The organism is Candidatus Tisiphia endosymbiont of Nemotelus uliginosus, from assembly GCF_964264755.1.
Taxonomy (GTDB): domain Bacteria; phylum Pseudomonadota; class Alphaproteobacteria; order Rickettsiales; family Rickettsiaceae; genus Tisiphia.
In genome coordinates, this window is the sequence record NZ_OZ183481.1 from 1,326,106 (window position 1) to 1,383,776 (window position 57,671).

Below are 57,671 nucleotides of genomic sequence, written 5' to 3' on the forward strand. Positions count from 1 at the left end.
AAATATTAAAACATGAAATGAATAAATCGCCTCTTATTATAGTTAATGTGGAGAAAGCTATTTGAATTAGGTTTTATTACTGAGACCCATTATTGAATAAATATAAATTATTTCTGTTAATCCAAAGAGTATTTTTATGATAAAAAATAGAATTTTCACCTCTGAATCGGTGTCTGAAGGACACCCAGATAAAATTGCTGACCAAATTTCTGATGCTATTTTAGATGCAATTATCACTCAAGATCCTAAATGCCGTGTTGCATGTGAGACTTTAGTGAAAACTGGTATGATTTTAGTAAGTGGAGAGATTACTACAAATTCTTGGGTTGATATAGAGCAAATAGCACGTGATACAGTAAGAGAGATTGGTTATAACGACCCAAGCCTTGGGTTTGACGCAGATTCTTGTGCTGTTATATCCGGTATTACCAAACAATCAGTAGATATAGCTATTGGTGTGGATAACCAAGATGAGGATATGATTGGTGCTGGTGATCAAGGGATGGTATTTGGTTACGCCTGTAATGAAACAGAAGTTCTGATGCCAGCTCCAATATATTATGCTCATAAATTAGTTAAGAGGCAAGCTAAATTACGTAAGCAAGGAATTTTGCCATGGCTTGGTCCAGATGCAAAATCACAAATTACTTTACGATATCAAGACAATAAGCCGGTTGGTGTTGATGCGGTTGTATTATCAACTCAGCATTATAGTCATGTAACTCATAGCCAGCTAGTAGAAGCAGTAATGGATGAAATTATTAAACCAGAACTACCAGCAGAATGGATTACTAAAGACACAAAATATTTAATTAACCCTACTGGTAGATTTGTTATTGGTGGGCCTGTAGGAGATTGTGGGCTTACTGGTAGAAAAATTATAGTAGATACTTATGGGGGAATGGCTAGGCATGGTGGTGGTTGTTTTTCTGGCAAAGATCCAACAAAAATAGATCGCTCGGCTGCTTACATGGCTCGCTATATTGCTAAGAATATTGTAGGAGCTGAGATAGCGGATCGTTGTGAAATACAAATATCCTACGCAATTGGAGTGGCAGCTCCTGTATCTATTTTAGTTGACACTTTTGGTACTGGCAAATTAACTGATAATGAAATAGCGGAATTAGTAAATGAACATTTTGATCTAAGACCAGGTAGAATTATAAAACAACTCAAATTGCAAACTGCTTGTTATCAAAAAACAGCGGTATATGGGCATTTTGGTAGAGAAGATCAAGGATTTACTTGGGAACAATTAGATAAAGTGGCGTTATTACGTACTGCCTCACTAAAAAAATGACCATGCTTCATTTGGCTGCTCCGCTGTTACTGCATCTCTGAATTTAGAGTAAGTCTTATATTTCTCGCTTTCCTCCACCTTTCTAGTTTTTTCATACACTCCCTGTAATCTTAGCTCTTGCTCTCGCATTGCATTGGCTAGGTGTGCTTCTTTTTCCCCTTCTAATTTAGTTTATAGAATTGTGATATTATTACAACCAAAATTTATTATTTCAATTTTCGATACTATTTTTCTCTTGCTATTAATTAATCAAATCATCACTATAAATTATTAGTGTTAATAAATATTAAGGTGAATTAATGATAGGATATCAGCAAGAACAAAGAAGCCTAACTAAAGAGCAAAAACAAGCAGTAGGGTTACTGTCCGTTGGAACATTCTTAGAGTATTTTGACCTGATGCTTTATGTACATATGGCTCTATTGTTGAATGAGCTATTTTTCCCAAAAGCTGATCCTCATACTACCGCTATTTATTCAGCTACAGCTTTCTGCTCTACCTTTGTTTTTAGACCAATTGGAGCATTAATTTTTGGTTGGATAGGTGATAATATGGGGCGTAAGACTACCGTTGTCATAACGACTTTTATCATGGCTTTATCATGTCTTACTATGGCTAATCTGCCTACTTATGCCCAAATAGGTATTACAGCTTCCTGGTTGGTTACAATATGTCGTATAATGCAAGGAATATCCTCTATGGGAGAGGTAGTAGGAGCAAAACTTTACTTAACTGAACTTATAAATCCACCAATCCAATATCCAGCTGTTTCATCAGTTGTGGTTTTTAGTACTTTAGGAGGAGTTGTTGCTTTAGGAATAGCATCGTTAGTGACCTCCTATGGATTTAATTGGCGTCTAGCATTTTGGATAGGAACAGGCGTAGCACTGGTTGGAACAGTAGCCAGAAGGAGTCTTAGAGAAACGCCGGAATTTGCTGATGCCAAACGTCAGCTAAAAAAGACTTTTCAGCAAACTTCAAATGTTGCCAGCATATATCTAAAAAAACTAGAAAATAATTCAATATGGACGGAAAAAGCTAATAAAGTAACAGTAATGGCCTTGTTCTTAATAGAATGTATGTGGCCTGTACTCTTTTATTTTATTTATATTTATTGCGGGAATCTTTTAAAAAATTCTTTTGACTACAGTGCTGCACAGGTCATTCATCAAAATTTTATTATTTCAATATGTGGCTTCTTAAGCAGTTTGGTATTCACATATTTCAGTTATAAAATATATCCGTTAAAGATTATAAAAACCATGTTATTAATATTTTGTGTATTTGCTTTAGCTTGTCCTTATTTATTAAATAACCTTAATAGTTCACTTAATGTTTTTTTAATTCAATTATTCGTTGTATTATTTGCACCTACCGGTCCTGACCTAGGACATCCAATCTTTTATAGATATTTTCCTATCTTTAAACGGTTTAGTTGTGTTAGCATTACATTTGCTATATCTCGTGCCTTGATGTATTTAGTTACCTCTTTTGCAATTGTTTACTTAACTGAATATTGGCATCATTGGGGGATAATGATGATATTGTTTCCAGTTTGCATAGGTTTTGCATTCGGAATATTTCATTTTGAAAAATTGGAGAAAGAGGCTGGGAATTATCCACAAAAGTCCTATGTAGATCATGGTGAACAGAATGTGGTATAGCTAAATGCCGACAACATAATTCAATAATTTGTTTTGTTACTGTTGGTATTTTTAAATGCATAGATAAAGTTACAAAATGTATTACCGTCTCCTCTATAATCTTCTTAATTTTTTCAGGGGATTTTACACCAACAGTTTCTAGATTATGAATTCTATCAAAAATTTTAATCAATGCCACATCATATTTTTTTTGCTGAAATAATATATTTAGTGTTTCTGCAGAGCTAATCTTGCCATGAGGCTTGACCCTAGTTAAGTCTTCTACTTGACTAGCAACCTTACTACCAAAAGTGTACGCAATCATCTCTTCGGTAAGTTCTGTATCTTCAATGGTATCGTGCAGTAATGCGGTAACAATCATGTCGGTTCTAAACAATTTTGGAACTGTTAGAGCAGTATATTCAGCAACCATATAAGCCACTTCAATCGGATGTGAGTAATACGGTCCGCCTGACTGCCTCATTTGACTGCCATGGTATTCTTTAGCGCAATAAATGCCTTTTTTGACTTCATCAATATCCACCGGCACAACTACTTGTTTATTTAGCTGTTCAAGTTTAGTAAGTAACCGTTCAGCGTAAGTACAAGACCTGTATTTTGAATTATCCCAACAGTTAATATCTTTCATACAATAACCTTAATTATCATTATAATCGATTTTAAATTAGAAGTCAACTTATTTAATGGAAAAAATTAGATATTTTTCTATTAGAACAATATCTAATATTTTACTCGCATGGAATATGGTTTTGATGGTTAATACCCCCTTAATGTCATGTGATATTTTAGCAAGATATCTTTTATTACCTTCTGGGATGATTAGTTTATAGTCAATTCAGGAGAATTTGGTGCTAGGAGCAAGGAGTGCATAGGCATCAGTTTAAGAAAATAAAGTAGAAAATCGTCATTGCGAGCCACCGTAGATGGCATGGCAATCCATTTTTAATAATCACTTTTCTGGATTGCTTCGTCGACCTAAGGTCTCCTCACAATGACGTTTTTAGACTTACAATTTATTATCAGATAGCTGAGCTTGATACTCCTTATTAAGTGATTTAATCGTATATAGCCACAATATTACGATAACAAAAAATATAGCAGCGAAATAAGGGGTAGCTTCAACGAAGGTAAAAGAAGGAAGCAAGATAAAGAATGTTGACTGGATAATACCACCACCAGATTTACCGAACCTACCACCTATCACTTCTACTGCCGCTTGTCCTTTTGTTCTAAGATCCTTATCAATAGGGATATATGCCATATTCTTGGTAGCATCAAATAGTGAATATTTTGTTGCCTTGCTTAAAATATTTTGAATCATTCCAATCATCACTGCTACTGCCAAAGGTCCAGAAGCGAATAGACCAGTAACGTACATCGCAATAGTGCTATCAAAGAAAATGAAGGCAAAAAAAGCAACCCCAGTAATTAACATCATCATAGGAGTAATCATCGCGGCGGTAAACCAAGAAACCCTTCTTAAGATATTAGAACCAACAACCATGAATAATATAGCTGTCACACCTTGCCAAGCCTGAAATTGTCCCATATACATGGTATAGTCTTCTTTGCTTGGATATAGTTGCTGAATCTTTGACTTCCATACACCTTCTACAAGATTTACTGACACACTATAAGATATAATGAGTAAGGCAATAAGCCCTAAATATTTTGAACTAAAAATCATTTTAAAGCTTTCTATAAGAGATAGCTTAACCTTACCTTTCTTGATTACTTTACTCGTTGCATCATATAAAGTAGGATCGGTTAAAACATGCTGATTCATCCATCTATACAATAACATGATAACTACAGCACTACCCATCATAATAACAAATAGTGGAGTGTATTTCAGATGTTCTGCAACTATTTGAGTTTCTGTGCTTAAAAAATAGCAAAGTATTATGGCAGTAACTGGTAAAGATAAATTTGCTAGCATACCAAACATAGAATAAAAGCGTTTTGCCTCTTCAGTCTTAGTAATTTGGTTAGCAAATTGCCAAAATAATAAGCTAAGCATCATACTTCCCCAAAGTTCTGATATAGCATAGAAGACTGCAAAACTCCACTTACCAACTACCCTAATAAACCACTTAAAATTGGGATACGCATTACTTAATGTCTCAATTGTTTCAGGATTAGGATGCACCAACTCTGGATATGGGTATAATACGAAAGTAAATAATACAAAATATGCTAGAAAAAAACTGGTCACAGCGTAAAAAACATTTTCTTGTTTTAAAAAGTCACAGAGTTTTACATAAGCAACCATAAAGAGTATTGCCATTGGTAAAACGACATAGGTTTTTACAAAACTTATTGATTCAGGACCAATAGCTGTTACGACAAATCCATCTTTTATCGACCTAAGGGTGGAATAGTTGAGCAAAATGCAAAACATCATAGCTGCCATAGGCAGAAACTTCTTATTTTCATGCCCTTCAATTGGCCAAACCACTCTTCTTAATTCTGAGAAATAACTATTATCTTTCACCTTATCCATACTGTTTTATTCATTATATAATCAGTACACTTATATAGACTTATGTACAAAAAGTCAAATAAAATGATTAATTCTTTTCGTATATCATATAATTTATGATTAGTGTTAAGAAAGATAATAATGTATATTTATTTTGCTAGTTTTCACATTTAGCAATTAAATTTTAAAAGTTATATAAAAATATTTTAGGAGTGTATAAATGATAAAAAAAAATAGATTAGACTTTCTGTATAAGGCAATTACTATTGTAGGAGTGCTATTACTAAGCTCATATAGTATAGCAAATACTACGTCACCCACAATGTCAAATGCCAAACAAACTAATATTAATAGTACTACTGTTAATAACGATAATGAATTACAAAAAATTATTGATGAGTTCGGTTCTTATGCTGCAGGAATTTCAGCAGAACTGAGGGAAGAAATAAAACAATATCGAATAGAAGTTGCTAAAATTAACGCTCATAAACGCGAATTATATAAAAAAATCTCACAAGAAGCTCAAAACTATCTTGCTAAAGAACGGGAATATAAAAAAAGAATTTCAGATTTGAAAAAAAATCAAGAAAATCCTAAATCTACTGACAAGAAATAATGCTTTATCAACAATTTCAGCAGAATATAGAAAAGCTAATTGGTGATAGACCTCAAACAAGGTCTGTTGCCTTAGCTGTTTCTGGGGGGTCTGATTCCATAGCCCTTTTAATGTTAACACATAAATGGGTCAGCACTAATAGTATTAGTGAAAATATTAGTATGGTTGTGATGTTAGTTGACCATCATTTGCGGGAACAATCTAAGCTAGAGCATGAGTATGTTCGGGATTTAAGCCGTAAATTGGGGTATGACTACCATCTACTTCACTTCGATCACCAAAATAATTTTTCTAATTTACAAGCAAGGGCAAGAGAAGGACGTTATCAATTAATGACCGATTTATGTAAAAAATTAGATATATTGACAATTTTGACAGCCCATCATTTGGATGATTATATAGAAAATTATTGTCTGAGATTAGAAAAAAAAAGTAGCATATTTGGACTTAGTGGTAGCCCTATTAATTGGTATAATAATGTTAAAATAGTGAGACCATTGTTTAACATACCAAAACAACGGTTAGTAACGTATTTAATTGCCAATAATATAAAATGGTTTGAAGATGAATCGAATAAATCCGACAAATACCAACGAAATATTATTAGAAAAAAATTATCTCAACAAGGAGAATATGTAACAAATCAAATAATTTCTGAGCAATCTACAATTAACCAATTAGTAGAAGAAAAATTGCAACCTGAATTAATCGCTTGCATTGCCGAATCAGTAAAAATTTATCAATTCGGTTTTGCTACTATAAATTTATTACAGATTACAGGATTTTCTAGCGAAATAATACTACAGTTAATTAGTTTTGTCCTTATCATTATTAGCGGTAAAAATCGTAGTAGTAGATCAGAGCCAATAAGGATAATAGTGATATTATTACAACAACAAATGAATTTTACTAAAACATTACATGGTTGTGTGATAAAAAAAATTAATAATAATTTAATAATTTGCCGGGAATTTGGCAGAAGTTTGCCGATGGACATTAAACTTAACAATATAGATATTTGGGATGGTAGATTCCGTTTTACAGGAAGCTTTGCAAATAATTCAGGCTACTTAGTAAGTAATTTAACGATCAAGGATTATAGTAAAATAAGAAAAGATTTAGATTTAACAATACTAAAAGAGACAAGTTTCAATAACCATGTTGCTATTTTATTCACTCTACCAGTAGTCAAGATACTTGAAAAAGTTATAGCCATACCCCATATATCCTACTATAATGATGAGGGGTTGAGTAAGGGGCTTGATGTTGCTTTTTCTCCAAATTTTGTATCGCGTTTTACGCATTTCTGTTAGGTGAGTTGTAGATGAATAATCAAAGTAAGAATGTTCTAATTTGGGTATCGATTTTTGTTTTAATGGTACTTGTCTTTTATGTATTTCAAAATTATGGTTTTATGGGAGGAAAGAGTAATATCTCTTTCTCAGATTTTTTAACCAAAACTGATGATAAATCAATCAGTTCTGTTAAAATTCAGGGCAGAATAATCGATGGAACTCTAAGTGATGGGACACCTTTTTCGACCTATGCTCCTGACTATCCAGATCTAATAAACCGCCTAAATAGTAATGGTGTGCATATTGAAGTAATACCTCCTGATACCAAAATGAACCTGTTATTTAGCATATTCATTTCGTGGTTTCCAATGATTCTGTTGATAGGTGGCTGGGTATTTTTCATGCGTCAAATGCAGGGTGGCGGAAAAGCTATGGGCTTTGGTAAATCTAAAGCCAAGTTAGTTTCAGATAAAGGAGCGAAAGTTACTTTTAAAGATGTAGCTGGTATTGATGAAGCTAAAGAAGAATTAACTGAAATTGTTGATTTTCTTAGAGATCCAAGTAAATTCCAGAAACTTGGTGGTAAAATCCCCAAAGGCTGTTTGTTAATAGGATCGCCTGGAACAGGTAAAACTCTGTTAGCAAGAGCTATAGCAGGTGAGGCAAATGTTCCGTTCTTTAGTATTTCTGGTTCTGATTTTGTTGAAATGTTTGTTGGTGTGGGGGCAAGCCGTGTACGTGATATGTTCGAACAAGGAAAGCGTAATGCCCCTTGCATAATCTTTATTGACGAAATAGATGCTGTAGGTCGTCACAGAGGTATTGGCATGGGCGGTGGTAACGATGAGCGTGAACAAACATTGAATCAGATGTTAGTTGAAATGGATGGGTTTGAAGATAATGAAGGAGTAGTGATTATTGCGGCAACTAACAGACCTGATGTACTTGACACTGCCTTACTAAGACCCGGAAGGTTTGATCGTCAAATTACTGTACCTAATCCAGATATTGATGGTAGAGAACAAATTTTACAAGTACATTTGAAGAAGATAAAATGTGCTAAGAATATAATACCTAGAACCATAGCTAGAGGAACTCCTGGATTCTCAGGGGCAGAGCTTGCTAATCTTGTTAACGAATCGGCATTAATTGCTGCTCGTAAAGGCAAAAAAGAAGTTGATATGCTGGAATTAGAGGAAGCAAAAGATAAGGTGTTAATGGGCGTGGAAAGACGTTCTATGATTATGTCAGATGAGCAGAAAAAACTAACTGCCTATCATGAAGGTGGGCATGCATTAGTTGGGCTTTACTGCCCAGCTTCTGATCCAATTCATAAAGCAACTATTATTCCAAGAGGTAAAGCACTTGGTATGGTAATGAGATTACCTGAAAATGATCGGTTTTCTATACAGCGTGATAAAATGGAAGCTGACATAGCGGTAGCAATGGCAGGCAGAGTAGCTGAAGAACTTATTTTTGGTAAAGACAAAGTTACTTCTGGTGCTTCTTCTGATATTAAAATGGCAACCAGAATGGCTAGAGCTATGGTAACTGATTGGGGGCTAAGTGATGCAATAGGGCCTGTATATCATGGCTCAAGCAATGAAGATATGTATGCTAGTGGTAGGGGGGAAGGTCATACTTCTGTACATACCGCAGAATTAATTGATAGGGAAGTGAAAAATTTTGTTGAAAAAGGTTACGATTTAGCAAAAAATATACTAACTGAGCATATTAGTGAACTCCATCTATTAGCCAAAATATTAATTGAGCATGAAACATTGTCAGGGCAACAGATTAAAAACTTGCTTAGTGGTAGAGCTATGAATTCAGAAGAGGCAAATTTATTTCCAATGAGCAATGATGATAATGGTACTATAAAAATTAAAAAACCAAGTCGGAAAAAAGACTTGTAGAGTGGGGAATAGATATGGCAGAACTTAGATTACCACCTAATTCTAAAGTCGGTAAAGGTATAGTACATAAATATTCTGGGAAAGCGGTTAAGCTACGTAATGTTAGGATTTATAGGTATGATCCAGATTCTGAGGAAAACCCGAGAATTGATATTTACGAGTTAGATCTAGACAAAACAGGCCCAATGGTTCTAGATGCCTTAATTAAAATAAAAAATGAAATAGATTCTACTTTGACTTTCAGACGCTCTTGTCGTGAAGGGATTTGTGGTAGTTGTGCAATGAATATAGATGGAACTAATACACTTGCCTGCATTAAGCCTATTGAAGAAATTTGTGGTGATATTAAGATATATCCCTTACCACATATGAAAGTAGTAAAAGATTTAGTACCTGATATGTCGCATTTTTATGCTCAATATGAATCGATAGAACCTTGGCTAAAAACTGATACTCTTCCTCCTTCCAATAGTGAAAGATTACAGTCGCTTAAGGATAGAGAAAAATTAGATGGGCTATATGAATGTATATTATGTGCATGTTGTTCCACCTCCTGCCCAAGCTATTGGTGGAATGGTGATAAATATTTAGGTCCTGCGATTTTACTACAAGCTTATCGATGGATTGCTGATTCTAGGGATGAGTATACTGGAGAGCGTTTAGATGCTTTAGAAGATCCGTTTAAGCTATATCGTTGTCATACAATTATGAACTGTACCAAAACTTGTCCAAAAGGTTTAAATCCAGCTAAAGCTATTGCAGAGATAAAAAACCAAATAATACAACGTCATGGAGTGTAAAGGGTATACTCTTCTGCTTTGAAGAATTGACTTCACAAAACTTCGGGGTTTCGCCACAATTATCGGAAGTTAGAAGAGGAAGCGGTTTTAGACAGGATAGTTTAAAAGTTGTATGTGGTCAATGTCATTGCGAGGAACCGCGGCAACGCGGCAATCCAAAAAATGACTAAGAATGGACCAACTATGTTTCGCAATAAAAATTTAAATAAATTTGGTTTAAATTTTTATTGCTTCATCGGCTATGCCTTCTCGCAATGACGTTTAAGATACATATACGCCGACGCTTGGCAATCCAATTTTTACTCCCTAGAAATTCACTTTAACTTTTAAACTACCTTGGTGACCAATATATTTATTGGCAATGTTAGCGTTATAGGCAACACTATATTCCATCATATTGTGTTTTGCAGCTAAACTAGTACCAACAGTGAAGAATATCTTAGCAGATTTAACTGATTTGGTTTGTAATGGTTCATTCATCCCACCTAACCTTGCCTCAATTATGGGTGATTTCCCTTTGAATTCATAATTAATGTAGCCATGCAATTCTGGTATTAGCAGTAATTGGTCAAGTTGTATATTTGTTGCAGTTCTTAGACCCAAAATACCTTCAAATTTATTGTATAACCTATTCTTAACAATTAGGTTTTGGCATGCTGTACCAGTTTCCACATGACCGGCATCTATAAATTGTGAGTATCTTAGCCCAATTATTGGCGTAATAGTTAACTTTTCAGAAAGTTGATAACTATATCCGGTAAGTAGTTGTCCACTATAAGAAGTAGATTTATATTTAGCAACAGCTATACCTAGAGTAGTAACAGTTCTCTTATCAGTTGGGAGTACACGTCCTTCCAAATTTTTAACATTAGTTATGCCATATGATGCTATCGCTTCAGCAAACCAATTAGCTGAGAATTTATATAAACCATATATGGAAAAGACATTAGTATTACCACTAGTTTTATCACCAATTTTTTGATCTTTATGAAACATTTTTGTGTTAATTTGGCTATAAGCTGTACCAATTAGCAAATTATCATTTATCAAACTGTCGAAGCCAACTATCCCACCAGCTGACTTTGATTTATAACCGCTAACTCCTTTTCGCATTTTTTGGTCAGCAATACTATAAAATGGACTACCCCATATTCCATATAATATTACATTATCATCATCACCCGATGCTACAGGAACCTGCATGTTTTCAGACCTTAAAGTAATTTGGTGGGTAACTTGAAAAATTACTTCACTTATTACGTATTTTAAACTTTCTAGACCATCTTTCATTGAAGTTAAATTTTCATTACTAGACAATAGTTTCTCCATTGCCAATTGGGCATTATTTTTATCCATACAGCCAAGGTCATTTCTAAACTTAGCAGCATCACAGTTAATATCTGCCTCCGCTGCCTTATCCAATTGCTTAATAAACTGCTTTTTTTCTTTAGGCTTATCAGCAAATTCTTTTTCTAAAACTTCCTTAGAAATGTCTTTTGCATACAGGGTCAGATTGTTAGGATTAATAGTCCAGCTGACAAAGCGGTTTTGTTCACTTGTTGAATCTAAGGTAATTTTACTTGGGTCCAAGGTACTAATACCATTACCATAAACTGACGAAATCAGAATATATTTAGTATCATCAGAAATTTTGTTAACATCAGTCCGTCCTGCTATTGTTACAAGCAATTTGTCTAGTTGTGATAGATCCAGTTTACCATTACTCTGAATTTCTATATTACCACCTGCCGACTTTGACGAGTCATAGAAACTATGTAATTTTAGCTCTCCTACTAGTTTGGCATTACCAGCATATTTTAATTGGCTAGTTCCAAGATCTATGGTTAAATCTTTAGCGGTTAAATCACCAGTGATAGTTTGTTTTTCAGCTAATATAATTAGCTTGGCTTGACTGGCTTCAATGTTAGAAAATGCAATATTTTTTTCTAATATTACATACTTACCTGGCACAAAGGTTACAGGGGTTGTTGACATTACTTCTTCTTTAAACCATACGTTATCTGCTAATATCACCTGTCCATCCTTAATTGGAGCCTTAACCAAGGTTGCATTACCAAATTTCATCTTGGATGATGCCGTCTCAACATTTATCTCTTCCGAAACAATCTCCGTGCTATAGGTAAAATCCTTCAATAATCTTGGTATTCCTGATATCAATATAGCTCTTTCCTCAGTACCAGCAAAAGTTGCAGTTTTATTATCCTTAATGGTTATTTTCTTGGAGTAAATATCGGCTTTTACCGTGGAGTCACTATCAAAAGTTACATCAGACAATCTAAACTTATCTGACCCTAGATTACCATAAGCAACGCTACCACTCGATTCAAATATTACTTTACTACTATCAGAAGTTGTAGTTAACACAGCAGCATAGAGATTACTGTTAGTAATGCTAAGTGTATGATCACCTAGTAATTTAATCTCTTTTAATCTGTTACTATCTGAACCAACATCACCTACAATAGTAAGATTTGCATTTAATGCTAGACTATGTAAACCATTGCCAGCTGTTGTAATGTTACTTATAATACTATCTTCTTTTAATGTTAAAGTTGCATTTTGAGAACTAGAGAAATGAACATTAACCGCTGAAAATGTTTGAATAGTTTCTACATTTGATCCGGCTATTTCTATAATATTAGCCCCTATTTTGCTATTAATGACAATATCTTTTTTGTTATTAAATTTAACTATACCTAGTCCATTAATATTTTCAGCATTGACATCTTTAGTAATCTCAACAGTTGTACCACCTAGTATACGGATATTTTTAGCATTGATGAGATCATCAAATGCGACAGTACCAGCTTTAATTTGGATATTACCGACGGGATTCTTTTCTGTTCCGACAACACCGCTAATTCTGCTATTTCCCTCGAATATTAAACCAACTGCCTGTCCACCAGTTAAGTTAATACCACCTGCTAAATTAAAACCACTAGCAAGAGTTAATTTTTGTACGCCATTACCTTGGATTTCAGTAACGCTATGATTACCAGAGGCGGCTAATGTCACATTACCATTACCTGCTGTTAATAGTTTTAACCCATCAATTGCACCGCCTACTTCTCCATCCCCTAGGAATTCTAAAGTTGCATTTTCACCATCTTTTATAATACCACCGATTTTCTGCTTATCTGCCAGCGTAACTGTACCTTTCTTATGATCAAAATATACATCACCTTGGATACTACCATTGGCAGTTAATTGACCATCACCATTAAAAGTTACGTTGTTACTAATCAAACCACCAACTGTACCATCGCCACCATCACGAATAACCACATGTCCTGCAACAGTACCAGTCGTAGTACCAGCACTAGCAAAAACCACATTACCACCAACGTTACCGACTAACTTACCATTAGCATTAAATAACACATCAGTAGTAACGTTACCGATTAACTGAGCAGTAGCAGCAAAACCCACACTACCATTAACAGCACCGGTTAACTGACTAGCAGCACTCAAAAGCACATCACCATGAATACCGTTTGTTGTTACAGTACCAGTTATATCTGATATTATAGTATGAGCATATATGGTGGGAGTAATATTAAGATCCCCAGCACCAGAGAAGATTATCTCCTTTAGCTTAAGATTAGCAGTACCTAAACTAGCATCTCCTACTTTATTAATCGTTAACATTGTGTTAACAACAGGAGAATTAAATTCAACTACACCTTCTTTATCATTAATTGGAACCAAATTATTTGCTAAAGTTATAGTCTTGTAATCATTATCACTATTCCGTAATATTAATTTAGCATCTGGATCCAAGAAATTAATCCGATGAGTGGCATCAGTTAAAACATGAAAATCCCCATGTTTGGCATCCAGTACATAAGTTGCTGGACCAGTAACAGCAGTACCAACACCACCAGCACCAGCATAAGATTGTCCAATATCGATTCGAGCAATCGCGGCTGAAGTACCACTCTCATCGATAAATTCTGTAACAAACTTTGTATCATGAACAATGCTCAATTTCCCCGTGTTACTAATATCAACTTTATTAGCATTATCTCCTTTGATAGTCACCTTACCAAAGGCTGCAATGTGTCCTAGCTTTCTAGCAACTGTACCAAGAGATTTGTTACCATTAGCTTGTACAGTTAAAGTAGCATCGTTGATACCACTCATAAATACTATTCCACCACCACCAACAGCAGCATGCCCTGGTAAGTTATTCTCAAAGGTTATAATTCACTCCTGTCTTATAGTAAATAATTCTAATCTCGACTCTGGATGCAAGAAGTTAACTTCTGCATCAGCAGGAGTAAGGAGATTAATATTATTAACTGAAGCATTTATTGCTAGAACCTTAGCAACAGGATCAACAACAGGGAAACCAACCTCATCTGGTATACCAATATTTATAGTCTTAATATTACCAATATCTTCATGAGTAGCTATGAGATCAGTTTGAACATTTAAAATACCATTATCACCATTAGCTATTGTTGCGTTGAAACTATGAGGATCAGCACCGTAAAATGTTAAAGTACCAGCATTAGCAAAATAAACTTCACCTGTAAAATTACCACCAATTTTTACAGTTCTATTGGCAACAGCAAAGTGGAGCGTTTCAGTAGAAACATCTTGTTGTAAGTCAACATCACCATCATTAATATTAATCAAGAATAAAGCATTATTCTTACCAATATTCCCAGTTACTGTACCAATTCCTGCAAAGTTTAATATGCCGTTGTTAGCAATACCTGTGTTATCTACAGCACCATCGATTTTCTGACCAACTGCTAGGTTAATTGTAGCTGCATTATTACCATTGAAATCCACATTACCTATAATGTTGGTATGAGCATTGACTATAGCCTCAGCCCCAAATTTGAAAGTCTCTGCTTTAGCTACAGCACGCAAGTGTATATTACCTACTTCGTTAAAGTTTACTTCCGCTAAAGCATTATTAGCACCAATCTCTCCATTTACTGTAGCAGATCCTTCGAAAGTTAATATTCCCTCATGATCAATATTTGTAGTGATATTACCAGTGAGTGATATATTTCCGGGATTACCAGCATCATCGTTAGCAGGTCGAATTACAAGAGTTGAGTCTGCTCCATTAAGGATTATGTTACCCAAGGCAGTATAGGTATTTTCACGTGTAGTGAAACCATGCTTTGTATCTATAGCTTTAGTACCGGTTAAAGTTAAGGTTTTGCCAGCTGCTATAGTTATAGGTAACACGTTTTGTATATTATCTTTTTGTGCTTTTTCACCTCTCACTATAGAACCGATTGATAAATTTTCATTAACCGTAAGCATGCCGGGTTTGTTGCCAACTAGATTGATAGCAGTAATTATACGATCATGTACATTAGCATCAAGTGTAACAGGACCACTATAGAGAAATGCAGTGTTATCCCCAGGTGCTGCAGTATAATCTCCCACAGGATTACCATTCTTCTGTACTTTTTTCCAGTTCTTCTTATCTGCCGTATCTGATAACGTAATATCCTTCTTACTGAGCATCCTAAAGCCATGGGTTACTGTACCAAAAGCAACATTGTTCCATCCCATACTTGCTATAACAGAGGCAACTGATACACTGGTCAGCAAATTTTTTAAGAATTTTTGTTTTTTAGCCATAGTTCTCCATTTTTATAAAAAAATAATTCGTTATTTCCAGGATGTTATACCTGCATAGACACGCTAGTGTTTGGGTTAAATTGGAGAGATACAGTTATATGTGGCATTAAGTCCTAGGACTTCAGGTCTAATGCCTGTGAGAACAACTCCAAAAAGGATATATGCATATAAACCTATTAGAAAAACTATCTAACAAAAGCAGTATCAGAGCATAAAAGTGATAGATATAGCAGGGTTTCAACACACAGAATCAGCTTGTTGTACAATGTTGTTTGGTTAACTAAGCGGTTGTAAGAGTTTAAGGTATCTTGTAATTAATGTCGGGATAAGGATGTTGTGAATATGTAGATTAAAGTCAAGTTTTATTGAAGGTTTATGTTTTTTTAACGAATAGGTAGCAAGAGTAAATAATATATGGACAAAGGCGTTTATCGAAGACCTATGTTTAGTGTGTTCAATATCCATTTTATTTTTTAGATAATCAAAAACTGTTTCAATTAAACCGTGCCTTCGAAGTAATAGTTTTTCTTTTAAATCCGTTAATTTATTTTCCATATTCTTCTTAATTCCATGAATCATTTTTAAGCCTCTTTCATATAAATTTAAGAACAAATTTTCTTGATATAACCTTTATCAGCAGCCATAATTCCAGTTAATCATTTTGTTAATTCTAGCACTGAAGTCCTATTATCTGTGTTACATTTGATCGCTTCTAATATGAATGTTCACGCCAAGTGTCTATTAGCTAGGAACCGCTTTGCAGCGACGCGGCAATCCAAAAATGATCACAAATGGACTGCTTCTTGGCTTACGCCTTCTCGCTAATAGACGTTTTGTACTTTAACTTTTTTTCCTTGAACGCTCACCTTCTAGTGCCATAAAGTTTCCTTTATTGTTGATTGTAAAATACCAATTATGTTTAGTGATATATACTTTATTCATAATACAAAAACCCTACTATATTCTTTCTACCATTGCAACCTTTTATTTATGATCAATATACACGAATAACATGATTATTTGTGGAGTATCGTGTTTTTTATGTTTTCAAGGGCTTTTTTTATTATCCTATTCAATCCAATTTTTGTATAGGCAGAAACTGCAAAAATCTCCTCACTGGTAATTTTTTGTAATTTGGTAATTTTGTCTTGAACTTCTTCCTCTGACAAAATGTCACATTTATTTAAACAGATTATTTCCGTCTTATTTTTTAATAAGCTTGAATATGATTCAAGTTCATTCCTAATAGTTTTATAATCAGCCAACAAATTATCACTTGTTGCTGATATCAAATGAATCAATAAATTACACCTCTCAATATGTTTTAGGAACTTATCACCGAGTCCATGTCCCAAATGGGCTCCTTCTATTAAACCTGGGATATCAGCTATCACAAATTCTTCATCATCCACATAAACAACCCCAAGATTTGGGCTTAGTGTAGTAAATGGATAATCAGCAATTTTAGGCTTTGCTGATGTCGTTGCTGCAAGAAAAGTGGATTTTCCTGCATTAGGTAAACCTATAAGACCAACATCTGAAAGTAGTTTGAGCTGTAAATTTACCCACATTTCTTCTCCTACGATACCTTCAGTTCTACGTCGCGGAGCTTGATTAATGGATGACTTAAAATGGCTATTACCAAGCCCCCCTTTTCCACCCTTAATTATTTCAAAAATTTGTTCATCCGCAGTAAAATCATATAGTAGAACATCATTATGTTCTGAAAATATTTGCGTTCCAACTGGTACTTGTAGGACTAAAGCTGGTTTAGATTTACCAGTTCGGTTTGCACCTTTACCATTCTCACCATTTTCTGCTTTAAAATGTAGTTTATACCTAAAATTTACTAAAGTATTAATATGAGAATTGCTCTTAAAAATAATGCTACCACCACGACCACCATCTCCACCGTCAGGTCCTCCCATATCGATATATTTCTCTCGATGGAAGCTAACCGCTCCATCACCACCATTACCCGCTTTTAAATATATTTTAGCTTCATCGATAAAATTCATAATTTATTATTTCAAGTTATTAAAAGTTGAGCATTCCGACAGCGTTCTAGCAATTACGTTGAAAGATATTGCAAGCTTCACAACCGTCATTGCGAGGAGACCATGAGGTCGACGAAGCAATCCATATGATAAGCTCCATAGATTGCCACGCTCACAGACGTTCGCTCGCAATGACGTATGAGTATACTTTTCTGCTTTGAAGAGTATATACTAATTATAATGTACGCTAAGTGTTTTGTGAAAAATATTTTTATTATTTCTATAGCTAACCAGATTAGCATTACTTATATACGTTATTGCGAGGAGTCCATAAGGTCGACGAAGCAATCTATTACCGTATATTAAATCTATCATAGGTAATTTTATTATCTATCGATTCAATCAAGCTATCAGAAAATTCTTGCACGAAATCATGCCTTACCATACCAAGCTTTCTCTTAATCCATGATTGTTTATTAGCTACATATTTAATAGTTACATCCCCGTATTTCTTTTTTATAAAACTATACATATCATCTATACCATCAATTAAACCAAAATCAACAGCAGTTTGTCCAGACCAAAATTCTCCATTAAATAAAATATCATCTTCTTGAGTTAACTTACCGACTCGACGTTCTTTAACATAATCTATAAAATGTTGATGAATCTGTTTTTGTAGATGCTTAATAATTTTAATATCTTCCTTTTGCAATGGTTGAAATGGATCAAGAATAGATTTATTTTTACCTTCTGCATAGACTCTCCTTTCTATACCAAGCTTATCGATAGCAGCAGGGAACCCAAAACCAGCCGAAATAACTCCTATACTACCAATAATTGAACTCTTAGATGCATATATTTGGTCGCCAATGCAGGCAAGCCAATATCCACCAGATGCTGCTAGATCTTCTACAAAACTATACACGGGTATTTTCTTTTCCTGAGCTAACAATCTTATACGTTTACTAATCAGCTCAGATTGCACAGGTGAACCACCTGGAGAATTTATACTTAAACATAGAGCCTCAAGATTTTTGATTTCAAAAGCCTTGTCAATTAACTCATGTAGTGACTCAATAGTTAGCCCTGATTTTATTGAGCTTACTTTACCGATAACTCCACTAAGGCGAAGAACCGCAATCACCGGTTTTGATCCCCCGGAACCTATTATAGGTAACAAGGAAAATAATTGTTCTAACTTACCTACTTGACGTTTAGCAATTACCTGTTCAAATTTCGCGTCGGCAATTGAATTTTTATTATGTGCTTTATGCATTGGTTACTCCTTTTTTGTCTTTTCAGAAGCATTATGATCTTCCTTTATATTTTGTTGTACTTCTAGTTTTTTATCTTTCTGTTCTTTAGGTGCTAACTGTTTATTAACTGGTTGATTAATAGTTTGTTCACGGTAACTATTCTTGGGTTCTGGATGATTCCCAGGAATATTTGACAAAATAATATTCCGAACTTCTGTATCGTACCAATTAATGATACCAGCAAAACTTACTAACATTTTTCCATCTGGGCTAATTAGAATAGCAGTTGGTATACCTACTATTGAAAGAGCTTTAAATAATTGATTCCTAAAATCATGATAGATTGGTAAATATCTTATATCATAATTTTTATAATATTTTTGTATAACCTCTATGCCTTGGTAGTCTTGTGATACAGGAATTATGGCGAATGGCAGCTTTCTAAAATCTTTTTGCAATATATCTAAATCTGGCATTTCCTTAACACAAGACGCACACCATGTTGCCCAGAATACCAATAATATCGTTTTTCCTTCAAAATTATCAAGAGAATATTTTTCACCTTTATCATCGAAAAAAAATACCGTATCTGGAACGGGAGATGAATCAAGCATTTTTACGCCTGACTTGCTATAATCTAATGCAAAACTATTAGCGATGCACAATAAGTATGCTACAATCAAAAAAAACAGTTTACTATATTTTTTAATATACCTATAAACAATAGAATTATTGCCAACTAATTTATTAATTATCATGAAAAACAATATTTTTTTACCTCTAATATTATTAAGCTGCTTAATTTTAACTTCTTGTGGACTAAAAAAGCCATTAGAAAAGCCCATTGTAGAAGATTGCTGCGGATGTAAATAATCCAACCTTTAATATCTTTTGAATGTTCGTCCTGGCATCACAACCTTAAACTCATAAGTTTTGATGCCACTATGAACACTAGTCAGAACATGGCTAACTTCTCCGCAATTATCTAAATCAACCATTGAGTTAGATAAATATAACTTAGTTTGTAATTGCCCAAGATCCAAATGCTCAACTCTAATGTTTACATTAGCAGTTTCACGACCAATTTTACTAGGGTATATAGTAACAAAATAGAATTCTCCTTTATTATTGGTAGTAGCCGTACCAGACCCGGTAAAACTTGATTTACTTACAAGATTTAGCATTTTTTTATTGATACGAGTACGAAGTGGTATATAGGGATATTTTCCATCACTTCCAACCTGCCATAAATATATTTTTGCATCTGATACTGGAACGCAATGCTGGTCTAACAATATACCCTTCACTATAATTTTTGTACCACGATAGACCGATTGTTGACCTGTGCTTCTAAGTAAGTTATTGGATGATTGAAACTCTAGCGGTTCATAATCATTTATTGTACTCTTAGTAATCTTACAGCAATTAAGCCTATTAGGATAATAGTTAGGTTCACTTGCTATAGCAATAGTAGAACACAAACAGATTAGAAATAATAACTTTTTCATGTTTTGCCACTTATGTTTAATTAGTTATCACAGACAGCCTTCTAGGGTATGTCGTCACGAGATTTGAGTCCACATTAGTAAAGCCCTTAAACAAAGACCCGCCATGTATGATTTTGTATTTTTAGCATATCTTGTTGCTATACCACGCCATTCTTTAAATTTTTGAAATGTATTTTCAATAATGTGCCTTAGCTTATATAGATATTTATCTATCTCTCTTTGAATCTTCCTGTTTCTTTTTGATGGTATTACAGGAATTATGTTTGCATTCACAGCCGATTCTATTATGGCGTTTGTATCGTAAGCTTTATCAGCCATAAGATGTTGTGCCTCCATATTCTGGATTAACTCACAAGCTTGAGTACAATCATTTCTGGAACCTTCTGTAACAATAATTCTGACCGGCATACCATACGCATCCACGGCCATATGTACCTTTGTATTGAGCCCCTTTTGTGCGACTAACCGTTTGATTCCCGCCTTTCGCTCCAAGTCCTGCTTTGTGAGTTTTTACAAATGTAGAATCTATCATTAACCATTCAAAATCAGGAGCATTTATAAAAATATTTAGCAAATTCTCCCATATCCCATTATCACGCCATCTACAGAATCTTCTGTGTACATTCTTCCAATTGCCATAATCAGGAGGCAAATCTCTCCATGGAGCTCCCGTTCTAAATATCCACATCACTGCATTTATAAAAGTTCTATTGTCTCTTGCAATACCTCCCCAACAACCTTTCTGACCAGGTAAATTACTTTCTATCTTATTCCAAAGCTCATCGCTTATATCATGTCTTCTATGTGCTAAACTCATTGCTTCTTATCGCCTATTTTTATTACTACAATTATAATAACAAATCACATAAAATTATGCAATCACAATCTCGTGACGACATACCCTAGGTAACACAACTGTCGAAAGTTAGAAAATGAAGCAGTTTTAGAGGTCATAGTGACTAGAAATGAATTGCCACAACCTACTTGCGTGATCCGCAATGACGTTTGGGATAGTAAGAGCCTGTTTGTCTTTACCACAAAGTGGCTCCTTGCTAATGACGACATAATGCCAACCAGGTTAGCTCTACAAATCACCACAACACCGCTGGAGCAATAATTTTTTTCTTCATTTCCTCGTCATCATAATAGAAAACTTTTTTTAAAATTACTGGTTGCTCTTTGTCCATTAAAATAATTTGAGAATCTACTGGCAAACTCATGACTTGCTCCCAGGATAGCAGTTCTGTATTTTTTTCCCGATCTTGGCATATTTCAGATATAAGATTTGCCGTTTTATAATTATTAGCCCCAAATGCTATTTTACACGTACAGTCTGATATAATATTTTCAGTTTCATTTTCACCATAAACTTCCTCTATTTTGCCAATATTTGACGATATCAAGAATAGTTTAATTTTGTAACCACGAAAATAAGGCAAACATGATGTAAACATTTCCAATTTGCCAACTGAATAAAACTCATCCATCAATAAGCATACTCCTCCGTTTTTCTCAGTATGACCAAGATTTTGGGCGGTATTTATCAACCTATCTGCCATATGGTTGTAGAATAATTGCAATACTGGTTGTAGCCTCTTAATGTCTGCAGGGTTTACTCCGACATAAAGAGTCATTTTGCTTACTTTTAAATCGGCAATATCGAAGTCTGATTTTGAAGTAGCATAATCAATGAATGGGTTAGTCCATGGATATAGATAATGACTTAGCTCCTTGATTATAGCATTTTGTTCTTTAGTAGTTTTGCTCAAAAAAGACGAGATTATTTCAAGACCATACTCATGAATTGTACCTTTCGCCTTATCAATTCCATCTGATAGTTCTTGAGCTAAATTCCTTTGTAACATTCTTGCTATTTCACCTAACGATCTTGTTTTGGTAGTATCGTTGCAAAGATATAGAACCAATCCAGTAAATAAGCTTTTGCTACTAGCATTATCTTTGATCAATAAATCAGCAATCTTTTGAATGTCATTGATTATTTCTCTGGAATCCGAATTAATATAATCCAGCGGATTATATCTATGAGTTTTGTCTTTACCCGAGAGCGGATTGAAGACAAAAATCTTATGTCCAATCGATGCTCTGTATCCACTTGTAAGTTGGTAATTCTCGAGCTTTATATCATGAACAACACATGACTCGGAATAAGTTAACAAAGTAGGAAGGACAAAGCATACCCCTTTACCAGAGCCATGTGGTGCTAGTAATAAAATAGGTTGATAACCTTCGGCATATAGAGGTTTGCCATTTTCATGGTTACCTAAAAATATTGCATTTTCAAAGGACATTTTGTAAACCGGAATTAAAGATTGCAAGTAAGTAAAAATATCATACGAATTTTATTCGTCCACCCAAATATTTTAGGATATAAACTCGGGGGATAAAAAGCAATCATAATCATTTTAAAAAGTATCTTTTTATAAAAGCTGTACTATAACTTGGACTTACGCTTATGATTTTTCCCTAAACTTACTAAAGTCCGGCAATCCCTTAAACTTTGCCAAGAAATTATAAATCATTGTTAGTAATTATGAGGTCAAATAAGTTATCACCGACAACTTATATGCAACAATACGGTTGGATGAAAAGAATCAAAAAATAGATTAGTTGCAAATCTTGTACTTACTACATAGGAAATTATAGGTAACTCTTAATTCTCCTGTTAATACTAACTCTAGTAACAGCATAGTATTAAGCTTATTAGCTATATCCCATACACAAGGTTGAGATATATTGTTGCCTTTCTGTATAGATATTATCAATCCACCTTAAAGTATCAAATTCTTGTTTTACAAAACTTAACATATTGTTAAATACTCCAATAATCACTCCAGTATAGTTAATTCAGGAGAATTTGGGGCTAGGAGCAATGGAGCGACGCCTATAAGTAATAGGCGAGCGACGAGCGACAACGTCCCCAACTTCTCATCGATTGACTATATCAGATAGACTATCTCCCAAAACATAAACTACCCTATATTGTGTATTTATATAAGGTTGAGGTGAAGAACCAATTTGTTTAAATAACAAATCTGGAGTACAGTTTTTACAAGTGTTACTACAGTAGTCAGTAACGCTGATAATAATGACAGCAAAAGAAACTGGTTTATTGACTTCATGACAATACAATATTAATTTATTGTTTTATGTAAAATATTTTAAATCAAGAAGTTAAACAACAAATATTTTATTAGGAAAGGCTACCACAATTAATTTAGTTCCATAATAAGAATTGCCGTTAAAGAACACAGGGCTATCTTTACATCATGTGGTTCCTATGATACACTGACAGCAAGTTGTCTAAAATAAACAACAAATGGTTATAAAAATATATAATTTATGAAAGAACATTTTAAAAGAACAATTATTGGGATAATGTCAAGCTTACTATTTTTCCCAATTTCAGTAATTGCCAGAGATTCAAACTATCCAGAAAGTGAACAAGAAAGACAGATGGAGGAAATGGGTTCGATAGTTGGCGGAGAAGGTTTGATATTTAGACCGGGCAGAATCAAGAATGAATCTACCAAAACGGAGATAGGTAACATCAATAAATATTTATGGCAGGCTTCTATAGAAACCTTAAATTTTGTCCCTCTTGCTTCAAGTGATTCAATCGGCGGAGTTATTATTACTGAATGGTATAGTCCAAAAGGAAAAGCAGATTTTCGATTTAAAATAAATATTTTTATAAAGGATAACGTTATTAGTCCGGATGCAATTCAAGTAAGAATATTTGAACAAACACTTAAAAATGGTAACTGGCTAGACAATCATACTGCTCCAGACCTAGTTAATAACATAGAAGATAAAATTTTACGAAAAGCTAGAGAATTATATATTAGTGCAGGGAAAAAATAATGTTATAGTATACTTACTAAAAAATACTAATAACTAACGTGTGAATTATGAAAAATATTGAGAAAAAATGGCAAAGAATTTGGCTTGAAGAAAAAGCTTTTGCCGCAAAAGACAACAGCGATAAGCCTAAATATTACGTACTTGAAATGTTACCTTATCCTTCTGGGAAAATTCATGTTGGACATTTACGTAACTATTCTATTGGAGATTGCATCGCTCGTTTTATGAAATCACGAGGTTATAACGTATTGCATCCCATGGGTTGGGATGCTTTCGGTTTGCCAGCAGAAAATGCTGCCATTAATAATAACTCTAATCCTAAAGATTGGACTTATTCAAATATTGCAACTATGCGAGATCAGCTAAAATCAATTGGCTTTTCATATGATTGGTCGAGAGAAATAACAACTTGTAATCCAGATTATTATAAGCATGAACAAAAATTCTTTTTAGAACTTTATAATAGAGGTTTAGCCTATCAAAAAGAATCTTTAGTAAATTGGGATCCTGTTGATAAGACTGTTTTAGCTAATGAACAAGTAGTAGATGGTCGTGGATGGCGTTCAGGTGCTTTAGTTGAAAAAAAATATTTAAAACAATGGTTTTTAAAAATTACTAATTACGCTGAAGAGCTATTAAATGAAATTTCAAAACTGGAATTTTGGCCTGATTCTGTTAAATCTATGCAGGAAAAATGGATAGGTAAATCGGAAGGAGCAAATTTTACTTTTAAAATTAAAGATCATCAAGCTAATATAGAAGTGTTCTCTACTCGACCAGAAACTATTTTTGGAGCAAGTTTTGTTGCAATAGCCTATAATCACCCAATAATTGGGCAATTAGTGGATAAAAATAACGATATGGTGTTGTTTATTGAAAAATGTTCACAATTACACACTAATGCTGCAGTAGATAAAGCTGAAAAAGAAGGGGTGTATACTAACCTTTTTGCCATTCACCCATTTGATTCGACAATTATTATTCCTGTCATAATAACAAATTTTGTACTAATAGATTATGGTACTGGGGCGGTTTTTGGATGTCCAGCTCATGATGAAAGAGATCATGCATTAGCAAAGAAAATGGGCTTGCCAATAAAGCAGGTAGTAATTAACCAAGATGTTCAAATGGACGTATACTCGGAACCTTACACGGGTGATGGTATGATGATCAACTCAGACTTTTTGAATGATCTTACTGTTCAGGATGCTAAACAAAAATCTATAGAAGAATTTGAAAAACGTGGTTTAGGAAAACGTACTATTAACTACCGTCTGAAGGATTGGGGAGTGTCTAGACAAAGATATTGGGGCTGTCCTATCCCAATAATATATTGCTCAGTTTGCGGAACTGTGCCGGTAGCTGAAAAAGACTTACCAATAACTCTACCAAGCGATGTTATATTTTATGGAAATGGCAACCCTCTTGATTCTCACCCTACTTGGAAAGATACTAATTGCCCAAAATGTCAAAAACAAGCTATTCGAGAGACTGATACGTTAGATACATTCTTTGAGTCTTCTTGGTATTTCATCCGTTATTGTAACGTGGCAGCAAAAGATATAACCGACAAGCAAGTATGTGATTATTGGTTACCTGTTGATCAGTATATTGGTGGAATTGAACATGCAGTAATGCATCTTCTTTATGCCAGGTTTTTTACCAAAGTAATGAACGAACAAGGTTATCTTAGTATTCGTGAACCTTTTAATAATTTGCTAACTCAGGGTATGGTTCTACATGCTACTTATAAAGATGCTAATAATAATTGGCTTTACCCAGATGAGGTAATAAAACAGTCTGATAAGTGGATTAATAAAAATACTGGAGAAGAAGTAGTTCAAGGACGAATAGAAAAAATGAGTAAATCCAAAAAGAATCTTGTGGATTTAGAATCAATATTGACCAACCATAGTGCTGACGCTATTAGGCTATTTGTCCTCTCCGATAGTCCGCCAGAGAAAGATTTTGAATGGTCGGCAAATGGTTTTGAAGGCTGTTCTCGTTTTATTAGTAAGCTAGAAAATATGGCAGAAATACTAATTAATAGTGAAATAACGGAAGGTTCTAGTAATAAATCAAATAAATTAACAAAGCTTACCCATTATACTATTAAACATGTTACCGAAGAATTAAAGGATTTTAAGCTAAATAAAGCCATAGCAAGAATGCGGGAACTATTTAATGCTTTGTCAGATGAAGTATCTAAGGGCAGAGAAGGTAATGTTAATATAGTCAATTCATCAATTGACTATAGTGTTAAAGAGGGGTTTAGAGTCTTGATTATGTTACTTAACCCATTTATTCCACATATTACAGAGGAAATTTGGCAAAAATTAGGTAGTAAGGAAAGATTATATCAAACTTCCTGGCCTTCTTTCGATGAATCATTGTTGGAGCTAGAATCTTATACCATGGCTATCCAAGTTAATGGCAAACTGAGAGCTACACAAGAATTTGCCAACGTAACGAGCAATATTGAGATTCAGAATATGGTAATGCAATTACCCGAGATACAAAAACATTTAAGCGGTAAAGAGCCTAAGAAAATTATCATAATACCCTCGAAAATAGTAAATATCGTGGTGTGAGACTATTAAGTTACAAATATAAGGAATAATCAAAAGTTTTACAACCAAACTTTTAAATTATTATTATTTTACACGAGTTGGCGATATATTTTCTAAAATGCATACATGCTTAAATAAGCTGGGCAGATTTCTTAGAACATTAAATTACTAACAAAATGAAACCATTAACTATGCAAGAAGCAAGTAACGTCTTATCAGCTTGGACTGTTTTGGAAGTATTGTCGCCTCGAACATTTTGTAAAGCAGAAGACCTAGTAGGAGGAGAAAAAAGTTTAGTTGCTTTATTAGATAATGGACTACCATGGGAGAATGGTGGCGAAGAAGTACCTCCTGAGAAAAAATTATTCTATCAAATAATAATGGGTTTGATTAGTCTTCAGAGTGTATTTTCTGCTTTAGTTAAAAAATATGGTGATACAAGTGTCGAATCAAAACAAGTATCAGGAGAAGCCATTACAGGGGTAATTACTGTAGATCAGCATGGTTGTCTTCTTAAAAATGATATATCTGTTAATTTATCAAGTTTTGCATGGGGTGCTCCTCAAGCGTTAAAAAATAGTCTTGAAAACTTAAGGGACTGGGCATTAGTTAAACAAAAAATGGAAATAGCTTTTGATGGAATCTTACGTAAAAAAGATGAAAATGGTAAAGAGCTTCCCTTGAATAAAATAATGATAGATGAGGCTTATACTTACCTTACTAATAATATTTATGGTATATCAGCAGAAATGCTAATAAATAAAAAATTTGCTCTCCGAACTTACGAATTAAGAAAAAAAGGTGATCCTGAATCAAGTAAAAAAGATGACCCTGAATCAAGTGAAAAAGATGGTCCTACTAAGACTGTATTACTTAACAGCTTTTACCTAAATGATTTAGCAAAAGCTAGTACTTTAATTGCTAATACTTTAGCTCAAAACCAAGATACTTCAAGTGCTTCAAGTGCTTCAAGTGCTTCAACAAACCTCTTACAATATTTAGGTGTGAATGACCTAAAACGTCAAAATATCCTAGATAAGACTGTTTTACAAAATATTCTTTCCCCTAAAAACATTCCTTCAGCAAGATGGCCTGGATTAGGACGACATCCTTTAGTATTACTTCAACAGGCTGCAGTTAATTTATCTATGACTGAACTAAAAGACAGTGGAATTCTTGCAATTAATGGACCACCAGGAACAGGAAAAACAACTTTATTACGTGATATTGTGGCAAAATTAGTTGCAGAAAGAGCAGAAGCATTACTGAATTTTGTTGATCCTGAACAAGCTTTTATTGATTCAGGGGAAAAAATACAAGCCGGAAAGGGGTGGTTCAAGATTTACAAATTAGATGAAAGACTAAAAGGTTTTGAAATATTAATCGCCTCATCTAACAATAAGGCTGTTGAAAATATTAGCACTGAATTACCTAGTTTAAAAGCCATTGCCGATAATGCAAATGATCTGCGTTATTTTAAAGCTCTATCTGATTCATTACTTGGAGGTGGAAGTTGGGGTTTGATTGCAGCAGTACTTGGCAATATGACTAATTGTAAGAATTTTAATGAAAAATTTTGGTGGGATAAGGATTTTAGCTTTTCAACATATTTAGCAGAAATAAATGGAAAATCGCAGAAATTCGAGATTAAAGATCCAGATAGTCATGAAATCATTGAAACTATATACCCTAAAATTATTGAAGAAAATAACCCACCGTCTAGTCATAGTGAAGCTTTAGAACGTTGGAAAGAAGCTAAAGAAAATTTTGAAAAAACATTAAAAGCAAGTCGAGATGAACTCTCTAAATTACAAGAAACAAGAAATTTAGTTGAAGAGTTAGAAAATTTAGAAAAAGAGTTAGGAAAGGTAGAGGATATAGAAGATTTTTTATTAAAACATGATAAATTAAAACCACATATTATTTGGTGTATTCTAAATACTCCTTCATTTCGTGCCTGGAGAGAAGAAAGGAAAAAGATAAGGCAAAAGATTGTTCGTCTTAATTATAAAAAGAAAAAGATTGTAACATCCTCTAAAGAATTTGAAAATCATTTGATTGATAGTAGTTTATTTGCAAAATCCTCTGAAGAAATGCACCTAGTGTCCCCATGGTGTAACGAACAGACACAATTATTACGCGATGAGGTATTTATTTCCGCTATAAAACTACATAAAGCATTTATAGATGCAGCAGCCAAACCTTTACATCATAACCTTGGAGCTATGATGAAAATTTTTAGGGATTCTTTTAACGTAATAGATAAAAGCACCACTGATTTTTTACTAGACTTATGGGCATCTTTCTTCCTTGTAGTTCCTAGTGTATCAACAACTTTTGCATCTGTAGAGAAAATGTTAAAGGATATCCCTGCCAATTCTCTTGGATGGCTTATTATTGATGAAGCTGGGCAGGCTTTACCGCAAGCTGCTGTAGGGGCTATAATGAGAACAAAACGTGTTGTAGTGACAGGGGATCCTCTACAAATAGAACCAGTGGTTGATTTACCTGACAATTTAACAAAAAGTATATGTAAACAATTTTCGGTAGATCCAAAACGTTTTAATGCCCCAGAAGCATCAGTGCAGACCCTATCAGATTTTGCAAATTCATATATTTATGAATTTGATACTAAGCACGGAAGTCGTTTGGTTGGTGTGCCTTTACTATTACATAGACGTTGTGGAAATCCTATGTTTGATATTTCTAATATAATTGCTTATGGAGAATCTATGGTTCACGCCAAGAGTTCTGATAGCAGCTCTGCAATACATAAGTGTCTTGGTTCTTCTAAATGGTTTGATGTTCAAGGAGAAGCGTCAGATAAGTGGTGTCCAGAAGAAGGGCAAAAGGTACTTGAACTATTAGGTACATTAAAGAGTGCTGGAATACAGCCAAATCTGTATATTGTGACACCTTTTAGAGTTGTTGCGAATAATTTACGCAAAATTATAAAAGATAGTCATATTTTAAAATCTTGGATAACTACAGATAGCTATTCTTGGCTTAATGAGCGAGTTGGAACAATACATACTGTCCAAGGTCTAGAAGCTGAAGCGGTAATTTTAGTATTAGGGGCACAAGGATCAGACCAAGAGGGTAGTCGAGTATGGGTAGGCAAATTTCCTAACATCTTGAATGTAGCAGTTACCCGTGCTAAAGAAGTTATTTATGTTATAGGAAATAGAGACTTATGGAAAGAAGTTGGAGTATTCCGTGAGCTAGACAGTAGAATTAAGTTGAAGTAGGACCAAGTTTTGCTATATTATAAATTTCTTTCAATAAAATTTTATCAACTGGCTTATCCAAAAATTTATAGCACGTTCTATCTGAAAATACTTCTTTAACATTTCTTATTAATACCACTTAATTTTCTGGTATTTCTTTTTGCCAAGTATCAGTATTATTACTTTCTAAAGGTTCATCAGCATTTACCTTACTATCTTCTAGTTTAAACTCAAGCAGATTAATTGAACCTATATGTATGCCATTATCAGAAAACTCAATATCAAATTTTACCTTTTCATAAGTTGCTACTTCACTATCATCTGTCTTAACCACTTCAGATACAGAAGAATTAGCAACTTTCTCAATTATAGTCTTGATCATTTTTTTAGGTAATAACAAATTATTAGGTATCAACTTATCGATGATATCATGATGATTAGTTAATTCAAAAGATAATTTACCTTTTGGTAAGTTACTCTCAAAAAATTGCAAAAAACCTATTAAAGCTATTTGGGCATTATCATCACAAGAGAAAACTAATCGGTCAATATTTAAATTTTTGATATAATTGATATCTTTACCTTGATCCTTAGAGATATTTATTAGGGTGGCTAAATCAAGCTGAGCTGTTTTGAAATTCAAAAAATCTTCCTCTGCAGCATATGACAAACGTAATTGTAAAGCTATATCTTCGCCATCCTGAGATTTTGCTTTATTGATTAAGAAAACCAAGTCACTAATATTAAAAATTTCCTTATCTTTCTGAATAATTGATAATAATTTATTGTTAACTTGCAAAAGCTTCACGATAGATTTTAGATTATCTCCACTAGACAATCTATATATAGGTTTATTAAATTTAACTAGTGCAGCAATATCTTGCTTCGACTGTACACTATATTCAATTAACTTACCACCAAAATTTTCTTGTTGTTTTATTGTTTGTCCTAAAATCAAGTTAGCTTTTTTAAAACTAAAATCAAATAAAAATGTCATTTTTTCAGCAGATATTTCTTTAGAATTAATATGATCAATAAATTTTATTTTTGGCTCGACTAAACTAATCTGCAAGCGGGAAGGGAAACCAGAAACTTTGACTTGGCTATAAGATATCTTAATATTATCTGTCTCTGAATTATTTATAGTACTTACCACATTACTTTTGATAGTATAAGCAACGGCAAACCATATTATGGTGTAAGTTAAACAAATAAAAAGTAAAATTTTGCGTATCACTTTATTATACTCAATTATAAATTAATATTACGGGTAGCAGATGGTAAGCGAACCCTTATACCGTCAAGATCTTCAGTAACAATAATCTGACAACCAAGTCTTGAAGTATGAGTAAGACCAAATGCTAAGTCAAGCATATCTTCTTCTGCCTCGGAAGGACTTTTTAATTTGTGATAAAATTCCTCATCTAAAATAACATGGCAAGTAGCACATGCTAGAGAGCCTTCGCATGCACCTTCAAGATCAATATCGTTTTGATGAGCAATTTCCAAAATAGACAATCCTATAGGGGCGTCCACTATTTTCTCTGTCCCATCTTTATCTACAACAAAAATTACTTTAGGCATTAGTTATCATCCATCTTCAATTCACTTTAGTTTATTTCATTAATATGCTTACCTTTAAGTAAGCCTTCCACCGTGCTATTTAATCTTTCGGCAAGAAAATGCTCTGTTATACTCTCAAAATTCTTGCTACATTCTATAATGTAATCACGATCATTTGAGTCTATTGCTTCTTTTAGAGCTTTAATTGCCATATCAATTTTTTCCATTTCATTTTTTGCAAGAAGATTTGGCATCTCTCTAATAGCATTTTCTATATTATAAAGCAAAGATTTTGTGTTAATAATTGTTTCTTGTAACAATTTCTTATTATGATCACTAGCCGCATTTTGATAAGCATTTTCTAAAATCTCGGTAATCTCACTTTCATTTAAACCATAACTTGGTTTTATTTCAATGTTATGTGAGATATTACTATTTTTTTCTAGAGCTGACACTGACAAAATGCCATCTGCATCAATAGAAAATGTTACTTCTATCCTAACTCCCCCTGCTTTCATTAGTGGCAATTTTAGTTCAAATTTTGCAAGTGACCGACAATCCTCTACCATTTCTCTCTCCCCCTGTACCACATGTAGCTTCATAGAAGTTTGGTTATCCACATAATTGGTAAACTCCTTAGTAACCGATATCGGTATAGGGCTATTACGCAGAATAATTTTTTCAGTAATTCCTCCATTTAGTTCAATACCAAGTGACAAAGGCACTACATCGATTAATAAGGAATTAATATTTGCAGAAGTTAGGTTCTCTGCTTGCAGAGCCGCACCCCATACTACCGCCTTATCTGGGTTAATATCTGAAAAAATAATAGTATTAAATGTTTGCCTTAAACTCTTACTAATTAACGGTATACGAGTTGAACCACCAACCAGGATAATACCTGAAATATCAGGGGTCTTTGCCTGTTCTAGCGTATCTTTAGTAATAGCTATGGTACGTTCTACTAATGGTGTTATTAACCTCTCAAAATTTTCTATATCTAACTCCAACATCTTTTCTTCATATATATAGCTAACCCGATTAGCATTTATCCGTAACAAACTGGTGTCATTGCGAGGAGGGGCGAAGCCCAAACGAGGCAATCCATTTTTGGTTACTTTTATGGATTGCTTCGTCGCTACTAAAGTATCTCCTCGCAATGACGTTTGTAAATTGGGAGCAATACTAGTCGGATTATCTATAATACTACATTTATTTTGTACACTAAGTGTTTCTTTAACTTTTTTTGCTAATTTTATTAATTCGTTAGATGCTACTAATTTATATTTATCACAAAAATACTTCATCACTAAGTGATCAATATCATCACCGCCTAAAATATTATCTCCGCCAGTGGCAATAACCTGAAGTACGCCGGTTTGCATATTGAGAATTGATACATCAAAAGTTCCTCCCCCTAAATCATATACTAAATAACACCCTCTGCTTTCTTTATTGAAACCATACGCATAGGCTGCTGCTGTTGGTTCTGCAATTAACCGTAATACCTCAAATCCAGCAATTTTTGCTGCCAGCATTACTTCTCCTCTAGCAGCATCGTTAAAATGTGCCGGTACAGTTATTACCGCTTTTTTGACTTCTGAGTTTAATCTTTCAGTAGCTTGTTGCCTTAAATAGAGAAAGATTTGGGCGGCAATTTCCGGAACAGTCATCAATTTTCCAGCAAATTGCAGCCGTAATATTTCACTATCTAGGTCAATATAATCTTTCACTAAAGCAAAAAGTGTCGGGTTATTTTGTATATCGGATAGTTTCTTACCGAAGAGCCTTTTTATAGAGCGAAGATTATCGATTATATCATGATTACCCACAATAAAGCTTTCACCATGGAAGGCTATCACTGATGGGATAAGTTCTAAATCTTGATCATTTGTGATAATTTGTACCACTTGTTGATTTGACAAAGCAATTAATGAGTTTGTTGTACCGAAATCAATGCCAACGGCTATGTTCTTATCATTTTCTTTATGCTGGGAAGAGCCAGCCTCACTAATTTCTATTATTTGCATAACTTGATTTTTAGCTGAATATTATTAATTAAGTTTTTAAGATATTTAAATCTTATAGTACTATCAACGGCATCTTGCATATTTTGATTTTGGAATGCAGTAGTTAGAGATTTAGTAAGTTGTTGCTTTTCAAGAATTTTGTTATTTAGCATATGTTCTAACTTTGTTAAGTCTTCAGTAGTCTCAACAAGCTCTAATTCACTCCACACAACATTTAATTGTTCCTTTGAAATACCTTGCCTAACCGTTAGGTCATCCAAAACTATATTGTTTAACAAGAGAAGATACTCAGCTCGTGCTAAATCGTCTTTAAGCATTGCATAAGCCTTATTTAGCTCAATAGAGATAGCCAAATTTTTTTGCTTTTCGGTGTTAGAGTTAGTTCTATCCGGATGATATTTTAACTGCATAGCGAAATATTGACGATCTAAGATAGGCAAGTCAATATCATATTTTTTTTCTATGTCTAATAACTCAAAATAATTGTGCATAATCATTAGACCTTACATAACCTAATCTAATCTAATCTAATTGGTAATTTTGTTGTCAAAACTCGTCTCCGTTCCTCACGTACATCTGAGTACGCTACGGTACTCGACTTCGTTTTTCCTAAAAATTCCTCAATTATCTTTAGGTTATGCAAGATATCTATTGTTTAGTGGATTAATTGTCAAACCACGTGATTACATTATACACTAGAAAATACTGAAATGTTAGAGAAAAAACAGTAGAAGTGCTTAGCACGACAAAGCAACATCGTTGCGAGGAGGCACTTCAGTGGCAACGAAGCAATCCAAGAAAGTGATCATATTTGGATTGCTTCGACCATTACATGGTCTCGCAATGACGCTTGGGAGATGTTGTAAGCCTTAAACATCATTGCGAGGAATCACCTTGCGGCAACGAAGCAATCCAGGAAAATGATTAGAAATGGATTGCCACAACCACTACGTGGTCTCGCTAATAGACGCCGGTTTACCACAACTAAATGCTAGTCAGATTAGATATATAAACTCAATATTTTTTAGCTTCACAATTAATTTTATTATTTTGTTTAAAATGTTCAAAAAAATCTGGAAAAAGCTCTCTAATATCTCTCGTATATAACGAAATAGTAGCATCACGAACAGGACATACTGAATAAATAGTTATCCCATTTGCTATAGAAAAACCAATTTCCATAACTGATGATAATCCTAGATATCCATTAACATTTACAACAATATGAGCAGCAGATTGTCTAATCTGTGCAAAAAAAGAATCCTGTGCAAGGCGAGCAACTTTTATACGATCAGAAGCTAAAAAAACAAATTTACCATGAGGTGTTTTTTCTGTAACACCTTCTTTAGTAGATAGAACTGTGATTCCATTATCTTGCAGAAAATGTGTGACAGCCAAAATCTCTTTCATATGCTTAGAATACGAACCACCTACAATCATCGATATTGAGGCCAGGGCAACGTTAGATGTTATACACATATAAAGAAACAATGCCTTAACCAAATATATTCTTGTCATAAACTTTGTCATAAAAAACCTTTTTTATTGATTAATAATTCTCCTATTCCAAATTACCGTATGTTCACAATGCAAATTCTTTATAGAATATCATTGTTTCTTATAAATAAAACATTATTAATTGCAACAAAAATATCGTGGGAGATGTTGTAAGCTTTAAACGTCATTGCGAGAAGCCGCTTTAGCGACGACGAAGCAATCCAGGGAAGTAACCACGACCACTACGTGGTCTTGCTAATAGATGCTGGCTAAATGCTAGTCGGATATATATAATATTTTTACAATATTTTTCTAATAACGCTTAGTGTACGCTATAATTGTTGTATACTCATCATTAGAGCTTGACCTTTAGTTAAAAACTGATTATGCAAGAGATAGACAATTAATTATTATATACATGTTTCTATTAGAGTTAAAAAAAATAAATGGGACTCTTGACACTATGCATTTTATCGGCATTGGGGGAATTGGTATGAGCGGCATTGCCGAAATACTACATAATCTCGGATATAAAGTGCAAGGTTCTGATATAGCTGAAAATTATAATACCACAAGACTAGAAAATAATGGTATTAAGGTTTTCCTTGGTCATCAAGCTCAGAATATTACTGATGTTTCATATGTAGTGGTCTCGTCGGCTATTAATAAAGATAATCCTGAAATTCAGGAAGCTATACGTAAAAAAATACCAATAATTAGGCGAGCTGAAATGCTAGCTGAATTAATGAGGCTAAAATGTTCCATAGCAATTTCTGGTTCGCATGGCAAAACTACGACTACATCACTCGTTGCCTGTTTATTTGAAGCGGCTGGGCTTTGCCCAACGCTAATTAATGGTGGTATTATTAATAATATATCCACCAATGCATATCTTGGATCTGGGAATTATCTAATAGCTGAAGCTGATGAATCTGATGCAACTTTCATTCACATACCATCAACGATCGCAGTAATAACTAATATCGATCCGGAACATCTAGATTTTTATAAGGATTTTGATAGTTTAATTAAAGCTTTTAAGAGTTTTGTAACTAATTTACCATTTTATGGTTTTGCCGTGGCTTGTATTGATCACCAAATTGTTAGAAAACTAGTAAATGACATATTTGAGCGTAGAATCATAACTTATGGAATAGACTCAAATGATGCCAACATACAAGCCTTTAATTTAAACTCTGATATTGAATCATCAACTTTTGATGTGCGAATTAGTCTACCTAACGTAAATGGGGTAACAACTATCGAACACATCACCTTACCTACTCCGGGAAGGCATAATATCCTTAATGCTCTTGCGGCTATCGCGATAGCCGTAGAGCTTGATTTTGGTATTAAAATTATTAAAAATGGATTTAATAGCTTTAAAGGGATAAAACGCAGATTCACTAAAGTAGCCGAATATAATAACGCTACGATAATTGATGATTATGCTCACCATCCGGAAGAAGTAAAAGCTACACTTGCTACGGCAAGAAATATTGCTAATAAGCAAAATAGTAAAGTTATAGCAATCTTCCAACCACATAGATACTCAAGGGTTAAATATTTGTTTGATGATTTTATAACTTGCTTTTTTGATGCTGATCAGCTGTATATCACAGATATATATGCTGCCGGTGAACAGCCAATAGACGGTATAACGGGAAGAATTTTAGTAGACAAAATCAAGGATACTAAATCTCATTCGATGGTATCATTTATCGAGAATCACCAGGATATAGCTGGTCTTATTGCCAAGGAAGCTATGCCAAATGATATAATAATTATGATGGGTGCTGGGAGTATTTCTGCTTGGGCAAATAATTTGCATCAGCAATTTACCCAAGAACGTCATTGCGAGAAGGCGTAAGCCGACGAAGCAATCCAAAAATTAGAATAAATCTGTAAAGTAGATATTTTATAATTATGCAAATAGCTGGTGAATATAAAAATAATTACAATTTAAGTCATTTAACTTGGTTTAAAGTTGGTGGACCTGCGGAGATATTTTTTAAACCATTAGATTCATCAAGCTTAGCAGATTTTGTCCTACAAAACCAACAACAGAGACCAATAACTGTTTTAGGGGCTGGATCAAATATTATTATTAGAGATGGTGGTATAGAGGGGGTTGTGATAAAACTTGGTCAGAATTTTACTAATATAGAATTAATGCCAGACCACCAATTACCGGCAGGGCAATTATCGGTAGGAAGTAGTTGCCTTAATTTTAATCTTGCTAAATTTTGTCAAATACATTCAATTACTGGTTTTGAGTTTCTAAGTGGTATACCAGGTACTATAGGTGGTGGAGTGGTAATGAACGCCGGTGCCTATAACTCGGAATTTAAAGATATTATCCTAGCAATTGAAGCAATAGACTCTAGAGGTAATTTTATTACCATCCCTAACAAAGAAATAGGTTTTAAATATCGAGGTAATAATTTACCACAAGATTTGATTATAACCAAAGCTATATTTAAGACAACGATGGGGGACAGTAATACGATCCTAGAAAAAATGAATGAAATAAGTAAAAATAGACTAGCAAGCCAACCAATTAAAGAACGTACTGGTGGTAGTACATTTGCTAATCCAGAAAATCATAAAGCATGGCAACTAATCGATAAAGCCGGCATGAGGGGATACAAAATTGGTGGGGCTTCCATCTCGCAACTACATTGTAACTTTATGATAAACCATGGCAATGCCTCTGCTGGTGATTTAGAAAATCTTGGGGATCTTGTTAAAAAAAGAGTATTTGAAAATAGTGGGATTGATCTAAAATGGGAAATTAAAAGAATAGGGAAATATGCATAAATATCAAACAAGTTTTATTGCTAATTCTAAGGTTACAATATTGAGTGATAAAGGAAAAAAACATGTGGCGGTAGTAGGTGGCGGTATGTCGGCTGAACGAGAAGTTTCTTTAGTATCATCTTCGGGAGTTAACAAAGCTTTGGTAGATAGTGGATATAAAGTTACTTTTATAGATATGGGAGTAGACATTGCCTCGGTACTTTTACAGATAAAACCGGATATAGTTTATAATTGTTTACATGGTACTTATGGCGAAGATGGTTGTTTGCCTGGGTTACTCAATATCTTGCGAATTCCTTATACTCATAGTGGGGTTCTCGCTTCTTCTTTAGCATTTAGTAAAATACATGCAAAAGCATGGTTTGTTGCTAATGATATTAAGGTAGCCAAGCATATTGTCGTTAATAAATCTGATAACATTAAGGCCGATCCTATGCCAAGACCCTATGTTATAAAACCTATTGCCCAGGGATCAAGTATAGGCGTTGAAGTAATATTTGCTGAAGATGATTTTAACTTTGCTGATTATGATTTTCCTTATGGTGATCAGGTAATGATTGAAGAATATATTAAGGGACGAGAAATGCAAGTAGCCGTTTTAAACGGCGAAGCCTTAGGGGTATTGGAAATAAAACTCCTGAAACAGCGTTTTTATGATTATGATACTAAATACACTGATGGATTTGCCCAGCATTTATGTCCAGCTCCATTACCACAAAATATATATAATGAGTTACTAGAAGAGTCGGAAAGAATATATCAAACCATGAATTGTAGAGGTGTGGCTAGAGCAGAGTTTATTTTTGACGAAAGTAAGAATGAAATTTTTACTATAGAAATTAATACCCATCCTGGTATGACTCCCTTATCGATTATACCAGAAATAGCTGCTTTACAGGGAATGGATTTCCGCTCGCTAGTGGAAAGAATCTTAGAAACAGCATGTATTGACACATGAAGAGGAATAAAGCGTCTAATAAGAAGAAAAAAGCCAATATACCTTTACGACGAAAGTTGGCAATGGTGTATATTAGAGTGGTATTTTTTATTAAAATTACCCTAGTAGTTTTGTTGTCTTCATTTTTCTTTACCAACTATTTTGCTCCTGTAAGACAAGAAATTATCCAAAATATTTATGAATTCACTTCTGATATTAGCTTTAGACTTGAAAATGTTTTAATAGAAGGGCAATATAATACTAAGGAAGAAGATATATTAGCAACTTTAAATGCTGATAAGGGTACGCCTATTCTTTCTTTAGACCTAGGAACAATAAAGAGTAATTTGCAACGCAATCCTTGGATTAAAAATGTTGTAATTATTGAGAGAAGATTACCTAATACTATTTACATAAGATTAACTGAGAGAGTGCCAATTGCTATCTGGCAATTTAACGAGAAAGTTTTCCTTATTGATGAAGAAGGATATAAAATTACTACTGATATAGGTACTTTCACTAATCTTCCTCATGTTGTAGGATTGGATGCTAATATTTATACTAACAAATTAATTCAAGATTTAGCAAAATACCCTGAACTAGCTAAGAAAATTGTCTCTTCGGTACTTTATGGGAAAAGACGATGGAATTTAAATCTAGAGCAAGGTATAACTGTTAAAATGCCAGATTCTGGGTTTGATCGTGCTTTAGATTACCTTGCAGGATTGGATATGAAAAATCTATTATTTAATCAAAATTATAAAACTATAGATTTACGAGATTTGAGTAAGTTTTATATAGAAAAATATTAAGAATTATGAAAGCCAGATTGTCTAACTTTTTAACTCTTGACCTTGGTAGTAGTAAAATAGCTTGTATTGCAGCATATATTGATAAAAGAGAAGATGCAAGAATAGTAAGCCAAGTTCTGCATCACTCAAAAGGTATTAAATCAGGAGTCATATTAGATTTAAAAGATGCGGAAAATAGCATAGTCGGAGCGATTTACGCATTAGAAAAAGATTGCGGTAAAAACATAAAAAAAATAACTATATCACTAACAGGCTATGGCACTAAGTCTTATTATGCAAATAGTAAAATAAAACTTTCTAATCAGCCAATTTCACCACAAGATATCAAAAAACTTATCAAAAAAGCCTTATTGGAATTCAAAATTAAAGACCAAGAAATTATTCATTATTTCCCTATAGAATTTACTCTTGATAATAATAATGCTATTGAAGATCCAATCGGAATGTTTGGCAAAGAATTAGGGTGTGAATTACATATTATCACAGCAAATTTTAATATGCTGATGAATATTACCAATTGTTTTGCAAAATGTCATGTGGAAATAAATAATATTATATTAGCAATTTATGCGTCAGGAATTGCTTGTCTTTCAGAAGATGAAAAAAATCTTGGCTCTATCATAATCGATATGGGGGCAAGAACTACCTCTTTTGGCGTGTTTGTCTCAGGCAAGTTAATATATACAAGCTACATAGATATAGGTAGCTTTCATATTACATCTGATATAGCAAAAGTCTTCTCAGTAAGCCTGAACGTTGCAGAAAAACTTAAGATTCTCTATGGTAATGCCATGCCATCTTCTCTTGATAAAGATAATATTATTAATTTAGAAGATTTTGAAATGGAAATTCCTGACAGTGGTAGACCAGCAATTACCTCAAAATATCTTGCATGCGTCATCAGTCCAAGAGTAGAAGAAATATTATTGATGGTTCAAGCCCAGCACGATAGAGTTGTGGCAGGCAATATGATCGCCTACCGCATTGTTATTACCGGCGGAGGAGCGATGCTCCGGGGAGTAAAAGAGCTAGCAAGTAAAATTTTTGAGAAACAAGTACGAATTGGTAAACCGGAAATTTTACCAGGTTTTGCTGAAGATTATAATCCCCATATATATTCCACTGCTATAGGTATGGTAAAAACCCAATCTTTAAAAATACAAAAGAATAATTTTGATATTAATGATAATAATGATGCTAGTTGGTTTAAAAAATTTCTAATTTGGCTAAAAGAAAATATCTGATTACCAAGTGTCATTGTGAGGAGGGTGTATATGTGTCCCAAGCTTCTATCGAGGAGCCACTTTGTGGCGACGCGGCAATCCATAAAAGTGATTAGAAATGCTTTGTCGGTTACACAGAAAATAGCAAAAAAATATAGAGTACTAATCGCTAATAGACACCAGTTTACTATGGCTAAATACTAATAGAATTAGCTATATAATCATTTTACTATATATCTGCTTTTTAAAGACTTTTGTCCATAACCGTTTTATATAGGATTAGTCATAGGTTCACATGATTATTAAAGTCATTCAAGTACAACAACCAATTTACTATATTACCTACGCTGCGGGGTATAAAGGTAATTTTATTATAGAATGGGAATTGATGGATGGTGATATATCCAGTACACTAAGAATTTCAACAAGAGCTTTGGTAAGATCCTGAATCATTTTATCGGTATGGTTGGGTGTTGGAATGATTCTTAAGCGTTCTGTACCACGTGGTACTGTTGGAAAGTTGATATGCTGAACATAAATATTATAGTCATTCAACAACATATTAGAGGCTTGTTTGGCTTTAATTGGGTCACCAATAATTATTGGTATAATATGGCTATCATTCTTAAAATAATTCACTTTAGCTTGATCAAAAGATTTTTTTACCTTGGCTATTACCTTTTGATAAGTTTCCCTTTCTATATTAGAATTTTTTAAATGACGAATACTTGCAGTTGCTGCCGAAGCGATAATTGGCGGTAAAGAGGTGGTGAATATAAAACCTGGAGCCGTAAGTCTTATAGAATCGATAATCTGACTATCAGCTGCAATATAGCCGCCAATAACGCCGTAAGCCTTGCCAAGGGTTCCCTGGATAATATTAATTTTATCAGCACAACCTTGAAGATCGGCAATACCAGCACCATGCTTGCCATATAGACCCACTGTATGTACTTCGTCAATAAAAGTTAAAGCATTATATTTTTTAGCTAAATTCACTATTTTTTCTATTGGAGAAAATAATCCGTCCATAGAATAAGCGGATTCAAAAACAATAATCTTTGGTCTATTAATATCTACCTTTTTAAGTAGTTCTTCAAGATGTTGAACATCAATATGTCGATAAATATGTTTTTCAGCTTTTGAGTTACATATACCAGAAATAATAGAAGCGTGATTTAACTCATCTGAGAAAAAAACTATATTAGGCATTATTTTTGCTAGTGTTGCAAGGGTGGTATCATTGGCAACATAACCGGAAGTAAAGACTAAAGCTGATTCTTTATTATGTAAGGTTGCTAGTTCTTGTTCTAATTCTATTATACAGCTATTATTGCCGCCTATATTTCTTGTGCCACCAGAGCCAATGCCATATTTGGCTATAGCCTCTAGAGCAGCTTTGGTAACATCTGGGTGCTTACTCATTCCAAGATAATCATTAATACACCACATGACAATTTCTTTATCAACATACCAAGCGGACGGGAAATTATCTGCCTGCCTTTGAACAGGAACAAATTCACGGTATCTGCCTTCTTGTTTAATTCTAGTTATGTGATTATCAAATATATTATTATAGTTAAACATTATATTAACCTCAATTGCCAGTTGCTAGGAGACCGTCTCCTAGACAAACAAAAAATTATAGAAATTTACTATTTTCATCAAAAATATGAAAACAATTTTTCCAATATTAGTGAGCATTCACGGAAAAAGAGTTAAAGTACAAAACGTCATTGCCAAGAGGCGTAGCCGACGAAGCAATCCATTCCTGAGCATTTTTTGGATTGCCGCATCGCCGCAAAGCGGCTCCTCGCAATGACAGCACGATGGGTGCTTATTCGGCACTAATTCCAGTTAATTCACTATATCTATAAATATAACAGATTTTTTTGCTACACTAATAGTTGTTTTTATTATTTTTGCGGTATTACTTATTTTTTTCATTCCCTAACTCAGTAACTACTATTACCCATTCTTTAAAGGGCTTATTCTTATCCCAAATTAATGGATTATATTAAGCTATCAATAGACCTCTTGCAAAACTCGCTTATGCTGAGGAATTTGAAGGAGACGCGGAACCGCAGCGTACTCTAGCGTACGTGAGGATTCGAGTACCGCATCGACAATTACCAGCAGAAGTAGAGTTTTGCAGGAGGTCTAATTATGTACGTCCAAATAATCGCTCAATATCTTTGAGTTTGAGTTCAATGTAAGTTGGTCTACCATGATTACATTGACCTGAAAAAGGGGTTTTCTCCATTTGCCTTAACAATTCATTCATTTCTTCAGAAGATAATTTACGACCTGCTCTGATAGAATAATGACATGCATATGTTTCTGTAACATGTTCAATCAATTGAATCAAGGAAATATTTTCGCCAAGATCAGATAAATTATCTGCTAAGTCTTGAATAAGTTGGCTTATATTGATATCTCCTAATAGGCTTGGAGCCTCTGATACAATGATGGATCGCTCGCCAAATTTTTCTATGCTTAAACCTAATTTAGAAAGGTCTGCCTTCTTATTATATAATAAATCGGCTCTTTTGACATCTGGTAATTCTACTATCTCAGGTATCAGTAATCTCTGCTTAATTAGCCCATTACTACTTATCGTCTGTTTAATTTTTTCGTATCCCAAACGTTCATGGGCTGCATGTTGATCTACGATAACAATACTATCTGCTGTTTGTGATATTATATAAGTACCGTGCAATTGTGCTCTTGCCGCTCCGAGTAACCCATTGTTACAATCGCTATGGGTATAGTCCTCTACTACCTCTACTTTAGCATGAGGTTCAGTCTTTATTAATGGCTGTTGAATATTAGAACTATTTTGGTTGGATTTAGGGAGAGTTAAATTTTGGGCTCGATAAGTACTGCTATTATCAGATACGCTCAAATTATGTGGAGTTAAATTATCCGGGTATATTTTTTTTGAAGAGCTAGGACTTTTTTGTAATGGTATATTTGTTTTAACAGCATTATTAGTAGTTGCTGTATTTCGAAAAAGACCTAAGGCAGTTGTGGCAATATTCGTTGAAACCATATGACTTTTCGTGGCAAGGGCATCCTTGATAGAGCTTACCAGTAATCCCCGTATGGTATTTGGATCGTGAAACCTTACTTCTGTTTTGGCAGGGTGAACATTAACGTCAACCATTTGGGGATCTATTTGTAGAAACAAAACTGAAACTGGGTGTCTATCCCGAGCTAAGTAATCCTGATATGCTACTCTTAAAGCGATTTGTAGTAATTTATCCTTAACCGGTCTATTATTAACAAATAAAAACTGATCCTCAGCAGAAGCTCTATTAAAGGTAGGAATACTAGTAAAGCCATATACTGAAATTTCTGGTCTTTGTAGATTAATATGAACCGAATTTTCAATAAAATCAGAACCTACTATATCAATTATTCTTTGCTTTAGAATTTCGTCAAAATTACCATCTTGTCCTTTTGCTTTTAGAATATTTTTACCATCATGAGATAAATTAATACTGATTTTAGGATGAGCTAATGCAATTTTCTTTATTACATCTAATGAAGCTGCAAATTCGGTTTTATCAGATCTTAAGAACTTTAATCTTGCAGGAGTAGCAAAGAATAAATCTCGTATTTCAATCTTAGTACCTTCGTTGTGAATGGTAGGCTTACTTCCTTTATTACTCCCACCACTAATTTGCATCTGATATGCTCTATCAGCTCCACGTGCCTTTGAAGTAATTAGCATCTTACTTACAGATCCTATAGAAGGTAATGCCTCTCCGCGAAAGCCAAAAGTGTGAATATTTAATAAATCTAGCTCATCAAGTTTAGAAGTAGTATGACGCTCTATGGCAATATTTAGGTCATCCTCAGACATACCTATTCCATTATCAGAAATAACAATAAGATTTTTGCCTGCTTGCTCAAGCATTATATCTATCTTAGTGCTAGCTGCATCAATAGCATTCTCAACTAGTTCTTTTACCACCGAAGCTGGTCGTTCAATTACCTCTCCAGCAGCGATACGATTTATAGTGCTATCTGATAGGAGTTTTATCTTCATTACTTAATTAACACAAATTTTTTACTACAATAAGGACACATAATAGAACCTTTGGTTGAATCAATTTCCAAATAAATTCTTGGATGATCATAAGGCGACTCTCTGCCAGAACATGATATTGATGTAGAGATAGTCTCAATAATTTCTACATTTTGCATAAAATTAAAGCTATATGAGAGTTTTTAGGATGATATCATTATAAAACATAAGTTGCATTTATTCAAAATAAAAATTAGGTAGATTAATGAAAGATTAAATTAATTAGTTATTGCAGGCAGCCTCCTAGCCATTTTATTAAGTTATTGGCAAAAATTCTAAAAACTATTCTGCCAAGTATGATAATTATTATGGTGATAAGGAAACTATAAATAATATCAGCTGGGTAGTGCATAGCAAGAGTAATACGTGATATCGCCACTAAAATAACAATCAAAATGGCTATAATTTTTTGTCTGATTGTTATATATGACCAAATACAGTAGGCAACCAATAATGCTAACCCAGAATGACTGCTTGGAAAACTAGACAAACATCTTTCAAGTTCAATATTAGCAATTGTTACAAAACTATTAATAGGCAATGAGCAAAATGGTCTAGGTAGATTAACCGAAAACTTAAGTAGAGCATAAATACAACCGAATATCGTATAAATTATACCAATCATTACCATTTTATTATATATAGCCCAAAATTTGCTCTGACGATGATTAAAATCTTGAATCTTTTTTAGCTGAGTGTAAAAATATATACAATATATCAAATAAGCGATAGCAAAGTTGGTAATATTAAAACAATAAGAGATAATTTGTAGAATATAAGCTATTATGCTAAAATGGTTAGTTATGCTATTGATCCACAAGAATATTTCTTGATTAAGACCTTGGAAATTATATAAAAGTTCAAACATTTTCAATTTTAATTTTATTTGATTTAAGTAAATAATATTATGCTAGAAATAACAGTACTAGGGTGTGGATCATCGCTTGGTCTACCGATAATTAATTGTGATTGCAATACATGCACCTCGACTTCAAGTTACAATAAAAGAACTAGATCATCAATATATATGGATGATGGTAATAGTCAAATTCTTGTTGATTTTGGTTTCAACATTAAGGAGCAATTACTACGAGAAAAGATTAAAAAAGTGGACAGTGCCATATTAACCCATTATCATGCAGATCATGTTAACGGTATTGATGATCTACGTGTATTTCCATTCTTTCAGAAAAGACCTTTAGAAATTTTTACTGATAATGCTACAGCATTGAGAACTGAGAATCATCACCAACACTTATTTGCTCCGGATAGACTGATTGCAAGACCGGTAGATTTTTTTGCAAAATTTAAAATTAACACTATAGAGGTACAATTTTTTAGACAGCATCATGGTCCTATAGATAGTTTAGGTATTAGAGTGGATGATTTTGTATATTCTAGTGATGTGGCAGATTTACCGACAGAATCCAAACCATTCTTAAGAAATATCAAAGTGTGGATATTAGATTGTATGGCATACGAATCTAATGATTGCCATGCAGGATTAGATAAAATCCTACAGTGGGAATATGAATACAAACCGCAACAAATATTATTAACTAATATGAATCATTTTATTGATTATCACGAGATATCAAAAATATTGCCAAGCAATATAAAACCTCTATATGATGGTTACAAATTTATAGTTTAGTATGATAGTAGTTGATAAGGTTTCAAAAAAATATAGTAAAATTTATGCTGTTAAAGATGTTAGTCTTGAGTTCAAAAAAAAGGAAACTATAGCGATTATAGGTTCTTCTGGTAGTGGTAAATCCACTTTATTACGAATTATTAATGCGCTAGAAATACCTACTACTGGACAAGTGTTTATTGATAACAAAAAGTTAACTCAAAAGAATAAAAGGAAGCTTTGCCTTAAAATTGGTATGGTTTTCCAATCTTTTAATCTTTTCCCACACTTAAATGTTCAGGATAATTTAATATATGCTCCTGTTAATATTTTGAAAATGCAGCAGATGACTGCCATTTCTAAGGCGGAGAAATTATTAGAGCAATTTGGTTTAAAACAAAAAGTTACTGCTTTTCCTATCAATCTATCTGGAGGACAAAAACAGCGAGTAGCCATTTGTCGAGCCTTAATGATGGATCCAGAGGTAATGTTATTTGACGAGCCTACTTCAGCTTTAGACCCTGAAAATATTAAAGATATTATTGAAATTATCTCTTTATTAAAAAGTCAAATGACGATGATTGTTGTTACTCACCATATCAAATTTGCCAAAGCGATAGCGGATAGGATAATTTTTATGAATCACGGGCAAGTTCTAGCCGATCAGCCAGCCGCAGAATTTTTTGAAAAGCCAAAATCTCATAGAGCAAGATTATTTTTAGAGAATATAGGTGACTTAATGTGAGCAATAAGAGTCTTATAAAATTAACAATGCTTTTATGTATTAGTATGGTCATTACCTTCTTGATACGTAAATTGGTAGATGCACAATTTCCTGGATTCTCTTGGAGTAGCCAGAAAAGTATATCTTGCTTTGTAATGATTTTGATTATTATCAGTATCGTTTATAATTCCTTTAATCAAAAGGGGATAAAGATCGTCTCTATTCAGCTATTAATTTGGGGGCTAATTTTTTTGATCATAATTATTGGTTACGCTTTCAGATTTGAATTAAATTATACCACACAACGAGTCGTATCCGTACTAATACCATCATATAATTGGGTCAATAAACAAGGAGAATTAGTGATTAGCCGTAGTAGCGACGGACATTTTTACATTGACGTATTGGTAAATGGAGTAAAAATTAAATTTATGATTGATACCGGAGCAAGTGATGTTGCCCTTACTACTAATGATGCTAAAATGCTAGGGTTTGACTTATCAAAACTACATTACACTAGAATTTACTCGACGGCTAATGGTACTAGTACAGCCGCCCCCGTGAAATTAGATAGTGTAGTAATTGATAACAGAGCTTTCTTTAGAAATATTGAAGCTCATATAGGTACTGGTGGTCTCGATATATCACTACTAGGTATGTCAGTATTAGAGCGTTTTAAAAGTTTCAGAATAGATCGAGATATGTTAATTTTAAGTTGGTGAAGCTATTCAAAAACTAGGAGATTGCAGGCAGTCTCTAGCGATGTATAGTTAATTCAGGAGAATTTGGGGCTAGGAACGATGGAGCGACGCCTATAAGTAATAGGCGAGCATTGAGCGACGACGTCACCAACTTCTTATCAATTGACTATACACCACAATACTTACAAAAATACGTTAATGAGTTCTGTTTTAGATATAATAACAGAGATAATTACGATATATTTAATTTGTTGGTACAACAAGCTTTTTTGTAAAATTGGAATATTCTTTATGTATACTAAAAGATTAGAAGCATCTGTAACGCATGATATCCTGGTTCAACTTGCTAATCTTGGTTGGATTGTCGATGAAAAAGACCCAAGATGTAACGTTTATCAACAAAGAGTGAAACTTACCAAACAAAAAGAATTACTTAACGGTAAAATACCTGACTTTGTACTATACAAGGAAGGAAGTAACGAACCAATAATAATAATTGAGGCAAAAAAACCAAATGAAAGTATACAATTAGCAATGCACCAAGCATTGAATTTGTATGCTAAACCACTAAATACGCCGCTTATATTTGCTTATAATGGAAGTTATATTGAAACCCAATATTTGTATAATGGGCGTAATCTTAAAATTGACGGGGAAGATGTAAGGCAATTTATAAATCACCATACGGCACTCAGATTTGTTAATGAGGGCTCTGAAATACTATCTGCGGTAAATTTCATTCAGCATTCAAGAGACGAACTTATTAGGGTCTTTAAAAGTGCGGCTAATTTACTAAGAGAGGATGGATTACAAGCTGGTCTTGATAGATTTGGGGCATTTTCTGATATTTTGTTTTTAAAAATTCTTGATGAAATTTCTGTTCTAAAGATGTTGGGAGGTGAAGAAAATAAGTTAGATGAGTATCTTAGATGGAGTTCCTTTTCTCAGAAAAAAGGAAACGAATTGTATCAATATGTGAAAGATATTGTTTGGATTAAGATTAACAAGAAATATGGCGATATTTTTAGCGAAGCGTTCCCTATTAATTCCCCTGATATTTTTGAAGAAATTATTTGTGAGCTTTCAAAACTTAACCTTACAGCTTCAGATAGTGATGTGAATGGTGATGCTTTTGAATATTTTTTAAAAAATGCTTACCAAGGCATCAAAATTAAAGATTTAGGCGAATATTTTACACCGAGAAATATTGTAAGAACAATGATAAGTATAGTTAATCCTAAAATTGGCGAAACCATTTATGACCCTTTTTGTGGTACAGGAGGATTTTTAATTGAAGCATTTAGATACTTAAAAATCAGAACTTCGTTTAACGACGAGATGCAAAATATTCTAAGAAAAAAAACAATTTACGGTTCTGAGATTACTGTTAATGCAAGAATTGCAAAAATGAATATGATTTTGTTTGGAGATGGACATAGTAATATCAAGAAACAAGACACCCTTTCCGATTATGTAAATCAAAAATATGATATTGTAATTACAAATCCACCATATTCGCAACAAACAAGGTTTGGGTCTTTATATCCTATTCAATCAAATAATGGTGACGCTATTTGTCCTTTGCATTGCTTTGAAGCTTTAAAACCAGGTGGTAGAGGCTGTTTACTTGTAAAAGAAAACTTTGTTTCAGATGGAGGCAATGTTGGAAAGGTGAGAGAGTATATTTTTAATAACTCATCAAATGTTTCTATTGTTTCATTGCCAAGAAAGCTTTTTGAACCTTATACACCAACAAAAACAAGTATTATATATTTCGAGAAAAACAGAAAGATCTCAGACACGTTCTTTTTTGCAATTAATGCGGTTGGTCATGAACTTGGTTCAAGAAAGAAGCCAATTAAGGATAATGATTTACCAGTTGCACTTGATGCTTTCAATAATAAAAAGGCTGTTGCAGAGATTGAATCTGCCATAATACCATCAACTGAAATAGCCAAGAATAGCTATAGTTTATGGATTTATGATTATTTAGATATTTTTGCTAATTTAAAAGGTGATATTATAAAACTTGGTGATTATATTGAGGAGATAACAGAAAAAATAGAACCGTCTTTACAGCCAATTACAGATTTTAGAATTTTAGGGGTAAGTAATAGTATTGGTATTTTTGACAATGAAATTTTAAAAGGCGAGGACATAAACCAAAAATATAAGCATGTTCAAGCTGGAGATTTGGTATATAATCCGCATAGGATTAATGTTGGTTCTTTAGGTTTAGTTTTCGAGGATTTAAGCGGTGGTTATGTAAGTGGTATTTATATTGTCTTTAGGGTTTTAAAAAAATTCCAAGATACTCTACCATCCGAATATTTATTACATGTTTTAAAGTCAAAATATTATTTAGCCATTATTGGCAAATACGATACAAAGTATGGAGCTGTTAGAGCAAACTTAACTTATGAGCAGCTTTGTAATATACACATACCATTACTTAAAAAAAATGAAATGAAAGAATTTTTAGAAAAAATAAGTAAACTAAATAATATCACGGAAGAATTTCAGAAAATTAAAAATAATCTTAATGAATCTATACATGAAATTTTACCTAATTTATGAATTAAGTATAATTGTCCTTGAGGATTGGTTGGAAAAATGTAAGTTGACTATTATTTTAAACTTAATAATAATATTAAACTAAAGAAAGTGGATATAAATAGTCTTTATATTATAATTAACAGTACAAATAATAAATTTGGATCTTGGTGGCTTAAAATTACGACTTTTAAACTATCCTCCAGACTTCCGCAAGAAAATGTTGAAAGATGGGAAAAGAGGATATGGAGGAGCCATAGAGCTGGGAAATGATTTTTTAGGCGGTTTGTTGTGCCTAGTAAACAATTTGTTATGATATAAAAATATATTATACATATTAATTCTACAGTTATCTATATGTACATACGTCATAAAAAAACACCAAATAGTCCAAGGCAATCAATACATGGTTGAAGGATACCGAGATAGCAAAGGTAATGTCAAACAACGTATTGTCCGACATTTAGGGGTATTCTTCGATGATACAGAAGAAGCCAAATTAGTTGCATTAGCAGAGGATTTAATTGTAAAGATTAAAGCTGAACGGGCAACAGCTTCCGGTCAGGGCCGCTTCTTTGCTGATGATGACTCAGCTAGGGTATGTCGTCACGAGATTGTGATTGCATAATTTTATGTGATTTGTTATTATAATTGTAGTAATAAAAATAGGCGATAAGAAGCAATGAGTTTAGCACATAGAAGACATGATATAAGCGATGAGCTTTGGAATAAGATAGAAAGTAATTTACCTGGTCAGAAAGGTTGTTGGGGAGGTATTGCAAGAGACAATAGAACTTTTATAAATGCAGTGATGTGGATATTTAGAACGGGAGCTCCATGGAGAGATTTGCCTCCTGATTATGGCAATTGGAAGAATGTACACAGAAGATTCTGTAGATGGCGTGATAATGGGATATGGGAGAATTTGCTAAATATTTTTATAAATGCTCCTGATTTTGAATGGTTAATGATAGATTCTACATTTGTAAAAACTCACAAAGCAGGACTTGGAGCGAAAGGCGGGAATCAAACGGTTAGTCGCACAAAAGGGGGCTCAATACAAAGGTACATATGGCCGTGGATGCGTATGGTATGCCGGTCAGAATTATTGTTACAGAAGGTTCCAGAAATGATTGTACTCAAGCTTGTGAGTTAATCCAGAATATGGAGGCACAACATCTTATGGCTGATAAAGCTTACGATACAAACGCCATAATAGAATCGGCTGTGAATGCAAACATAATTCCTGTAATACCATCAAAAAGAAACAGGAAGATTCAAAGAGAGATAGATAAATATCTATATAAGCTAAGGCACATTATTGAAAATACATTTCAAAAATTTAAAGAATGGCGTGGTATAGCAACAAGATATGCTAAAAATACAAAATCATACATGGCGGGTCTTTGTTTAAGGGCTTTACTAATGTGGGCTCAAATCTCGTGACGACATACCCTAGAATCGCAAAAGACCCAGGGAATATTATCACTAAAAATATTTACTATCCCTAATAAGCAGTAGATTCACCCCCATCAAGTAGAATATTTGAGCCATTTAGGTGTACAGACTTATCTGAAATTAAAAAAGATATTAAATTGGCTACATCGTCGGTATGCCCATATGATCTAAGAGGTATAGCCGCTGTATCCAAAGATAGCTGTGCTTGAAAAGTGGTATTATTCAACTTAGCTTTTTCCTCAATTCTCTTCTTGTGATACTCAGTTAAAATTATACCTGGAGAGACTGCATTAACACGAATTTTACGAACAGCAAAGAATTGTACGAGGTTTTTTACTTCACCTATCCAAGCAAGCCGTAATACATTAGTATTCTGATAATTAGGCAAATAATTTTTAGAACTACTACCTGATATTATAACAATACTACCATTATTTTCGATCTTTTCTCCAAATATACGCACTACTTCAAGTGGAGCAACAAAAGTTTTTTGAAATTCTTCAGACCATTCTTGTGTACTTGGAAAACCATTTTTACGTAATGATGGTCTTGGACCAATCAGCACAATTGCTTTGAGTGATACTCCGTCTGTTTTATTTGCTGCAGCTTTAATAGTTTTAAAATCAGAAAAATCTATTTTTAGTGTTTCAACTTTTGTACTTGGATACTTTGTTTGCAACTTATTTTTGAGAGATTTTAATTTTTTCTCATTTCTGCCAGTGATTAATAAATTATATCCTTCTGATGCCAGAGATAAGCAAATTGCCTCTCCAAATGCCCCAGTTGATCCAGTAACTAGCACTGCACTACTTGAACTATCAGCAATAGTATAAGTTGAAAAACAAAATATTAATGTAAAAATAGTAATAGAAATTCTCATATAGCTATTAATTATTCCTTATTAAAGGAAAAAATATACTACAAAGTAATTATGAGTCAATAATTTTTCCTGGTTTTGTCGCATCTATAAAAAATGACTAAATTTCTCCTTGAAAACCGCATGGCTTCCTTATCATTTTCTATGATTTTTCATTAGCAACCTATAGGGAATTTATTTTAGCAATGGTATATTATTATGAAGTCAACTATTTACAAAGTAAATTACCTATTATAATGGCAGATTATGGGTAATTGAAGAACAATTTAGAATCAATAAGCATAATTTGCAAATGCGACCAATTTTTCATTGGACAAGTAAGAGAATTGAAGCACATATTGGTATGTGCTATATGAGTTTTGCTGTGCTTAAACAAATAGAATATAAAGTAGCACTTACCCAAAAAATCAGTGTAACTAATATAGTTGAGTTATTAGTGGGAGTACAATCTTCAATTTTAAGGCATACAACAACAGGAGATTTGTATAGGCTACCAGGCAACATGAAAAATGATGCAAGGAAGATTTATAAAACCTTCAATCTTAAACGCTCAGATGCTATAGAAATATATCTAAAATAAGCAAATAATGTTGTGCCTAAAATCTATACCCCTTATAAACTAAGGCTTGCAAGACTTCCTCTTAATAAAAACTACGGAAGTCGGGAAGAAGGGTTAAGTTTGCAGAAACATCGAAACTTTTTAGTACATTGAACCTTGTATGGACCTACCAGATAATGCAAGAAAAAAATAATATATAACAGCAGAAAATCGAATGCAGTCATGTATCCGGCTTATAGTTAATAAATCACTTTAAATTTACCCTATAGCCCTGATGGAATTCGCTGGCTTACAAACTTATACTTATCATCTTTTCGACTTCTAAAGAGCCATTGTTCAGTTCAGTTTTTTCATAAGCTAAGGTTTGTCTTATTTACCATCAATATTATCATTCTTTCGCATATTCAGGATCAGAATCTATTAAATTTCTACTTACCTGTGCAATAACAAAACCAAATTCATGTAATAATCCCCTGATCTCATTAGCAAGTGCAGTAAGGTTTTTTACCACTCGCTGCCTTACTCTATGAATAAATAAAATATCTTGTTGCTCTGCAGTTTTGATAGGCACAAACCTCATATTAGGTCTTGCTACTGCCTCGCATATTGCTTCGCTATCTGCTGATCATTTTTATTAGTTTTAACATAAGGCTTAACAAATTGTGGAGCCATTAGTTTTACATTATGACCTAATTTTGTTAATTCTCTTGCCCAGTGGTAACTTCCATATGGACCTCCTTATTGTTGTTTAGGATTCATTTCCTATCCTAGAAGATTAGCATTTGCTTCTCATTCTGTATATATATAGGGTAGGTCCATACCATTACCTTTATTGCTTAATTAATTCTTACCATAGCTTTATCTTTATATCAAATTATTTTGTTAAAAGTGCCATATATTGTAGTTTTTATGCTATGTATAGCCTTAAAACCTAGATAAACCGAAATACGCTCAATGATTATCTGTTGATAGTATGATATTTCTAAAGCAATGCTCGAATTTTCTGCTTGTACATGTAAAATATTTATTAATTGTCCTTTCTCTTTAATTCTAGATATTTTTAGAGGGGTAGTTTTGCTACTAAATTTCGCTCCAACAATCTTATTCCAATTAATCATAATTTCTGCAAGCAATGGGTGCTGTTTGCCAAAGATTCTTCTAATAATTATGTTGATGTCATGGCTGAGTGGTTTCATGGGCAAAATTAATGATTGTAACCATTACTACTAATACAGCAAAAATAGTTGATACTAAAGGAAAATACAGAGAAGTGATGGATAATACCATCAGCAATATGTTGCATATTATAATTCTACACACTACTTCCCTATGACTTTTACCATTTTTCACTGCCTTTTGAAAAAAATGCTTTAAATGAGGTTGCCAAATCTTCTCCTTATTAAGTAGTCTAATTAATATGGTTAGTCCTCCATCGGTCATATAATATAAGCTAGCAATAGATGAAGCAATAAATAAATGAATACTAGAAGCTGAAATAAGTATTAAACATAAACCTAATAAAAATCCTAGACTTATGCTGCCTACGTCTCCTATAAAAATTTTAGCAGGATGCCAGTTAAATATCAAAAAACCTATAGAACATCCCAATATAATGATATTAAGTACAATAATAAAATTTATATTTATTATTGTATCATACTTTAAATAACAAAGTATCAATATGGTGATGGATAAATGAATAGATTCAGCACCACTAATACCATCTATTCCATCAAGAAAATTGTAAATATTTAAAAAGGTAATCAAGTATATTATGGATAACACAAAATCAATATATAGTGGTAATTCGTGATGAAACAATAATGCTGGAGATAAAAATAATATAATGCTTATTGTGGAACAAATTATGTGAATAATTAGTCTTATAAATACAGGAATAGAGACAAGATCATCTAAAAATGAAATTGTAGAAATGATCAGTAATAATGGTACAATTTTAATTGAGTTTATCAACATTTCTGTTACAAAATATTCATAGGTGATAAGACCAATTATTACCACTATTACTATAGCAATCCCACCTCCTCTTGGTGTAATTTTATTGTGTACTCTACGTGGATCTGGTATGTCCACCATTCCAAAAGATGGAAGATTAAAAATCAATAGCCAAGTAAAAAAACTTGTTGCTATAAAAGAGAACAAAAATAAAAAATTATAATTAATAAAATCACTCATAACAACATATTAGATTTAAAACTGAAATATTCATTAGCTGCAATAATTACGTGGTCATGGACAGATATATTTACATTAGCACAAGTTTCTACTATTTTGTGTGTTAGTTTAATATCAGTATTTGAAGGCTTACTAACACCACTTGGATGATTATGTACCAGTGTAATTGCCCCAGCTTCATTAAATAAAGCTCTTTTAATTATTTCTCTTGGATAGATTGTTGCCTGATCTATGGTGCCTTGGCTTAAAACTTCATCAGCAATCAGGACATTCTTTTTATTTAGAAATAAGATACGAAACTGTTCTGTTTTCATATTACCCATAGTTGCTTTCAGATAATCTATTAGAATGCTCCAAGAGCTAATGACATTTTGATTTATTACTTTTTGTTTTAGCATTCTATTAGTTAATTCACGCATAGTAACAAAATTTATGTATAAATTATCATTAGTCCCCTTAATATTAAGTAGTTTTTCTTTATCTGTATTTATTAAATCAGCCAGACTACCAAATCGCGTTAGTAATTCCTTCGCTAATGGTTTTACATCTTTTCTAGGTATTACAGAAAATAATATCATTTCAAGTAATTCATAATCCGCAAGATTTTCTGCAGACGTAACAATACGTTGCCTTAGACGTTGTCTATGTCCAATATAATGAGGAGTATCATCTTTCATATTGTTCTATTATAAATCTATTTTATAAGGTGGATATGTCAAGTGTTTTGGTGACAAAGTAAAAATGTCAAAACCATCTTTGGTTACCCCCAAACTATGCTCAAATTGTGCTGATAATGATTTATCACTTGTGGTAACTGTCCAATCGTCTAATTTACTTAGATGGGTAGAGTGATGTCCAGCATTTACCATTGGTTCAATAGTAAAAAACATACCTTCTTCTAATACCAAGCCAGTGCCAACTTTCCCGTAATGTAGAACATCCGGTTTTGTATGGAATATACGCCCTATCCCGTGACCAGTATAATTTCTAACAACTGAATAATTATGCTTCTCAACATAAGTTTGTATAGCATTTCCGATAGTTCCCAAATGTACTCCTGGTTTCACTAGTTCAATTCCTATCATCATAGCATCATAAGTAACTTGCACTAAGCGTTTTGCTTTAATTCCGACATCACCAACGTAAAACATTCTACTAGTGTCACCGTACCATCCATCAACAATTACGGTAACGTCAATGTTTATGATATCACCATTCTTAAGGAGTTTATCATTTGGGATACCATGGCATACTACATGGTTAACAGAAGTGCAAATTGATTTTGGGAAGCCATTATAGTTTAAAGGTGCAGGGATTGCATTATTGGATACAATAAAGTCATGGCAAAGATCATTTAAATAAATGGTACTTACCCCTGGTTTTACATAATTAGTAATGAAATCTAAGGTTTCCGCAGCAAGTTTACCTGCAATATGCATTTTCTTAAAGTCTTCGGCTGTATGAATGGTTATAGTCATAAAATAATTAACTTTTTTTATTAAAATTATCTATTGAAAGTAGAAATATATACTAAATTTTCACTTTTTTAAATTATTATTTGAATTTCATTGGATCTTTTTCAACAACCCTGACTTTATAGAAGCTATAAGATAGGGTTATTGTCTCAACATCATTCATTTCTTTATCTTCCTCAAAATCATGGTCTATAAAAAATGTTACGGGCATTAACATTTTCTCTCTTGCTTTTAATAACTGTTCTTCAAAACAAAAACAATGTATTTTAACAAAATATTTACCGGCTTTATTGGGTGTAACATTATAAACGGAAGTTCCTATTATATCATCGTTGCTTAGATTTTCAGACTCGTAAAAAATTAGTGTATTTTG

Annotated in this window: 50 protein-coding genes and 2 pseudogenes (2 of these 52 only partly in view); 23 read left to right on the forward strand and 29 right to left on the reverse strand. The window is 33.4% G+C overall.

The features are described from left to right. The 3 genes from ACFELW_RS06740 to ACFELW_RS06750 form a co-directional block, all read left to right on the forward strand. Window positions 1-65, forward strand: partial view of a ribonuclease J gene (locus tag ACFELW_RS06740; RefSeq protein ID WP_375330019.1) — the final stretch only. Its footprint begins 1,609 nt before the window's first position; the window shows 65 of its 1,674 coding nt (coding positions 1,610-1,674); the start codon falls outside the window, past its left edge; its stop codon occupies window positions 63-65. A 74-nt stretch (window positions 66-139) separates the two neighbouring features. Then, entirely contained in the window at window positions 140-1,300 is a 1,161-nt protein-coding gene (metK, locus tag ACFELW_RS06745) for a methionine adenosyltransferase (RefSeq protein ID WP_341759899.1), read from the forward strand. 299 nt (window positions 1,301-1,599) lie between these two features. Beyond that, window positions 1,600-2,964 (forward strand): MFS transporter, encoded by a 1,365-nt coding sequence (locus ACFELW_RS06750; protein ID WP_375330020.1) that lies wholly within the window; start codon window positions 1,600-1,602, stop codon window positions 2,962-2,964. A gap of 142 nt (window positions 2,965-3,106) precedes the next feature. Here the strand turns inward: ACFELW_RS06750 and ACFELW_RS06755 are convergent. Further along, a pseudogene (locus ACFELW_RS06755) lies at window positions 3,107-3,592 on the reverse strand (HD domain-containing protein); the annotation flags it as partial. A gap of 55 nt (window positions 3,593-3,647) precedes the next feature. Between ACFELW_RS06755 and ACFELW_RS06760 the strand changes: the two are divergent. Further along, window positions 3,648-3,794: a hypothetical protein gene (locus ACFELW_RS06760; protein ID WP_341759470.1), complete on the forward strand. Its 147-nt coding sequence runs from the start codon at window positions 3,648-3,650 to the stop codon at window positions 3,792-3,794. A gap of 176 nt (window positions 3,795-3,970) precedes the next feature. Here the strand turns inward: ACFELW_RS06760 and ACFELW_RS06765 are convergent, their stop codons facing one another. Continuing rightward, complete coding sequence (locus ACFELW_RS06765; RefSeq protein ID WP_375330021.1) at window positions 3,971-5,467, reverse strand: Npt1/Npt2 family nucleotide transporter; 1,497 nt, start codon at window positions 5,465-5,467, stop codon at window positions 3,971-3,973. 199 nt (window positions 5,468-5,666) lie between these two features. Here ACFELW_RS06765 and ACFELW_RS06770 point away from each other — a divergent pair, with 199 nt between their 5' ends. Genes ACFELW_RS06770 through ACFELW_RS06785 form a run of 4 tightly spaced genes read left to right on the forward strand, consistent with a single transcriptional unit; the run spans window position 5,667 to window position 10,073 of the window. Beyond that, window positions 5,667-6,062 (forward strand): hypothetical protein, encoded by a 396-nt coding sequence (locus ACFELW_RS06770; protein WP_375330022.1) that lies wholly within the window; start codon window positions 5,667-5,669, stop codon window positions 6,060-6,062. Further along, window positions 6,062-7,375: a tRNA lysidine(34) synthetase TilS gene (gene tilS, locus ACFELW_RS06775; protein ID WP_375330023.1), complete on the forward strand. Its 1,314-nt coding sequence runs from the start codon at window positions 6,062-6,064 to the stop codon at window positions 7,373-7,375. Before ACFELW_RS06770 ends, tilS begins: the two co-directional genes overlap by 1 nt. A gap of 11 nt (window positions 7,376-7,386) precedes the next feature. Then, on the forward strand, window positions 7,387-9,273 hold the full coding sequence (gene ftsH / locus ACFELW_RS06780) for an ATP-dependent zinc metalloprotease FtsH (protein ID WP_375330024.1): 1,887 nt from the start codon (window positions 7,387-7,389) through the stop codon (window positions 9,271-9,273). 14 nt (window positions 9,274-9,287) lie between these two features. Continuing rightward, on the forward strand, window positions 9,288-10,073 hold the full coding sequence (locus tag ACFELW_RS06785) for a succinate dehydrogenase iron-sulfur subunit (protein ID WP_375330025.1): 786 nt from the start codon (window positions 9,288-9,290) through the stop codon (window positions 10,071-10,073). A 306-nt stretch (window positions 10,074-10,379) separates the two neighbouring features. On the opposite strand, the gene ACFELW_RS06790 is transcribed toward ACFELW_RS06785, so the two are convergent. The 11 genes from ACFELW_RS06790 to ACFELW_RS06845 form a co-directional block, all read right to left on the reverse strand. Beyond that, window positions 10,380-14,237 (reverse strand): autotransporter domain-containing protein, encoded by a 3,858-nt coding sequence (locus ACFELW_RS06790; protein WP_375330026.1) that lies wholly within the window; start codon window positions 14,235-14,237, stop codon window positions 10,380-10,382. Between the two features lie 63 nt (window positions 14,238-14,300). Beyond that, window positions 14,301-15,704, reverse strand: coding sequence for a hypothetical protein (locus ACFELW_RS06795; RefSeq protein ID WP_375330027.1), 1,404 nt, complete (start codon window positions 15,702-15,704; stop codon window positions 14,301-14,303). A 276-nt stretch (window positions 15,705-15,980) separates the two neighbouring features. After that, on the reverse strand, window positions 15,981-16,316 hold the full coding sequence (locus ACFELW_RS06800; RefSeq protein WP_341759476.1) for a transposase: 336 nt from the start codon (window positions 16,314-16,316) through the stop codon (window positions 15,981-15,983). Window positions 16,317-16,720: 404 nt separating this feature from the next. Beyond that, on the reverse strand, window positions 16,721-17,722 hold the full coding sequence (gene obgE / locus ACFELW_RS06805; protein ID WP_341759477.1) for a GTPase ObgE: 1,002 nt from the start codon (window positions 17,720-17,722) through the stop codon (window positions 16,721-16,723). 331 nt (window positions 17,723-18,053) lie between these two features. Further along, window positions 18,054-18,980, reverse strand: a complete 927-nt coding sequence (locus ACFELW_RS06810; protein WP_375330028.1) for a S49 family peptidase — start codon at window positions 18,978-18,980, stop codon at window positions 18,054-18,056. Window positions 18,981-18,983: 3 nt separating this feature from the next. Then, a complete protein-coding gene (locus ACFELW_RS06815) occupies window positions 18,984-19,718 on the reverse strand; it encodes a TlpA disulfide reductase family protein (RefSeq protein WP_341759901.1) in 735 nt (244 codons plus the stop codon). A 123-nt stretch (window positions 19,719-19,841) separates the two neighbouring features. Beyond that, the gene (locus tag ACFELW_RS06820; protein ID WP_341759479.1) at window positions 19,842-20,468 is read right to left on the reverse strand and encodes a dioxygenase; all 627 of its coding nucleotides are present in this window, start codon (window positions 20,466-20,468) and stop codon (window positions 19,842-19,844) included. Between the two features lie 54 nt (window positions 20,469-20,522). Next, window positions 20,523-21,285 (reverse strand): IS5 family transposase gene (locus tag ACFELW_RS06825; RefSeq protein WP_375330029.1). Its coding sequence is split into 2 segments (ribosomal slippage): window positions 20,523-20,919 and window positions 20,918-21,285, totalling 765 coding nucleotides; the frame shifts between segments, so codons are not numbered across the junction. A gap of 274 nt (window positions 21,286-21,559) precedes the next feature. Next, window positions 21,560-22,777: a type IV secretory system conjugative DNA transfer family protein gene (locus ACFELW_RS06830; protein ID WP_341759480.1), complete on the reverse strand. Its 1,218-nt coding sequence runs from the start codon at window positions 22,775-22,777 to the stop codon at window positions 21,560-21,562. A 315-nt stretch (window positions 22,778-23,092) separates the two neighbouring features. After that, window positions 23,093-23,251, reverse strand: a complete 159-nt coding sequence (locus tag ACFELW_RS06835) for a hypothetical protein (RefSeq protein ID WP_375330030.1) — start codon at window positions 23,249-23,251, stop codon at window positions 23,093-23,095. Window positions 23,252-23,414: 163 nt separating this feature from the next. Further along, complete coding sequence (locus ACFELW_RS06845; RefSeq protein WP_375330031.1) at window positions 23,415-23,618, reverse strand: hypothetical protein; 204 nt, start codon at window positions 23,616-23,618, stop codon at window positions 23,415-23,417. 210 nt (window positions 23,619-23,828) lie between these two features. Here ACFELW_RS06845 and ACFELW_RS06850 point away from each other — a divergent pair, with 210 nt between their 5' ends. The 3 genes from ACFELW_RS06850 (at window position 23,829) to ACFELW_RS06860 (ending at window position 30,168) form a co-directional block, all read left to right on the forward strand. After that, a complete protein-coding gene (locus ACFELW_RS06850; RefSeq protein ID WP_375330032.1) occupies window positions 23,829-24,350 on the forward strand; it encodes a DUF3576 domain-containing protein in 522 nt (173 codons plus the stop codon). A 47-nt stretch (window positions 24,351-24,397) separates the two neighbouring features. Further along, window positions 24,398-26,941: a leucine--tRNA ligase gene (gene leuS, locus ACFELW_RS06855; RefSeq protein WP_375330033.1), complete on the forward strand. Its 2,544-nt coding sequence runs from the start codon at window positions 24,398-24,400 to the stop codon at window positions 26,939-26,941. Between the two features lie 155 nt (window positions 26,942-27,096). Then, window positions 27,097-30,168 carry a DEAD/DEAH box helicase gene (locus tag ACFELW_RS06860; protein WP_375330034.1) on the forward strand — a complete coding sequence of 1,024 codons (3,072 nt, stop codon included), beginning with the start codon at window positions 27,097-27,099 and terminating at the stop codon, window positions 30,166-30,168. Between the two features lie 118 nt (window positions 30,169-30,286). Here the strand turns inward: ACFELW_RS06860 and ACFELW_RS06865 are convergent, their stop codons facing one another. From ACFELW_RS06865 to ACFELW_RS06885, 5 genes are all read right to left on the reverse strand, one after another. Then, on the reverse strand, window positions 30,287-31,384 hold the full coding sequence (locus ACFELW_RS06865; protein ID WP_375330035.1) for a hypothetical protein: 1,098 nt from the start codon (window positions 31,382-31,384) through the stop codon (window positions 30,287-30,289). Between the two features lie 14 nt (window positions 31,385-31,398). Next, on the reverse strand, window positions 31,399-31,731 hold the full coding sequence (locus ACFELW_RS06870; protein WP_094649120.1) for a ferredoxin family 2Fe-2S iron-sulfur cluster binding protein: 333 nt from the start codon (window positions 31,729-31,731) through the stop codon (window positions 31,399-31,401). Between the two features lie 26 nt (window positions 31,732-31,757). After that, complete coding sequence (locus ACFELW_RS06875) at window positions 31,758-33,740, reverse strand: Hsp70 family protein (RefSeq protein WP_375330036.1); 1,983 nt, start codon at window positions 33,738-33,740, stop codon at window positions 31,758-31,760. After that, window positions 33,731-34,231 carry a Fe-S protein assembly co-chaperone HscB gene (gene hscB / locus ACFELW_RS06880; RefSeq protein WP_375330037.1) on the reverse strand — a complete coding sequence of 167 codons (501 nt, stop codon included), beginning with the start codon at window positions 34,229-34,231 and terminating at the stop codon, window positions 33,731-33,733. Before hscB ends, ACFELW_RS06875 begins: the two co-directional genes overlap by 10 nt. Window positions 34,232-34,754: 523 nt before the next feature. Continuing rightward, on the reverse strand, window positions 34,755-35,270 hold the full coding sequence (locus tag ACFELW_RS06885; protein ID WP_341759488.1) for a hypothetical protein: 516 nt from the start codon (window positions 35,268-35,270) through the stop codon (window positions 34,755-34,757). A gap of 385 nt (window positions 35,271-35,655) precedes the next feature. Here ACFELW_RS06885 and murC point away from each other — a divergent pair, with 385 nt between their 5' ends. Genes murC through ftsA form a run of 5 tightly spaced genes read left to right on the forward strand, consistent with a single transcriptional unit; the run spans window position 35,656 to window position 41,050 of the window. Then, window positions 35,656-37,107, forward strand: coding sequence for a UDP-N-acetylmuramate--L-alanine ligase (gene murC, locus ACFELW_RS06890; RefSeq protein WP_375330038.1), 1,452 nt, complete (start codon window positions 35,656-35,658; stop codon window positions 37,105-37,107). Window positions 37,108-37,163: 56 nt separating this feature from the next. Next, the gene (gene murB, locus ACFELW_RS06895) at window positions 37,164-38,057 is read left to right on the forward strand and encodes a UDP-N-acetylmuramate dehydrogenase (protein ID WP_375330039.1); all 894 of its coding nucleotides are present in this window, start codon (window positions 37,164-37,166) and stop codon (window positions 38,055-38,057) included. Beyond that, on the forward strand, window positions 38,050-39,015 hold the full coding sequence (locus tag ACFELW_RS06900; RefSeq protein ID WP_341759490.1) for a D-alanine--D-alanine ligase: 966 nt from the start codon (window positions 38,050-38,052) through the stop codon (window positions 39,013-39,015). Before murB ends, ACFELW_RS06900 begins: the two co-directional genes overlap by 8 nt. Next, window positions 39,012-39,806: a cell division protein FtsQ/DivIB gene (locus tag ACFELW_RS06905; protein ID WP_341749297.1), complete on the forward strand. Its 795-nt coding sequence runs from the start codon at window positions 39,012-39,014 to the stop codon at window positions 39,804-39,806. Before ACFELW_RS06900 ends, ACFELW_RS06905 begins: the two co-directional genes overlap by 4 nt. Window positions 39,807-39,811: 5 nt before the next feature. Further along, window positions 39,812-41,050 (forward strand): cell division protein FtsA, encoded by a 1,239-nt coding sequence (gene ftsA / locus ACFELW_RS06910; protein WP_375330040.1) that lies wholly within the window; start codon window positions 39,812-39,814, stop codon window positions 41,048-41,050. Between the two features lie 321 nt (window positions 41,051-41,371). Here the strand turns inward: ftsA and hemA are convergent, their stop codons facing one another. From hemA to ACFELW_RS06930, 4 genes are all read right to left on the reverse strand, one after another. After that, window positions 41,372-42,616: a 5-aminolevulinate synthase gene (gene hemA / locus ACFELW_RS06915; protein ID WP_094649256.1), complete on the reverse strand. Its 1,245-nt coding sequence runs from the start codon at window positions 42,614-42,616 to the stop codon at window positions 41,372-41,374. A 577-nt stretch (window positions 42,617-43,193) separates the two neighbouring features. Next, complete coding sequence (mutL, locus tag ACFELW_RS06920) at window positions 43,194-45,083, reverse strand: DNA mismatch repair endonuclease MutL (RefSeq protein WP_375330041.1); 1,890 nt, start codon at window positions 45,081-45,083, stop codon at window positions 43,194-43,196. Continuing rightward, entirely contained in the window at window positions 45,083-45,241 is a 159-nt protein-coding gene (locus ACFELW_RS06925) for a zinc-finger domain-containing protein (RefSeq protein ID WP_094649254.1), read from the reverse strand. The genes mutL and ACFELW_RS06925 overlap by 1 nt, the downstream gene beginning before the upstream one ends. A 107-nt stretch (window positions 45,242-45,348) precedes the next feature. Then, window positions 45,349-45,990 (reverse strand): phosphatase PAP2 family protein, encoded by a 642-nt coding sequence (locus tag ACFELW_RS06930; RefSeq protein WP_375330042.1) that lies wholly within the window; start codon window positions 45,988-45,990, stop codon window positions 45,349-45,351. A 39-nt stretch (window positions 45,991-46,029) separates the two neighbouring features. Here ACFELW_RS06930 and ACFELW_RS06935 point away from each other — a divergent pair, with 39 nt between their 5' ends. From ACFELW_RS06935 to ACFELW_RS06965, 6 genes are all read left to right on the forward strand, one after another. After that, window positions 46,030-46,776, forward strand: coding sequence for an MBL fold metallo-hydrolase (locus ACFELW_RS06935; RefSeq protein WP_375330043.1), 747 nt, complete (start codon window positions 46,030-46,032; stop codon window positions 46,774-46,776). Window position 46,777: 1 nt separating this feature from the next. Then, a complete protein-coding gene (locus ACFELW_RS06940; protein ID WP_094649421.1) occupies window positions 46,778-47,500 on the forward strand; it encodes an amino acid ABC transporter ATP-binding protein in 723 nt (240 codons plus the stop codon). A 26-nt stretch (window positions 47,501-47,526) separates the two neighbouring features. Continuing rightward, window positions 47,527-48,201, forward strand: a complete 675-nt coding sequence (locus ACFELW_RS06945; RefSeq protein WP_375330538.1) for a TIGR02281 family clan AA aspartic protease — start codon at window positions 47,527-47,529, stop codon at window positions 48,199-48,201. 270 nt (window positions 48,202-48,471) lie between these two features. Continuing rightward, on the forward strand, window positions 48,472-50,757 hold the full coding sequence (locus ACFELW_RS06955) for an N-6 DNA methylase (protein WP_375330044.1): 2,286 nt from the start codon (window positions 48,472-48,474) through the stop codon (window positions 50,755-50,757). Window positions 50,758-51,139: 382 nt separating this feature from the next. After that, complete coding sequence (locus ACFELW_RS06960; RefSeq protein WP_375330045.1) at window positions 51,140-51,361, forward strand: hypothetical protein; 222 nt, start codon at window positions 51,140-51,142, stop codon at window positions 51,359-51,361. A gap of 54 nt (window positions 51,362-51,415) precedes the next feature. Then, a protein-coding gene (locus ACFELW_RS06965; protein WP_375329687.1) for an IS5 family transposase occupies window positions 51,416-52,179 on the forward strand; the annotation gives its coding sequence in 2 pieces (ribosomal slippage) (window positions 51,416-51,773 and window positions 51,773-52,179; 765 coding nt in all). Window positions 52,180-52,240: 61 nt separating this feature from the next. Here ACFELW_RS06965 and ACFELW_RS06970 read toward each other — a convergent pair. Then, window positions 52,241-53,071, reverse strand: a complete 831-nt coding sequence (locus ACFELW_RS06970; protein WP_375330046.1) for an SDR family oxidoreductase — start codon at window positions 53,069-53,071, stop codon at window positions 52,241-52,243. Window positions 53,072-53,420: 349 nt separating this feature from the next. On the opposite strand from ACFELW_RS06970, the gene ACFELW_RS06975 reads away from it, so the two are divergent. Continuing rightward, window positions 53,421-53,648 (forward strand): hypothetical protein, encoded by a 228-nt coding sequence (locus tag ACFELW_RS06975; RefSeq protein WP_341759500.1) that lies wholly within the window; start codon window positions 53,421-53,423, stop codon window positions 53,646-53,648. A gap of 391 nt (window positions 53,649-54,039) precedes the next feature. Here the strand turns inward: ACFELW_RS06975 and ACFELW_RS06980 are convergent. The 6 genes and pseudogenes from ACFELW_RS06980 to ACFELW_RS07005 form a co-directional block, all read right to left on the reverse strand. After that, window positions 54,040-54,350: pseudogene (locus tag ACFELW_RS06980) on the reverse strand (IS110 family transposase); the annotation flags it as partial. Window positions 54,351-54,496: 146 nt separating this feature from the next. Further along, entirely contained in the window at window positions 54,497-54,823 is a 327-nt protein-coding gene (locus tag ACFELW_RS06985) for a DUF721 domain-containing protein (protein WP_341759501.1), read from the reverse strand. Further along, window positions 54,804-55,823: a UDP-phosphate alpha-N-acetylglucosaminyltransferase gene (locus tag ACFELW_RS06990; RefSeq protein WP_341759502.1), complete on the reverse strand. Its 1,020-nt coding sequence runs from the start codon at window positions 55,821-55,823 to the stop codon at window positions 54,804-54,806. The genes ACFELW_RS06985 and ACFELW_RS06990 overlap by 20 nt, the downstream gene beginning before the upstream one ends. Next, window positions 55,820-56,500, reverse strand: a complete 681-nt coding sequence (gene radC / locus ACFELW_RS06995) for a RadC family protein (RefSeq protein ID WP_375330047.1) — start codon at window positions 56,498-56,500, stop codon at window positions 55,820-55,822. The genes ACFELW_RS06990 and radC overlap by 4 nt, the downstream gene beginning before the upstream one ends. Before the next feature lie 9 nt (window positions 56,501-56,509). Beyond that, the gene (gene map, locus ACFELW_RS07000; RefSeq protein WP_341749368.1) at window positions 56,510-57,301 is read right to left on the reverse strand and encodes a type I methionyl aminopeptidase; all 792 of its coding nucleotides are present in this window, start codon (window positions 57,299-57,301) and stop codon (window positions 56,510-56,512) included. A gap of 76 nt (window positions 57,302-57,377) precedes the next feature. Beyond that, window positions 57,378-57,671, reverse strand: the 3' portion of a protein-coding gene (locus ACFELW_RS07005; protein WP_375330048.1) for a cytochrome c oxidase assembly protein. The gene runs 279 nt beyond the window's last position; the window shows 294 of its 573 coding nt (coding positions 280-573); the start codon falls outside the window, past its right edge; it ends in the stop codon at window positions 57,378-57,380.

Excerpts from the sequence above, each read along its gene's own strand:
- ACFELW_RS06945 (WP_375330538.1), top strand. The coding sequence starts at position 47,527 with ATGCTTTTATGTATTAGTATGGTCATTACCTTCTTGATACGTAAATTG.
- ACFELW_RS06870 (WP_094649120.1), bottom strand. The coding sequence starts at position 31,731 with ATGCCTAAAGTAATTTTTGTTGTAGATAAAGATGGGACAGAGAAAATA.
- ACFELW_RS06790 (WP_375330026.1), bottom strand. The coding sequence starts at position 14,237 with ATGAGTGGTATCAACGATGCTACTTTAACTGTACAAGCTAATGGTAAC.
- leuS (WP_375330033.1), top strand. The coding sequence starts at position 24,398 with ATGAAAAATATTGAGAAAAAATGGCAAAGAATTTGGCTTGAAGAAAAA.
- ACFELW_RS06815 (WP_341759901.1), bottom strand. The coding sequence starts at position 19,718 with ATGATAATTAATAAATTAGTTGGCAATAATTCTATTGTTTATAGGTAT.
- ftsA (WP_375330040.1), top strand. The coding sequence starts at position 39,812 with ATGAAAGCCAGATTGTCTAACTTTTTAACTCTTGACCTTGGTAGTAGT.
- ACFELW_RS06850 (WP_375330032.1), top strand. The coding sequence starts at position 23,829 with ATGAAAGAACATTTTAAAAGAACAATTATTGGGATAATGTCAAGCTTA.
- tilS (WP_375330023.1), top strand. The coding sequence starts at position 6,062 with ATGCTTTATCAACAATTTCAGCAGAATATAGAAAAGCTAATTGGTGAT.
- ACFELW_RS06955 (WP_375330044.1), top strand. The coding sequence starts at position 48,472 with ATGTATACTAAAAGATTAGAAGCATCTGTAACGCATGATATCCTGGTT.
- ACFELW_RS06810 (WP_375330028.1), bottom strand. The coding sequence starts at position 18,980 with ATGCATAAAGCACATAATAAAAATTCAATTGCCGACGCGAAATTTGAA.
- ACFELW_RS06795 (WP_375330027.1), bottom strand. The coding sequence starts at position 15,704 with ATGGCTAAAAAACAAAAATTCTTAAAAAATTTGCTGACCAGTGTATCA.
- ACFELW_RS06760 (WP_341759470.1), top strand. The coding sequence starts at position 3,648 with ATGGAAAAAATTAGATATTTTTCTATTAGAACAATATCTAATATTTTA.
- hemA (WP_094649256.1), bottom strand. The coding sequence starts at position 42,616 with ATGTTTAACTATAATAATATATTTGATAATCACATAACTAGAATTAAA.
- ACFELW_RS06990 (WP_341759502.1), bottom strand. The coding sequence starts at position 55,823 with ATGAGTGATTTTATTAATTATAATTTTTTATTTTTGTTCTCTTTTATA.
- radC (WP_375330047.1), bottom strand. The coding sequence starts at position 56,500 with ATGAAAGATGATACTCCTCATTATATTGGACATAGACAACGTCTAAGG.
- ACFELW_RS06770 (WP_375330022.1), top strand. The coding sequence starts at position 5,667 with ATGATAAAAAAAAATAGATTAGACTTTCTGTATAAGGCAATTACTATT.
- ACFELW_RS06885 (WP_341759488.1), bottom strand. The coding sequence starts at position 35,270 with ATGACAAAGTTTATGACAAGAATATATTTGGTTAAGGCATTGTTTCTT.
- ACFELW_RS06875 (WP_375330036.1), bottom strand. The coding sequence starts at position 33,740 with ATGCAAATAATAGAAATTAGTGAGGCTGGCTCTTCCCAGCATAAAGAA.
- ACFELW_RS06960 (WP_375330045.1), top strand. The coding sequence starts at position 51,140 with ATGGTTGAAGGATACCGAGATAGCAAAGGTAATGTCAAACAACGTATT.
- ACFELW_RS06935 (WP_375330043.1), top strand. The coding sequence starts at position 46,030 with ATGCTAGAAATAACAGTACTAGGGTGTGGATCATCGCTTGGTCTACCG.
- ACFELW_RS06830 (WP_341759480.1), bottom strand. The coding sequence starts at position 22,777 with ATGTCCTTTGAAAATGCAATATTTTTAGGTAACCATGAAAATGGCAAA.
- ACFELW_RS06905 (WP_341749297.1), top strand. The coding sequence starts at position 39,012 with ATGAAGAGGAATAAAGCGTCTAATAAGAAGAAAAAAGCCAATATACCT.
- ACFELW_RS06925 (WP_094649254.1), bottom strand. The coding sequence starts at position 45,241 with ATGCAAAATGTAGAAATTATTGAGACTATCTCTACATCAATATCATGT.
- hscB (WP_375330037.1), bottom strand. The coding sequence starts at position 34,231 with ATGCACAATTATTTTGAGTTATTAGACATAGAAAAAAAATATGATATT.
- mutL (WP_375330041.1), bottom strand. The coding sequence starts at position 45,083 with ATGAAGATAAAACTCCTATCAGATAGCACTATAAATCGTATCGCTGCT.
- ACFELW_RS06940 (WP_094649421.1), top strand. The coding sequence starts at position 46,778 with ATGATAGTAGTTGATAAGGTTTCAAAAAAATATAGTAAAATTTATGCT.
- ftsH (WP_375330024.1), top strand. The coding sequence starts at position 7,387 with ATGAATAATCAAAGTAAGAATGTTCTAATTTGGGTATCGATTTTTGTT.
- ACFELW_RS06785 (WP_375330025.1), top strand. The coding sequence starts at position 9,288 with ATGGCAGAACTTAGATTACCACCTAATTCTAAAGTCGGTAAAGGTATA.
- ACFELW_RS06975 (WP_341759500.1), top strand. The coding sequence starts at position 53,421 with ATGAGTTTTGCTGTGCTTAAACAAATAGAATATAAAGTAGCACTTACC.
- ACFELW_RS06750 (WP_375330020.1), top strand. The coding sequence starts at position 1,600 with ATGATAGGATATCAGCAAGAACAAAGAAGCCTAACTAAAGAGCAAAAA.
- ACFELW_RS06930 (WP_375330042.1), bottom strand. The coding sequence starts at position 45,990 with ATGTTTGAACTTTTATATAATTTCCAAGGTCTTAATCAAGAAATATTC.
- ACFELW_RS06970 (WP_375330046.1), bottom strand. The coding sequence starts at position 53,071 with ATGAGAATTTCTATTACTATTTTTACATTAATATTTTGTTTTTCAACT.
- ACFELW_RS06985 (WP_341759501.1), bottom strand. The coding sequence starts at position 54,823 with ATGAAACCACTCAGCCATGACATCAACATAATTATTAGAAGAATCTTT.
- ACFELW_RS06900 (WP_341759490.1), top strand. The coding sequence starts at position 38,050 with ATGCATAAATATCAAACAAGTTTTATTGCTAATTCTAAGGTTACAATA.
- murC (WP_375330038.1), top strand. The coding sequence starts at position 35,656 with ATGTTTCTATTAGAGTTAAAAAAAATAAATGGGACTCTTGACACTATG.
- map (WP_341749368.1), bottom strand. The coding sequence starts at position 57,301 with ATGACTATAACCATTCATACAGCCGAAGACTTTAAGAAAATGCATATT.
- ACFELW_RS06820 (WP_341759479.1), bottom strand. The coding sequence starts at position 20,468 with ATGAAAAAGTTATTATTTCTAATCTGTTTGTGTTCTACTATTGCTATA.
- murB (WP_375330039.1), top strand. The coding sequence starts at position 37,164 with ATGCAAATAGCTGGTGAATATAAAAATAATTACAATTTAAGTCATTTA.
- ACFELW_RS06860 (WP_375330034.1), top strand. The coding sequence starts at position 27,097 with ATGAAACCATTAACTATGCAAGAAGCAAGTAACGTCTTATCAGCTTGG.
- ACFELW_RS06765 (WP_375330021.1), bottom strand. The coding sequence starts at position 5,467 with ATGGATAAGGTGAAAGATAATAGTTATTTCTCAGAATTAAGAAGAGTG.
- obgE (WP_341759477.1), bottom strand. The coding sequence starts at position 17,722 with ATGAATTTTATCGATGAAGCTAAAATATATTTAAAAGCGGGTAATGGT.